The organism is Mediterraneibacter sp. NSJ-151 (genome assembly GCF_022487435.1).
Lineage (GTDB): Bacteria > Bacillota > Clostridia > Lachnospirales > Lachnospiraceae > Schaedlerella > Schaedlerella hominis.
Genome location: NZ_JAKVPP010000004.1, coordinates 230,687 through 288,357, shown reverse-complemented (window position 1 = coordinate 288,357; position 57,671 = coordinate 230,687). Strand labels below are relative to the sequence as shown.

General features: G+C 38.4%; 40 protein-coding genes, 2 tRNA genes and 2 CRISPR repeat arrays (2 of these 44 running past the window's edge). Of the genes, 2 read left to right on the top strand and 40 right to left on the bottom strand.

All coding sequences use genetic code 11. The annotated features are described in order from the left end of the window. The 9 genes from LQE94_RS06090 to araA all read right to left on the bottom strand — a co-directional run. Positions 1–3,620 carry the 5' portion of a DUF7601 domain-containing protein gene (locus LQE94_RS06090; RefSeq protein WP_240577246.1) on the bottom strand. 3,409 nt of this gene lie to the left of the window's left edge, so only the first 3,620 of its 7,029 coding nucleotides appear in the window; the start codon lies at positions 3,618–3,620; its stop codon lies off the left edge, out of view. A gap of 704 nt (positions 3,621–4,324) precedes the next feature. Then, positions 4,325–7,156, bottom strand: coding sequence for an ATP-binding protein (locus tag LQE94_RS06085; RefSeq protein ID WP_240577245.1), 2,832 nt, complete (start codon positions 7,154–7,156; stop codon positions 4,325–4,327). After that, entirely contained in the window at positions 7,119–7,700 is a 582-nt protein-coding gene (locus LQE94_RS06080) for a xanthine phosphoribosyltransferase (protein ID WP_022074874.1), read from the bottom strand. Before LQE94_RS06080 ends, LQE94_RS06085 begins: the two co-directional genes overlap by 38 nt. A 186-nt stretch (positions 7,701–7,886) precedes the next feature. Further along, positions 7,887–7,957, bottom strand: a tRNA-Gly gene (locus LQE94_RS06075). Between the two features lie 17 nt (positions 7,958–7,974). Further along, positions 7,975–8,045, bottom strand: a tRNA-Gly gene (locus tag LQE94_RS06070). A 57-nt stretch (positions 8,046–8,102) separates the two neighbouring features. Next, positions 8,103–8,897, bottom strand: a complete 795-nt coding sequence (proC, locus tag LQE94_RS06065) for a pyrroline-5-carboxylate reductase (RefSeq protein WP_022074875.1) — start codon at positions 8,895–8,897, stop codon at positions 8,103–8,105. A 38-nt stretch (positions 8,898–8,935) separates the two neighbouring features. Further along, positions 8,936–9,442, bottom strand: a complete 507-nt coding sequence (locus LQE94_RS06060) for a DNA-deoxyinosine glycosylase (RefSeq protein WP_240577244.1) — start codon at positions 9,440–9,442, stop codon at positions 8,936–8,938. 34 nt (positions 9,443–9,476) lie between these two features. Beyond that, positions 9,477–11,459 (bottom strand): selenocysteine-specific translation elongation factor, encoded by a 1,983-nt coding sequence (selB, locus tag LQE94_RS06055; protein ID WP_240577243.1) that lies wholly within the window; start codon positions 11,457–11,459, stop codon positions 9,477–9,479. Positions 11,460–11,579: 120 nt separating this feature from the next. Continuing rightward, positions 11,580–13,079 carry an L-arabinose isomerase gene (gene araA / locus LQE94_RS06050; RefSeq protein WP_240577242.1) on the bottom strand — a complete coding sequence of 500 codons (1,500 nt, stop codon included), beginning with the start codon at positions 13,077–13,079 and terminating at the stop codon, positions 11,580–11,582. Positions 13,080–13,380: 301 nt separating this feature from the next. On the opposite strand from araA, the gene LQE94_RS06045 reads away from it, so the two are divergent. After that, positions 13,381–14,247: a helix-turn-helix transcriptional regulator gene (locus tag LQE94_RS06045; protein WP_117990091.1), complete on the top strand. Its 867-nt coding sequence runs from the start codon at positions 13,381–13,383 to the stop codon at positions 14,245–14,247. Between the two features lie 117 nt (positions 14,248–14,364). Here LQE94_RS06045 and LQE94_RS06040 read toward each other — a convergent pair whose 3' ends face one another. From LQE94_RS06040 to LQE94_RS05985, 12 genes are all read right to left on the bottom strand, one after another. Beyond that, positions 14,365–16,659 carry an NlpC/P60 family protein gene (locus tag LQE94_RS06040; protein ID WP_330638893.1) on the bottom strand — a complete coding sequence of 765 codons (2,295 nt, stop codon included), beginning with the start codon at positions 16,657–16,659 and terminating at the stop codon, positions 14,365–14,367. 217 nt (positions 16,660–16,876) lie between these two features. Next, positions 16,877–17,797 (bottom strand): LysR family transcriptional regulator, encoded by a 921-nt coding sequence (locus tag LQE94_RS06035; RefSeq protein ID WP_240577241.1) that lies wholly within the window; start codon positions 17,795–17,797, stop codon positions 16,877–16,879. A 185-nt stretch (positions 17,798–17,982) separates the two neighbouring features. Next, positions 17,983–18,402, bottom strand: coding sequence for a cytidine deaminase (locus LQE94_RS06030; protein WP_240577240.1), 420 nt, complete (start codon positions 18,400–18,402; stop codon positions 17,983–17,985). Positions 18,403–18,562: 160 nt separating this feature from the next. Continuing rightward, on the bottom strand, positions 18,563–19,405 hold the full coding sequence (locus tag LQE94_RS06025) for a TrmH family RNA methyltransferase (protein WP_240577239.1): 843 nt from the start codon (positions 19,403–19,405) through the stop codon (positions 18,563–18,565). After that, the gene (locus LQE94_RS06020; RefSeq protein ID WP_240577238.1) at positions 19,406–20,179 is read right to left on the bottom strand and encodes a YdcF family protein; all 774 of its coding nucleotides are present in this window, start codon (positions 20,177–20,179) and stop codon (positions 19,406–19,408) included. It abuts the gene before it with no gap. A 16-nt stretch (positions 20,180–20,195) separates the two neighbouring features. Continuing rightward, positions 20,196–20,627 carry an SseB family protein gene (locus tag LQE94_RS06015; protein ID WP_240577237.1) on the bottom strand — a complete coding sequence of 144 codons (432 nt, stop codon included), beginning with the start codon at positions 20,625–20,627 and terminating at the stop codon, positions 20,196–20,198. Between the two features lie 81 nt (positions 20,628–20,708). Continuing rightward, positions 20,709–22,064, bottom strand: a complete 1,356-nt coding sequence (locus tag LQE94_RS06010; RefSeq protein WP_240577254.1) for an MATE family efflux transporter — start codon at positions 22,062–22,064, stop codon at positions 20,709–20,711. Between the two features lie 170 nt (positions 22,065–22,234). Next, positions 22,235–23,575, bottom strand: coding sequence for a sodium-dependent transporter (locus LQE94_RS06005; protein ID WP_118737567.1), 1,341 nt, complete (start codon positions 23,573–23,575; stop codon positions 22,235–22,237). Positions 23,576–23,614: 39 nt separating this feature from the next. Beyond that, the gene (locus LQE94_RS06000; protein ID WP_022074721.1) at positions 23,615–23,914 is read right to left on the bottom strand and encodes an STAS domain-containing protein; all 300 of its coding nucleotides are present in this window, start codon (positions 23,912–23,914) and stop codon (positions 23,615–23,617) included. A gap of 17 nt (positions 23,915–23,931) precedes the next feature. Next, positions 23,932–32,913 (bottom strand): non-ribosomal peptide synthetase, encoded by an 8,982-nt coding sequence (locus LQE94_RS05995; protein ID WP_240577236.1) that lies wholly within the window; start codon positions 32,911–32,913, stop codon positions 23,932–23,934. 12 nt (positions 32,914–32,925) lie between these two features. Beyond that, positions 32,926–34,674, bottom strand: a complete 1,749-nt coding sequence (locus tag LQE94_RS05990) for an MATE family efflux transporter (protein WP_240577235.1) — start codon at positions 34,672–34,674, stop codon at positions 32,926–32,928. Positions 34,675–35,014: 340 nt separating this feature from the next. Beyond that, the gene (locus tag LQE94_RS05985; protein ID WP_240577234.1) at positions 35,015–37,072 is read right to left on the bottom strand and encodes a hypothetical protein; all 2,058 of its coding nucleotides are present in this window, start codon (positions 37,070–37,072) and stop codon (positions 35,015–35,017) included. A 196-nt stretch (positions 37,073–37,268) separates the two neighbouring features. On the opposite strand from LQE94_RS05985, the gene LQE94_RS05980 reads away from it, so the two are divergent. Beyond that, complete coding sequence (locus tag LQE94_RS05980) at positions 37,269–38,600, top strand: sensor histidine kinase (RefSeq protein ID WP_240577233.1); 1,332 nt, start codon at positions 37,269–37,271, stop codon at positions 38,598–38,600. A gap of 55 nt (positions 38,601–38,655) precedes the next feature. Here LQE94_RS05980 and LQE94_RS05975 read toward each other — a convergent pair whose 3' ends face one another. The 19 genes from LQE94_RS05975 to LQE94_RS05885 form a co-directional block, all read right to left on the bottom strand. Then, entirely contained in the window at positions 38,656–40,794 is a 2,139-nt protein-coding gene (locus tag LQE94_RS05975) for a SulP family inorganic anion transporter (RefSeq protein ID WP_240577232.1), read from the bottom strand. A gap of 28 nt (positions 40,795–40,822) precedes the next feature. Next, positions 40,823–41,674: a DegV family protein gene (locus LQE94_RS05970; protein WP_240577231.1), complete on the bottom strand. Its 852-nt coding sequence runs from the start codon at positions 41,672–41,674 to the stop codon at positions 40,823–40,825. Between the two features lie 205 nt (positions 41,675–41,879). Then, positions 41,880–42,698: a DUF4097 family beta strand repeat-containing protein gene (locus tag LQE94_RS05965; protein WP_240577230.1), complete on the bottom strand. Its 819-nt coding sequence runs from the start codon at positions 42,696–42,698 to the stop codon at positions 41,880–41,882. A gap of 4 nt (positions 42,699–42,702) precedes the next feature. Continuing rightward, the gene (locus LQE94_RS05960; RefSeq protein WP_240577229.1) at positions 42,703–43,314 is read right to left on the bottom strand and encodes a DUF1700 domain-containing protein; all 612 of its coding nucleotides are present in this window, start codon (positions 43,312–43,314) and stop codon (positions 42,703–42,705) included. After that, positions 43,311–43,628 (bottom strand): PadR family transcriptional regulator, encoded by a 318-nt coding sequence (locus LQE94_RS05955; protein WP_022074730.1) that lies wholly within the window; start codon positions 43,626–43,628, stop codon positions 43,311–43,313. Before LQE94_RS05955 ends, LQE94_RS05960 begins: the two co-directional genes overlap by 4 nt. A gap of 423 nt (positions 43,629–44,051) precedes the next feature. Then, positions 44,052–44,549: a CRISPR direct-repeat array (repeat unit 33 nt; unit sequence TATTTCAACTCACATCCTCACAAGGAGGATGAC). A 170-nt stretch (positions 44,550–44,719) separates the two neighbouring features. Further along, positions 44,720–45,010, bottom strand: a complete 291-nt coding sequence (gene cas2 / locus LQE94_RS05950) for a CRISPR-associated endonuclease Cas2 (RefSeq protein WP_240577228.1) — start codon at positions 45,008–45,010, stop codon at positions 44,720–44,722. Between the two features lie 8 nt (positions 45,011–45,018). After that, positions 45,019–46,050, bottom strand: a complete 1,032-nt coding sequence (cas1c, locus tag LQE94_RS05945) for a type I-C CRISPR-associated endonuclease Cas1c (RefSeq protein WP_118689193.1) — start codon at positions 46,048–46,050, stop codon at positions 45,019–45,021. Next, positions 46,047–46,712, bottom strand: coding sequence for a CRISPR-associated protein Cas4 (gene cas4 / locus LQE94_RS05940; RefSeq protein ID WP_118724885.1), 666 nt, complete (start codon positions 46,710–46,712; stop codon positions 46,047–46,049). Before cas4 ends, cas1c begins: the two co-directional genes overlap by 4 nt. 1 nt (position 46,713) lies before the next feature. Beyond that, positions 46,714–47,562 (bottom strand): type I-C CRISPR-associated protein Cas7/Csd2, encoded by an 849-nt coding sequence (gene cas7c, locus LQE94_RS05935; protein WP_118724884.1) that lies wholly within the window; start codon positions 47,560–47,562, stop codon positions 46,714–46,716. An 18-nt stretch (positions 47,563–47,580) separates the two neighbouring features. Continuing rightward, positions 47,581–49,530: a type I-C CRISPR-associated protein Cas8c/Csd1 gene (gene cas8c / locus LQE94_RS05930; RefSeq protein WP_240577227.1), complete on the bottom strand. Its 1,950-nt coding sequence runs from the start codon at positions 49,528–49,530 to the stop codon at positions 47,581–47,583. Next, positions 49,527–50,270 (bottom strand): type I-C CRISPR-associated protein Cas5c, encoded by a 744-nt coding sequence (cas5c, locus tag LQE94_RS05925; RefSeq protein WP_240577226.1) that lies wholly within the window; start codon positions 50,268–50,270, stop codon positions 49,527–49,529. Before cas5c ends, cas8c begins: the two co-directional genes overlap by 4 nt. A 14-nt stretch (positions 50,271–50,284) precedes the next feature. Continuing rightward, the gene (gene cas3 / locus LQE94_RS05920) at positions 50,285–52,723 is read right to left on the bottom strand and encodes a CRISPR-associated helicase Cas3' (protein WP_240577225.1); all 2,439 of its coding nucleotides are present in this window, start codon (positions 52,721–52,723) and stop codon (positions 50,285–50,287) included. Positions 52,724–52,890: 167 nt separating this feature from the next. After that, a complete protein-coding gene (locus tag LQE94_RS05915; RefSeq protein ID WP_240577224.1) occupies positions 52,891–53,166 on the bottom strand; it encodes a DUF3892 domain-containing protein in 276 nt (91 codons plus the stop codon). Between the two features lie 655 nt (positions 53,167–53,821). Beyond that, a complete protein-coding gene (locus tag LQE94_RS05910) occupies positions 53,822–54,052 on the bottom strand; it encodes a hypothetical protein (protein ID WP_117990067.1) in 231 nt (76 codons plus the stop codon). 71 nt (positions 54,053–54,123) lie between these two features. Continuing rightward, positions 54,124–54,300: a DUF3990 domain-containing protein gene (locus LQE94_RS05905; protein WP_240577223.1), complete on the bottom strand. Its 177-nt coding sequence runs from the start codon at positions 54,298–54,300 to the stop codon at positions 54,124–54,126. Further along, positions 54,297–54,515, bottom strand: a complete 219-nt coding sequence (locus tag LQE94_RS05900; protein ID WP_240577222.1) for a DUF3791 domain-containing protein — start codon at positions 54,513–54,515, stop codon at positions 54,297–54,299. The genes LQE94_RS05905 and LQE94_RS05900 overlap by 4 nt, the downstream gene beginning before the upstream one ends. 288 nt (positions 54,516–54,803) lie before the next feature. Beyond that, positions 54,804–55,373: a restriction endonuclease subunit S gene (locus LQE94_RS05895; protein WP_240577221.1), complete on the bottom strand. Its 570-nt coding sequence runs from the start codon at positions 55,371–55,373 to the stop codon at positions 54,804–54,806. Positions 55,374–55,398: 25 nt separating this feature from the next. Next, positions 55,399–55,697: a CRISPR direct-repeat array (repeat unit 32 nt; unit sequence ATTTCAACTCACATCCTCATGAAGAGGATGAC). A gap of 210 nt (positions 55,698–55,907) precedes the next feature. Further along, positions 55,908–56,795, bottom strand: coding sequence for a 4Fe-4S binding protein (locus tag LQE94_RS05890; protein ID WP_276312703.1), 888 nt, complete (start codon positions 56,793–56,795; stop codon positions 55,908–55,910). A 334-nt stretch (positions 56,796–57,129) separates the two neighbouring features. Continuing rightward, a protein-coding gene (locus LQE94_RS05885) for a NifB/NifX family molybdenum-iron cluster-binding protein (protein ID WP_240577220.1) crosses the window boundary here: on the bottom strand, positions 57,130–57,671 show its 3' portion. 232 nt of this gene lie beyond the right edge of the window; the window shows 542 of its 774 coding nt (coding positions 233–774); its start codon lies beyond the right edge, outside the window; the stop codon is at positions 57,130–57,132.

Here is a 57,671-nt window from a genome sequence, read left to right as displayed (position 1 = left end):
GAATTCTTGAGTGAGATATTTGCCTTTCTTGTACTGTCTCCAAATCCACCTGTAACTGAATTGGACGCATCTCCAAGATGAAGTTCTCCTCCATTAATCTCTACCTGGTCAAAGTAGTCCAGATGAACGCTTGTAGATTCTTTCGGTCTTACTTTTGCAGTCACATACAGGCTAGACGATCCAACTGGTGCATCGTATGCTCCCATGCAATCCCCTAATAAAACAACTTCATGATTTGAAGAATCCTTGTTAAGATAAACCTTTGCAGTATGCCCACTTGAAACATTTGGGTTAGTGAACATCAGCTGTGTGTTCTCTGCTGTCAGTCTATAATTTCCCTCAACTTCTATAACGGATTTAAAATACGGATTAACCTTTGCAACACAATCCTTCAAATTAATGTTCAGATCTTTAACACTATACCTTGCCGGATCAATTATTATAGTACCAGTATGGCCTGTACAGGACTCCACATTAATCGTTGTATTTCCTAATCCATCTTGCTGCTTTGAAGCATAGATTTCATTTACATTCACACAATTTTTTAATGTAAGCGTAGAGCCTGATGTTCCCTGCGTACTGTTTCCTCCTGCGTTTATTGTTACATCACCTGCGAATCTACAGTTTTCAAATGTCAGATTGTGTCCATTTCCATGCATCACAAATGAATACTTATTAAATTCGTAGAAATCTGATCGGAATTCCACATTTTTCCATGTCAGTGAATTAAAGTTTGGAAAGACTTGATCCCAAAGCCTTAATCCTGTACTCGGAGAATTCCGCTCATTTGACCCTGCTATTGCACCCTCACATATGATTGTCACATTTTTATTTGCAAACCCTGTTGCATTATTAAATGCAGTAACATCCTTATTAATCAGATTATATCCCCTTGTAAACCATAGCGTATAAGTGCCTCCAGACTGTTCCCGCAGTCTATCTAATACCTCTGCAAATGAATCTGCCGAATATAATGCATTTCCTGTAATGGAACTTCCACTGTATAGATAGATTATATTTTGTGCTTTTGTTGTAGCATACAGCTTAATCAATCTATTCGTTGTATCTTGTGCCATTGTGCAAGTAACATTCGTATGTGTTTTTAATGTCCCTATCGCCTTTACTGACGTCGAAAAATAATTTCCCCTTATATGAATCATGGAAAACGCACTACTTGCGCTTGTATTCGCTTGTCTTCCCATCAATTCAATAGTAGCTTTATAAGAATCTGAAATTCTATCCAGATAATCCACATCTACAACATTTGTACTATTTCCCCCCATGGCATTGTATATCTGAAATGTGTTATAATTATCTTCTAATACAATTCTTCCAAAACGCTGGCGATTCCATGCTTCATAGCAATCTCCACCAGAACAAATGGTTGAACTTTTTGTTGCTACATATCCAATACAAGTCGGCAAGTCCGGTTTATAGTCCTTTGGAACATAGCGATCTCCACCTTTGGCATCCTGCTTTTTCTGTTCTGTCCAATAATGATAGAAACTGGAATCATACTGCATATGTCCGAAATTGCTCACACCCCCATCACATGTAACAGAATTATTCAACCTCAGATATCCCCAGCCAAATACGTTAGCAACCTGCGTGTTATTGACTTCAATATAACCTTTCGATGTGGTTGCTTGATCATATCCAGCATGTTCATATGCTCCTACAAATCTCAGACTTTCCTTAATATCATTGAATCTATACGATATAGATCCTGCTGTGCAGTCCTCCTTCGCTGTAAACCAGGTTCCACATTCTGCTACGTAACTTCCTGATGCATCTAATCTAAGATCTCCTGTTACTTTCCCATACAATCCCCAGAAAGATCCACCTACGGTATGGACTTCTTTCGGTTTCAACATTGGATCTACTACAGTTGTATCGAATTTACGAATGGCTGTATCTTGCAGTGTTGCATGGACATCTCCTGTATGAGTATAGGTTTTAGAACTGTTAAGTGGTCCACTTGATGCATATACATTTCCATAGATTGTACAATTTGTCATTGTTAGATTAATAGTTCCTGTTGAATCATCCTGTCCGCCTCCAAAGATCTGATTTACAGGAGCATCCTTTGTCATCTCTACATCTTTAAATTTCAAATTATAGGATACATTGGTACTATTACTATAATATCTTCCACCATAAATTGCAGTTACTGCTCCGCCTACAAATTTCACATCATCAAAAGTGGTATCGTTCTGATTACCATAGACTGTTGAACCACTCCAGTCCAGATTAACGTGTGTAAAATAAGCATTGAATCCATCAAAATAGATTCTTTGTTTTTGGGAAGTAAATGTTGTCCAACTGCTATAAGAAGTACCTGTGCTATAATTGGTTGCTCCTGTGAATACAATTGTTGGTTTATTCGTTGTTCTTTTCCCCAGTACTCCACTCGTACTGGATGGACTTCCCATCGCACTTAAATCAGCTGAGCTTGCCGTGTAATTATCTAGGAATGTAATTTTAAAGCTGTTGGATGTTGTATCTGCATTGATTGCAGTCAGCGCACTTTTCAAGGTTCCATACGCATGTCTTACAGTACCTGCTGAAGGCGTCTGGTTGGTTCCTCCCTGCACCAGAACCGACCACTTTCCATTCGTTCCTGCATCACCCACACGCTGTACTACTGTCATATCCTGTGTCAGGGCAATCAAGCTTGCTATCGACATATTCGCCTGTGTACTCAACAATGAAATTCCATCATCGGCTGCTGTCATCTGTACTTCGCTAATCTTATCGGCTGGAATGACATCTCCCATCTTAATCTCAGTCCCATCTGGATAGGACAACATAATACCTGCCGTCTTTGCTACTTGCCAGCCAATCAGTGGATTTGTGTTCTCCGCATCTGCATCCTCTTCCAACTGTACATCATCTGAAAGTGAAACCTCCGGTGCCTGAAGCCCTTCTCCTGTCACAGCCATCTGTGTGTAGCTGTCATATTCTTCTTCCGATACAGCAGATGCTGTCAGCTCCTGCGTATTGCTTTCTATCCCTTTCTCTTTCTGTTGTTCAATCAGCTTTTGTGTTGTCTCATCTCCAAGTGCCTGTTCAATTACTGCACTTTTTGCTTCTTCCTGTGCTTCTCCTTCGGTATAGCTTTCCGGTGCATCTACCTGTAAATTCTGTGATTTCGGAAGATAATAGTTGACGGTTACGGGTACAACAGCATCTGCGATATTTACCGTCTCTTCCGCAGCCTCACCTGTTGTCTCTACTTCTGGTGACTGTTCTGCGTCGGCTGTATCTTCTGTCTGTTGTTCTGCCGACTGTATCGGTTCCGACGATTCGACGGTTGTATCTTCCGATTGTATCGGTTCCGATGATTCGACGGTTGTATCTTCCGATGTCTTATCTTCTGTCTGTTGTTCTTCCGATTGTATCGGTTCCGACGATTCGGAGATTGCATCTTCCGACATTGGCAGTACTGTCTCTGCTCCATCCACCACAGTTTTCTCTTCTGTATTACTTTCCTGACTGTAATTCGTATCTGCGGCGAATACAGCCGGCATGATTTGGGAATGAATGAGCACAATTGCTAACAATAATGCTAAAACTCTTCGTAAGATAACACTCCTTCTTTTCTTCTGTCCTTTCTTCATAAGCTCTGCCCCTCACTTTTTCTCATGTTTCTTTAATATTCTGAATTCAAATAAAAAAAACCAAATTTTACAAACAACTGTCTCTTCAATGATGTTCATAAAATCCGGTTTTGCCTACTGAAAGTAACAATCCTACTTATATTAATTTATTAATTTGTTTTTCCATGTTATAATTTCTTGTCAATTTTTTATAACAACATCATACCCCCCTGTATTTTTTGTCAATACCTTATAAATGAGTTTTTTCACAACCCCTCATGTGGAAAAAAAAAGCCGGAAAACTCCGTCCCTGTTTGGCCCTTGTTTATAAAATGTGGATAACTTCTCATAATCCTGCCAGATCTACCTCATAGATAAATCTCTCCGGTTCTTTCTCCGGCTGATAAAACATGCTCAGATACCAAGGATAATACTCGATTCCTTCATTCTTCATCACATTTTCCTTGCAGAATACAATCTTTTTTCCAAAGCGCTTTCTTTTTCTCCTGATTTTTCCACGAAATTAATTTCTCTGAGATTTCCCTTTTTAACATTTTTCCAGCCTCCTGATATTAGTATTGTTACATTTTTCCGGGGTTATTCAATGTATTTTGTTACATTTTTCCGTGTAGAGAGGCAAGTTAGGGCCGGGGGAGACCAATGGGGACGGGGTTAGTGGCTTTTTTCGCAAAGCAAAAAAAGCCACTAACCCCGTCCCCATTGGTTCACTTCAACACTTCGGTTATTATTTTTTTCATTTTTTCTGCATCTATCGGCTTTGTGATATGCTCATTCATACCGATAGAAATTGCTTTTCTTCTATCTTCTTCAAAGGCATTCGCTGTCATAGCTATGATTGGAATCTCTGCCTTTTCTTTATCTGACATCTTCCGGATAATCTCGGTTGCTTTATATCCATCCATATTAGGCATCTGAATATCCATTAGAATCAAATCATAGGTTCCTGCCGGCATCTGTTTCACCTTGCAGACACACTGGACTCCGTCATTGACCCAGTCAATCTGCAGTCCCATTTCTTCAAGAATCGTGCTTGCAATTTCAGCATTTAGCTCATTATCTTCTGCCATCAGAATATGTTTGCCCTGTAATACGGTTTCCTTTTCGTCGGATTTTAATCCTTCATCTGTTTGTCGGTAATATTGCTCGTCTGCTTTTCTGTGCATAAGATGAACGATAAATGTTGTTCCTTTCGCTAATTCGCTCTGCACTTCAATCGTACCGTCCATTAAATCGACAAAATCTTTGACGATTGCCATGCCAAGACCGGTTCCGGCTACTTTGCTTGTAGTCGTATTGCGTTCTCGTGAAAAGGAATCAAACAAAGTTGGAAGAAAGTCTTTACTCATTCCGATACCGTTATCACGGATTTCTGTCCGAAACGCTGCAAAACCTTCCCTTTCACACGGAATCTCTTGAAGTTTTATCTCGATGGTCCCACCGGATGGTGTATATTTGACTGCATTGCTGATAAGATTCACAAAAATCTGTTTTATTTTTGTAATATCACACATAACGTGTGAATGTTGAACACAAACCTCAGATTTGAGATTGATCTTCTTCTCCTTTGTCTGTGGCTCAAATACGCTTACTACTTCTTCGAGCAGTTGGTCAACCTGGGCGTAGGACTCATTTAAGTACATCTTCCCGCTCTCTATTCTTGCAAGGTCGAGTACATTATTGATAATGTCCAGAAGCAGTTTTCCGGCCCGCTCAATCTTTTGCTGATAATCCAGTAATTTAGGATCTGTCAGCTGTTTCTTCATCAAATGATTATATCCAAGCAGTGCATTCATCGGGGTACGAATATCGTGTGACATATTATATAGAAATGTTGATTTCGCACTGTTTGCCTGCTCTGCCTGCTGCTGTGCATTCTTCGCTTTTTCTTCTGCGATCCTCGCTTTTCTCAACAGTCCCAGAATAATCACCAGCACTACTATAAATACTGTTAAAATGACAAGGCTGAATATCAGGAAATTATCCTTTATAAATTCTTTTGCTGTAACCTTCCGCAAAGAATCTTCATATGCTGATTCAGCACTGCTCAGCTTCGAAGTCTCCATTGTTTTTAATGTCTTATTCAAAATAGATAACAGCGTTATATTTCCTTTGCTTACTGCAAATGATGAGTTCATAGCTCTTGTCAAAAATACTCCATGAATATTCTTGTCATCTACATACTGCACCAACACTCCTGTTCTGATTGGAAAACAGTCTGCTTCTCCATTTCTCACTTTACTTTCAGCATCCTCTGCAGAATTACATTCTACAATCTTCCAATCCGGATAGTTATAAGAAATATACCATTTATACTGAAGATCTTCTTTTGAAATTGCGACACGATTTTCTGCATTTTCATCAAAATGGCTCTGCTTAGTAAGTACCGCCAATGGTGTTGATAATACGGTGTCAGACAGCGATATTCCATTTTGCTCGGCCATATACGGATTCTGACCTGCATGAAAAATCATATCTATCTTGCCTTCCTGCAATGCCTCTATCTGATTTTCTTCCAGGTCAAATCCTATCAAACGAAATTTTATCTTATCTCCACCAAAACAATTGCTTGCATCCTGAACGTAATCATTGATCACCCCTAGCAATTCGCCATTCTCTCTGTCGTATGTACTAAATCCGGTATCATCCTTCAAAAATCCAAGTCGAATCTCTCCATGTTCTTTCAGCCACTCTTTTTCTTTTTCCGTAAGAAATACAACTGTTTCTGTTGCAATATATTGTTTGTAAAGCTCGTCATTGTAAAATGGTTTGTCATATTCCATGGAACGCATGGCAGCATCCAGTGCTTCTTTCAAATCGGGACGCGCCTTACTGATTCCGAAATAAATGTCTGAACTGCCTGTTATAACAACTGGCGATAATCCTCGTTCGACCCAGATGGAATTTTCTGTAGATATAATTCCATCGATTTCATCATTGTCAAACAACTCTTTTGTCTCTTCAATATTATCAACCAATACATGCTCTGTCGTTATATTGTGATCTTTTTCCCACTCGCAAAACTGGTCCGTCTGCACGCTGTTTTCTATCAAAGCAATGCGTTTCCCATTCAAGTTCGACAAATTTGTCAGAGATATATCTGCATTTGTAATATCGACATATAAATAATACTTTTCCTCTCCCATAGGACGATCTGAGAAAAGAATCGTTTCCGCACGTTCATCTGTGTAGGACACATTTGCCATTATATCTATGTCACCTCTCTGCAACATATCCATCAATTCTGTCCAATCACCGGTTACATACTCGTAATTCCAACCTGTATACGTCGAAACAGTCTGTTCATATTCATAAGCATATCCGCTTCGTTCCCCATTCGCTCTTGTAATCTGATAAGCACACTCATACCATCCTACCCGGATTGCTTCTTTTTCTGATTGTTCTGCTGCTTTTGCAGGAATCGGAAATAGCGCAGCAAATAATATCAAACAGACTATAAAACAGACTGTTCTTCTTAAAGCTGTTGCAATGCTATGTATATTACTGCTCACGGAATACAACGTTTCCAGTCTCTGCATCCATGCTCTCTACAATTGCCAGAGACTCCAACTGGAATCCAAGATTACGGATGATTCTTCCACCTGACTGGAAGCCTTTCTCAATTGCGATTCCGATTCCTTCTACTGTTGCTCCTGCAGACTGTACGATCTGGATCAATCCCTGCAATGCACATCCGTTAGCCAGGAAATCATCGATAATCAGCACATGGTCTTCCGGATTTAAGAACTTCTGTGCTACGATCACATTATTCTGACATTTGTGTGTAAATGATTCTACCTGCGCAACATACATCTCGCCTTCTAAATTGATGCTTTTTGATTTCTTCGCAAATACAACCGGCACATGGAAATGCTGGGCTACAACACAGGCGATACCGATTCCTGATGCCTCGATTGTAAGAATTTTATTGATCGGTTTTCCCTCAAAACGTTTCTTAAATTCTGCCCCCATCTGATCGAACAGTTCGATGTCCATCTGATGATTCAAAAAGCTGTCAACTTTGAGTACATTTCCTTCTTTTACAATTCCATCTTTTAAAATTCTTTCTTCTAAAAAATTCATCTTGTGCTTCCTCTCATATCGTTAATCTTTTTTGCATGACTCTGAGTATCGACATATTCCCCCACTCTTAGTCATAAATTCTTGTTCTCAAGTATAGCACAACTTTCCCTTTAACAAAAGTGGAAATTATACAAAAAAAGAACCCCTAAAGGTTCTGAACACACATTTATAAAATTGCAATAAAAAAGCGGGTGATGGGAATCGAACCCACGTATCCAGCTTGGAAGGCTGGTGTTCTACCATTGAACTACACCCGCGTATCATATGAAGTTGAAGCGGGTGATGGGAATCGAACCCACGTATCCAGCTTGGAAGGCTGGTGTTCTACCATTGAACTACACCCGCGTCATCTCTGACACGAATAGTATCTTATCATATGTTTTTTAATAATGCAAGCACTTTTTACATTTTTTTTGCAATATCTGTACAAGCCTTCATTGCTTCAATCACAGCAGAGCGTAATCCTTTTTCTTCCAGTACGCGTACAGCCTCGATTGTTGTTCCGCCCGGTGAGCATACCATGTCTTTTAATTCTCCCGGATGTTTTCCTGTCTCAAGCACCATCTTTGCACTTCCAAGCACTGCCTGTGCCGCAAATTGATATGCCTGTGCTCTCGGCATGCCGTCTGCAACTGCTGCGTCAGCCATCGCTTCGATAAACATAAATACATATGCCGGTGAGCTTCCGCTTACGGACACAACTACATCCATCAAATGTTCACTGACCACCTCTACTTTACCAAATGCGGATAAAATCTTTTTCGCGCCTTCGAGCTCTTCATCTGTGACAAATTCGTTTCGGCAGGCAGCTGTCATTCCTTCGCCTACCATAGCCGGTGTATTTGGCATTGTACGGACAAGTTTTACATCCTTACCAAACTGTTTTGCCAGCCATTCAAGAGTTTTTCCCGGTGCAATCGTAATGACAATCTGCTCCGGTTTTATAAGATCTTTAATCTCTGCGATCACAGACTCATAAAATTGAGGTTTTACGGACAAGATGATTGTCTCTGCCTTCTCTACAGCCTCTTTGTTGTCTGCTGTCACATGAATACCATACAATGTTTTAACTTTTTCACGCCCTGCTTCCAACAGATCCGCTCCTATAATCTCTTCCGGTTTAAATAACCCGCTCTTGATCACGCCACCCATAATGGCACCTGCCATATTTCCTGTTCCAATAAATCCTAATTTCATGATGCTGCCTCCTTGTCTTGTGATTTATTTTTTCACTATTATAATACCTTTTTCACTTCCTGCCAACATTCTAATAACCTTTCCAGTGAATACGCTGCATTTGCAGGACTTGTAGAAGGCAGACCAATAATCTCCCGTCCTATTTTTTTCTGGCTGTATTTTTCATACAGTTTCTTTGCCGTCCCGCCATTTGCATAAATGTTTTGGATTTTAGAATTTGCGACCACTCTTTCAATGTCAGCCGGAACAACATTTTTTATACTGCTGTCACTTGAACCAATAATGTCACAGCTCTCAATGACATCCCATATCGCGATGCCGTGCTCCAGCAATAATTTTTTCTTTTCTTCAATGGTCTGTGGCACTTTGCTTTCTGTCAGTCCTGCGATTACTTTCCAGAAACGGTTCTGCGGATGCCCGTAATAGAACTGGTTTTCTCTCGATTTGACCGACGGAAATGTCCCTAATATCAGTACTTTTGAGTTTTCATCAAAAACCGGTTCGAAATCGTGTGATACGTGTGTATATGTCTGCTCTTTCTTCATTTTCTTTGCACTTCACTTCCTTATATTAATGGTTTTATTCTTTTAAGCCAAATGCTACGCGTTCTGTCTCATTTCCACAACGCATTGTAATCTTGATTTTATCTAAATATTCTATCCATATTTTAGCGGTTTTTCTTGATATTTCCAAGTTATCACGCATTTCTGAATAGGTGAGTATTTTGTTTTCTCTGAAATGTTGTTCCACCTTTTCGATTACAGCTTGCAGCTTTACTGCTGTAACGTAATAAGAATCTGCTATTTCAATCAGCTTTCCTTCTTTTTTTAATACTTTGAAAATGTCTTCGAAACATTCTTCATCGACTTTCGGTGGGCGCAGCTCTTTATATAGAAGTAATTGATATCCTGCTTCCTCCAGAGTTTTTAATATATGAGCCTCGATTTGTTGAAATTTTTTATCGTGTTGTATTTCAAAATTGCACAGACAAATGATGTCTTCGTTTCTTTTAATCCTTGAATCTGTTTGTTTGTCTGATTCTGATGTAAGGTCTGTCTGGGATTGCCCGAAGGATTCTAAATAAGATAAATAAGCTTCGAACGTTTTGTTCTCCCATCCTGAAAATAATTCTTTCTGCAGCTCTTTTTTTGTGGCTCCATATCTGTATGGATGTCTCTGATGGTATTTTTGAAGCCATTCTTTCATTTGCTCCCACATATTATTTTCAGATTCTTGCGACCAATAGTATGTGCATTTCTTATAAATAAATGACACGATTTGTTGCTTTTTCATATATCTATACAGCATATTGCTTATTTCTTCTTCATTTATTTCAACCAACGGCTTTATTTGCTCTATTGTAACCGGTTTTTTCTTCTGGCTTCGTAGCCATTTGAGCAAAATATTGCTTTCTTTGTTTTCTTCTTTTTGTTTTAATTCTTCAACTACCGCCGGATTTGTTCTTTTATGTTTTTTTGCTGCTGCATCAAGAACGATTCCTCCACCAATTGTTTCTAGCGGAGAATAGAATCGAAGTACAAATGAATCTCGTTTTTTCACTGCGATTTTTTCTTCCAGTACAAGTTGAGCGTATCCGCTTTCCCCCGGAGTCAATTCATTTTTCCCAAATAAAATGACACGGCACAGAACTTGTCCTGCCCCGATGTGCAAATGTAATCTGCTCTGATGTTTTAGTATTCTTCCGGTATGAGCTGACATTGTAATTTTCACATCCAGCCTTTCTGACGGATTCAGAGAATGAATGGCTGCCGCTACATTTCCTCGTTTGAGTTCTTCTTTTTTGATTCCCGGTAACAGAAGGGCTGCGCGTTGTCCTGCCGTTGCTTTCTCTACATTTTGCCCGTGAACCTGTATGCTTCTGATACGTGTTTCTGTTTTCTTCGGATATAGCATGATTTTATCGTCCGGTTGCACCTCGCCTTCTAAAATGGTTCCGGCAATCACCGTTCCTCGTCCGGACAGGGACAATATTCTGTCAATCGGCATACGAAATGCTCCTGATGTATCTCGTAAATGATGGGTATGCAATACATTTTCGACAATTATTGTCTTCAGGTTTTCAATGCCTTCTCCTGTCTTGGAGGATACACACACTTCCGGCCACGCTGCGAATCTGTCATCTCCCAGCATTTTGATTTCTTCCCTGATTTCTTCAATCATCAGCTCTTTCCATTCCTCATCCACCAAATCCGATTTTGTAAAAACAAGGATGCCATTTTCTATATGTAGCTGTGACAAGATTTCCATATGCTCAATCGTCTGTGGTTTGATTCCTTCATCTAGGGCAATAACCAGCAAGACCAGATCCATACCATAAACTCCCGATAACATATTCGGAAGGAATTTTTCATGCCCAGGTACGTCTACGATTCCGGCGCGGTCACCATTTGGCAGATCAAACCATGTAAATCCAAGATTGATCGTGATACCACGCTCCTTTTCTTCCTTATTCGTATCCGTATCTCTTCCGGTCAGTGCACGAATCAACGCAGTCTTGCCATGATCTATATGCCCGGCTGTACCAATGATAATATGCTCCATTTCTTCCCTCCTTCTTGTTCATTATAGCATAGCAAGAGCCAATGGGGACGGGGTTTAGTGGCTTTTTCGCTTTGCGAAAAAAGCCACTAAACCCCGTCCCCATTGGTCGGCTCATTTTATTTATTTGCTAAATACTACCTCATTCCACATCAATTCATTTTTGAACTGGCGAATGTTTGTATCTTTATCAATGTATACAGCTTCGATTCCCATTTCTGCTGCCCAGTCACCCATCTGTTCTGCTGTTAAGTCGTATGTAAATGCTGTATGATGAGCACCGCCTGCAAGGATCCATGCTTCTGCTCCTGTACGAAGATCTGGCTGTGGTGTCCAGAATGCTGTTGCTACCGGAAGTTTTGGCATTGGTTTTTCTGTCTTCTTACAATCTACGTTGTTAATAATCAGACGGAATCTGTCTCCAAGGTCAATCAGTGATGTTGCGATTGCCGGTCCTTCTTTTGCTGTAAATACAAGACGAGTTGGATCTTCACGATTTCCCATAGACAATGGCTGACACTTGATGCTGATCGGACCATCTGCAATTGTCGGGCAAACCTCAAGCATATGTGCCTGAAGGATTCCTTCTTTTCCAGGAACGAGATTGTATGTGTAATCTTCCATAAATGAAGTTCCTTTTGCATCTTTCATTCCCTGTGTCATAATCTTCATAACACGGACCATAGCTGCTGTTTTCCAGTCGCCTTCTCCACCGAATCCGTATCCTTTTTCCATCAATCTCTGGATAGCAAGTCCCGGCAGCTGTTGTAATGAACCAAGATCACCGAAATGTGTTACGATTGCCTGATAGTTCTGTTCTTCTAAGAATTTTTCAAATCCAAGCTCAATCTGTGCCTGAACTGCTACATGTTTACGGAATTCTGCTTCATCTCTTCCTTCCAGAAGAATCTGATATTTGCTGTAATATTCTTCTACAAGTGCTTCTACATCACCTGGTTTTACATCCTGTACAACAGCTGCGATCTCATTTACCGGATAAGCATCAACTTCCCATCCGAACTTAATCTGTGCTTCTACTTTATCGCCCTCTGTTACGGCAACATTTCTCATATTGTCGGCAATACGCATAACACGGATATGGCTGCTTTCAATCACGCCGACTGCTGTACGCATCCAAGAACCGATTCTTTCCTGTGTTTCTTTATCCTGCCAATATCCCATCACAACCTTGCGGCTCTTGTTCAGACGTGTGAAAATATGTCCGAACTCACGGTCTCCGTGTGCTGCCTGATTTTCATTCATGAAATCCATATCGATTGTATCGTATGGAATCTCGCGATTAAACTGTGTATGGAAATGAAGCAATGGTTTTCTCAGCTCTTTCAATCCAAGAATCCATGATTTTGCCGGTGAAAATGTATGACACCATACGATAACACCTGCACAGTTTTCATCTGTATTTGCTTCATTAAATGTCTTTCTGATCACTTCATTTGTAATCAGTGTTGGTTTCCATACAACTTCATACGGAAGTAATCCTGATTCATTTAACGCATTTACGATAATCTGTGAATGCTCTGCTACATGTGACAGACATTCATCTCCATATAAATCCTGTGATCCTGTACAAAACCAAAATTTGTAATCTTTACATCCTAACATAATTTGTTCTCTCCTTTTCAAATCTTATTTTTCGCTCATTTTTTGCAAACTAACACTTTTCTTGCAATTCATTAGTCTGCTTCTTTAACTCTAATTTTAGTATAGCTTTTCAGATGCGAAATAGAAAGAAAAATCTTATCTAATTATGGACATTTATTACTCTATTTTGTAAAATATAAGAAAATGCTTTTCTTTGAAATTCAAATTGAACGCACGTGGAAAAAATTTGTAATTAGCTTGCCATTTATAGAAGTGAATTTTTTCTCAGCGGAAATAAATTTGTATAGAAAGGATGGTTTCCATGCTTGCTAATTTTGAAAAACGAAACTATAACGGAAAAGAGCGTGTCTGGACAGGCCGCTATCGCAACCTGCAGAATCTGCCGCACTGGCATCTTGAAAGTGAACTGATCTATGTAGAATCCGGTGAGATTATTGTCTCTGACAATCATGAAAAATATCCCCTTGCCACAGGAGATGCAATTTTTCTTCAAGGCGGAGATATCCACTACATCAAAAGTTCTCCCGACAGTATTGTCGCAATCATACTTTTTGATTCCTCTCTCTTAAGTGGAATCTTAAAAGAACACCGTCTTGCAGGAGCAAAATTAGAACACTCCTATCCAATTAAAGAATATTTCGAAAAAATGCAGATAGAATTAAAATCGCAGAAAATGTTCTACGATTTAAAGCTCCGCTCATTGATTACAGATCTTATGATTGAAATATTCCGCAAAGAAGAACTTGCTGCTCAGATTCAGCCTGAGAAACATTCTTCCATTGACAATTATAAAAATCTTCTTTCCGAGATTGAAACCAAATATGATTACATCACATTTTCTGACGCCGCAGATTTTATGAAATTATCAGAACCATATTTTTCAAAATTTTTCCGCAAAGTATCCGGGATGACATTTTCACAATATCTCAACGCCGTCCGTCTGGAACATGCCATAGAGTTATTGAAAAATAATACCGAACATCTTGCGATTACTGAAATTGCTGCCAAATGCGGTTTCGATACAATCCGGCACTTCAATCGTGTTTTTAAAGATATCACAGGTATGTCGCCCAGACAAATGCCGTCGGATTATGTGTTAGATGTGCGGCCAATCCGCACTATCTCCGATGCATTCAATCCGACACTACAGAATTCGGAATTGCTGTGAGTAGGCCAATGGGGAGGAGGCCAACGGGGACGGGGATTAGTGGCTTTTTTGCTCAAGCAAAAAAGCCACTAATCCCCGTCCCCGTTGGCTCTCGTCCCCGTTGGCTCTCCCATTGGTCTATTTCACGAGATATACATCAGCATTTGTCACTCCAAGTGCCAATGCATCTGCATGGTTATTCACATAAACATCAATACGGTTTTCTTTGATGGCTCCACCGCAGTCTTCTGCTGTGAATACATGTCCACCGATGATAACTTTTGTTCCATACGGAATTACATTTGGATCTACTGCAATTGTCTGACCTTCTACAACCGGAGTTCCTGTGGCTGTAATTCCTGTCTCTACGTCACAACAAATCTCACATGCACAATAATATGTGATCTTGAAATTACCAAGACACTGTCCATACATATCCTCTGTTGCATTGACTTCGCCGATTCCGGCACCTGCTACCGAATACTGATCATTTAAGATTCGTGTTGCCCACACTGCCTCTGTTGTATCTACATTTCCATAAATGATACCGTCATTTTCATTTGCAGCTTCAATTGTCTTTCCATTTCCCGCATACATTACAACATGGTGAATGTCTCCGTCTTTCGCATAGAAAATCAAGTCGCCCGGCTGTGCATCTTCTACTGCAATCTTTGTACCATACTGTGCCTGGTCTGCTGCTACTCGTGGAAGATCATAACCATACTGTTTATAAATCTGCTGTACAAATCCTGAGCAGTCCGCTCCATCTGTCAGGCTTGTGCCTCCCCATACGTATGGATTACCGACAAACTGTGAAGCAAATTCCAACATGGACTGTCTGATTTCTCCACTCGGAGTTCCTGCTTTTGTCGATGTGAGCGTATAATATAATGCATCATTTTCTTCCGGTTTCAGCTCCTCTTTTGCTGTTGTAAATTTCTCTTCTCCGGTTTCATTTACCTGTTTTGTAACTTCATCACCTGTGCTCAGATATTCACGCTTTACAAATCCTCGCACATCACCAGATTCGATATATGTCCACTCCGAATCCTGGTCTGCAAGAATATAGCAGAGGTTTCCTTGTGTCAGCGTTCCAACGAGCAGGGAATCCTCACTCTTCTCCTCGCGGATATTTAGCTTGTCTACATTTACCAATGCATATTCTTTCTTTACTACTGTCTGATTCACTGTAGCTCTCAAATATGTAAATGCCTGATTTTCGGAAGGGTCAACTAAAGCAGTCGCTGTCTTTGCAGTTCCCTCAATTCCTTTATATTCTGTCTTCTGTGCCTCTGCTTTTTTCTTCGCTTGTTTCTGATAAACAGATAACAATTTCTGTGCTGCATCTCCTGTATATACTTCCGATGCTCTGACAAAACCACGAACATTACCAGACTCTACATACAGCCATCCATTCTCTTCCTCTTTGAGAACATACAACAGACCATCCTGTGTAATCTGTCCTACAGCTCGGACACCTTCTGTCAACTGCTGCTGTGCAACCTGTTTGTCAAATGTCTTTTCTGTCTTTGCTGTTGCTTTTTTTTCTGCTGTTTTGCTTAATATCTTTGAACGCTTCGCTACATTTTTTAAATCTGCTGCTTTCTCTTCCTTTGATACTTCACTTGCTTTGATATCTTTTTCTGAACTTGGAATAGACTCTCGAACATACAAATCTGTCTTTGCAAATGCATACTTTCTTGCAACTGTCCAGAAACGGAAATCTTCCACTACCTGTGGCAGCTTCACAATCTTCTGACTAGCAATCAAAGCTTGGTTGCTTCCTGCAGAGGTTGTCTCTGTACCCGGATTCTCTTCTTCCTTCGTTTCAGTCGGAGCTGCTGCCGGTTGTTCCTCTTTCTTATCTGTCTCTGCTGTTTGGTCGTCCTTGGAATCTTCCGTCTTATTCGCACTATCCGGATTCTCTGGTGTTGCTGGATTCTCCGGTGTTCCTGGATTCTCCGGTGTTCCTGGATTCTCCGGTGTTCCTGGATTTTCCGGTGTACTTGGGTTCTCCGGTGTTCCTGGATTTTCCGGTGTACTTGGGTTCTCCGGTGTTTCTGGGTTCTCTGGTGTTCCTGGATTCTCCGGTGTTGCCGGATTTTCCGGAGTCACTGTCGTCTCTGCTACACGCTCACCAGTCTCTGGATTAACCTTCTGTCCTGTTGCTGCATCAAGCAGATACTGGCTTGCCTCATCCAGATAAACTTCTCCATTCTGAACCATCTGAAGAACACTGTCCGATACATTAACAAGATTCTCAGATCCATCCACCGCTTTTGCCTGCATTCCCGCTGCTGTCTGTGTTACTGCTACATTGCCATCCTCTGCAAATGCAGCTATTGGGGCACTCATAGCCAAACCTACTGACAAAAGTCCTGCAAGTGTTTTAGTTCCTATGATTTTTGCTACTTTTATATTTCTAAACTTCAAATTTGACTCCTTTCCTACAGTTTCTTGCTTCGTCCTTATGGTTTCTTTCTTATATTATGAAGAAACTATAGCATAATAATTATACTCCTTTTTCTTCTAATTTTCAATTTTCTCCTGAGTATCCTTGTCTTAAAATTTTATTAATTTTCGCAGCAGAAGGTCAAAAGGGGGCGTCGCAGCAGAAGGTCAAAAGGGGACGGAGTTTTCTGGCTTTTTTCTACGAAAAAAAGCCAGAAAACTCCGTCCCCAATGGTTTAATCGCCTCGATATATGCCTTCGCATAACGACTCAATAACATATTTTTTCGTCTCACCATCCCAATTCGCATCTTGCAATTCATCTCAAGCGGTCTGGCAATGATATTTTCTCCATTTAATTTTTGATCAAGCACACCGGAACTTACCGTAAATCCATTCAATCCGATAGCAAGATTAAACAGTGTTGCCCTGTCTCGCACTTGAATATTCTTCGGAAAATCTAAAACACTTAAAAACTCTTCCGAAAAATAAAATGAATTGCGCTCACCTTGTTCAAAAACAAGATATGGATATGGCCTCAAATCTTCTATTGTTAAGCTCTCCTTTTTTGCCAACGGATGCTCTTTACTTATGAAAACATGCGGATTGGCAACGAATAATTCTTCAAAGATCAATTCATTTTTCTTTAAAAGTTTTAAAAGCACATCTTCATTATGTTCTGATAAATACAGAATCCCCAGTTCGCTTTTTCCTTGTGCAACATCGTCTATAATCTCACCCGTCTGAGTCTCCCGCAAGATAAAGCTGTATTTTTCAACATTATACTGATTAATCACATCTACAAATGCATTTACCGCAAATGAATAGTGCTGGCAGGATACAGAAAATTTCGGCACTCTTTTTTCTTCATTTCCAAAATGTTCTTTCATGATGTCTGCCTGTTCCAAAAGCATGCGGGCATAGGATAATAATTCTTCCCCTTCGCGTGTCACAACCACACCCTTATTGGAGCGTACAAATGCTGTCACACCCATTTCCTTTTCCAGATTATGAATAGCATTGCTTAAACTCGGCTGTGAAATAAATAATTGTTCTGCTGCTTCTGTGATATTTCCACATTCAGCGACTGTCACAAGATATGTTAATTGTTGTAAAGTCATGCGTCACTTCCTCTTTTCTTTCCTGACAGATAAAATAAATGTTATACAGAGTATATCTCCCATACAGCTTTGCTGTCAATTCTAGACTAATGGACCAATGGGGACGGAGTTTTCTGGCTTTTTTCGTAGAAAAAAGACAGAAAACTCCGTCCCCATTGGTCTAAAACCCCGTCCCCATTAGTCTTCTACGCCAGATTTCCCGAACCAAATCCTTGTGGCATCAACTCACGCAAGGTATAAACATCATAATGTTCTTTGTCCAATGCAAGTATCACCTGAAATGTATCCGGATTACAGAATTCCATCATGACTTGTCTGCATACTCCGCAGGGAGCTGCATATTCTGTCAGAATTCCTTCCTTTCCACCAACAATACAGATTGCATCAAATTCGTGCACCCCCTCACTGACTGCCTTGAAAAATGCGGTGCGTTCCGCACAGTTCGTTGGTGTGAATGCTGCGTTTTCAATGTTGCATCCAGTATACACCGTTCCTTTTTTTGCCAGCAATGCTGCCCCAACTTTAAAATTGGAATACGGCGCATAAGAAAATTTTAGTTGCTCGATTGCAGTGTCGATTAACTTCTCAATAACTTGTTTCTCCATTTGTTTTTCCTCCAGACAAAATAATGATATACAAAGTATATCTCTATTTTGCTGGATTGCATAGTTTTTTCTTGCTTTGGAAGGCCAATAGTGACGGAGTTAGTGGCTTTTTGTCTGTGCAAAAAAGCCACTAACTCCGTCCCTAAATGGCTCCCCGTCCCTAAATGGCTACCGCCAACTGCCAAAACGCTACCGCACTCGCCGCTGCCACATTCAACGAATCGACTCCATGCGTCATCGGAATCTTCACGGTATAATCACAATCGGCAATGGTCTCGGTTGCCAGACCGTCGCCTTCCGTTCCAAGTATGATTGCCAGCTTTTCTTCCTGCATCAGTTTCTCATCATCGATTCGGACAGAATTATCACTAAGTGCAAGGGCGGCTGTCTTGAATCCCATCTTGTGGAGAATATCAATTCCTTCTTCCGGCCAGGAACAAGAGTTATTCACAAATGTCCATGGAATTTGAAAAGTTGTCCCCATACTAACACGAATTGCCCTCCTGTAAAGTGGATTACTGCATCCGGACGTAAGCAAGATTGCATCAATATTCATCGCCGCCGCAGAACGGAAGATTGCACCGACATTCGTCGGGTTCATCACATTTTCTAAAATAGCAATCCGTCGTGCATTCTTACAGATGTCTTCTACTTTCGGCAAATCTCTGCGATGCATTGCGCACAACATTCCTCTTGTAAGCTGAAATCCTGTAAGCTGCGTTAACACTTCAGATTCTGCTGTATAAATCAGAATTTCATTCAACTGTTCTTCACTCAGTCTTTCTATGATACATTTCGCTTCCCCTGCAATCTGTTTTTTCTCAACCAACGCAGAAATCGGAACATACCCTGCGTCCAGTGCCCGTTCAATTACCTTTGGACTTTCTGCAATAAAAATTCCTTCTTCTGGTTTATCACGATTCAAAAGCTGTGCCTCTGTCTTTCTTGCATAAATATCTAACTCCGGTGCTTCAAACTCTGTAATCTCAATAATATTTACCATCTAATTTTCTCCCCGATGATTCAAGTGTAATACTTTTCTGACCTGGTATTTCATCTCTGCCAGATATTCCCGAAACATATTGTTTGGCATGTAAAATGCTGACGAATCTGCCGCTATTCCATATATATTTTCTATTTTTTGATTTTTTGCAATCTGTAATGCCCGATATACATGAAAATTATTTGTCACAAGTCCGATTGTTGCCTTCTTTTTAATATATTTCATGCTGTTGGCAATGTTTTGCTCTGTAGTTTTCGACTTATCTTCCCTGATAATCCTATCTGATGACATGCCCTGCTCGATCAGATACTTTGCCATACCTTCTGCTTCTGAGTACGGCTCGTTATATCCTTGTCCGCCGGATACAATACAAATCGTCTTCGGATTTTCATTCATATATTCCAAAGCCTTGTCCAAACGATATTTGAGCACAATACTTGGACCGCTTTCTTTTACCTGTGCACCAAGTACAATAATATAATCCAGGTTTTCTTTTTCTTCTGTCGCTAAGCTACTGATAATACATCCTTCTACAATAATAAATGATGTCATCCCCAGTGCAAAAATAAGCAATATCCCCCCACGTACAACCATTGGAATCTTGTCCCATATTCCACAGTAAATTCCGATTCCCATCATAAGAAAAACGAGCGCCATCCCAAACCAGACAAGGAAAAATTTTGTTCCGGACCGGGTTGCCTGTATCATAATTCCATACAGAAAGCACAGTATTCCAAGTACTCCTAATATTCCTGCTATTATACTTTTCATCATGTTTTTTCCCTTTATTTTAAGCTTTTGCCCCAAGTATCACCCGGATCAGATTTTTATCCAGCATTATCGTTCGATTCCATGGATTTAAAATAATACCTTGGATTCCCTCTACTTGAAGCACTGTTTCAAATAATTTATCTATATCTGTTAAAAATGTAGACTTCACACTGTCTCCACCTTTTAATTCTTCTTCAAAACTTGTAAATGCCGTCCACCAGCTCTGTCCATCCGATGTCTGAACCGCCTGGATTTGAATTTGTTCCAGCCCCTTCGGTGGCTCTACCGCCAGAATCACCTGTCCTTTTTCTTTCATTCGTCTGCGGATTACGGTCAATGTATGTGCCAGCATTTCCTGCGTACTTTCTTTTTGCAATCCTAAAATTGCTTCCTCAATTTTCTCATTTCCCTGTAATCCCTCATCTACCTTTGAATTATCCTGCTTTGTCATATTACTTCCTTTCTCTTTCTATTTCTATTCATTGTGCTTAACAAAAAGCTTATCGTATTCTCTATCATTTTGTATTTTATATCATTTTGCCTGTGCTTCCCGCATCATTCTCTCTCGTCCTTTTGCATGTACCTGTTTTCGTACAAAATAAAAGCATATTACCTGCATTACGATTGTAAGTAACCAGGATGCCGGATAAGAAATAAATAAAAATTCCAGTGATCTATGTTGTGGGAACAGCATAAATATCCACACAATTCTCGTTCCGACTGTACCGATAATAGATAGGATCATCGGCACACCTGAACGCCCCATTCCTCGCAGCGCTCCCGGAAACAAATCCATAATTCCACACAAAAAGTAAGTAACTGTTGTCATTGATAAAATTTCCAGACCACACTGGATTACTTTCGGATCTTCCGTATAAACCTTCAATATTTCTGTTCCAAATGCATAAGAACCACAACCGAGGACTCCTGATATAACAACTGATAAAATCAAACAATTTATCAGCACCCGATCCATACGTTTATATTTTCCAACACCATAGTTCTGGCTTGTAAAGCTCATACATGCCTGTGTCACAGCATTGACGGAGACATATAAAAATCCCAGAATATTATTTGCCGCTGTATAACCGGCCATCGCTGTCGAGCCGAAGGAATTGACGGATGACTGTAACAATGCATTTGAAAAATTGATAACTGTACTCTGGATTCCGGCCGGAATTCCAACTTGAAAAATCTGTCTTAAATATACTTTCTGAATTCTTAATTTAGAAAATCTTAATTGATAACACCCTTCAGATTTATACAAACACCGAAGTACTAAAATACAGGATATTAACTGTGAAATGACTGTTCCGATTCCAACTCCGGCAACACCCATGTGGAAAATAATTACAAGAATCATATTTAATCCTGCATTTGCCACACCTGAAATAATCAAAAATATAAGCGGACGTTTTGTGTCTCCGACAGCTCTTAAAATGGCCGCACCATAGTTATATAACATAAAAAATGGCATTCCGCAAAAATAAATCCTCATATAAAGAGTAGATAACTCTATTACATCAGAAGGCGTTCCCATCAACTCCAATGCCAATTTTGCCAATAACAGTCCCACTACTGCCATTATAATTCCACTGATCAGTGCCAGTGTGATCGCTGTATGTACCGTTTCCGACATTTCTTTTTCCTTGCCGGAAGCATAAAATCTTGCTGCCAGTACATTTGCACCAAGAGAGATTCCAATAAATAAATTGGTAAATATATTAATCAACGCTGTCGTTGAACCGACCGCAGCCAACGCCTGACTTCCACTAAATCGTCCGACAACAACAATATCTACCGCATTAAACATCAACTGCAAAATACCAGAAAGCATAAGTGGAAGTGAAAATGATATCAGCTTATCCATAATAGAACCATTACACATATCTATCTCGTATTTATTTTTCTTCACAGTTCTCTACCCCTTTTCTTTAAATTAAATTCCGTATTATATTATGGTACAAAAGAACAGTTAAAGCAAGTATGTGTGAAACATTGAATGAATTTGTAAAAGGAGACATTGCATCGCCCCTTGCTCTGCAATATCTCCTTTTTTCACCCGATTCCACCAAGCAATGCTCCGGCTACCAACGCCAGAAATGCCAATGGAACCAGCACATATTTTCCGACCGGAACAAACCATCTTCCAATCTTCTTATCTCTGCCTTTGTTTACTGCCTGCAAAGCAAACTCTTCTCCTGCAATCCAGAAGAACATGATTGCTGACAGCATTGCACCAAGTGGACAAATATAAATTGAAACCGCATCCATCCACCCTGAAACGATTCCCTGAATAAGCAGTGCAACAGCGCATCCGATCACTGCGATCACACCAACTGCCGAGAATCTTTTTAATCCGAATTTTTCCTGCAATGTTGCTACCGGAGCTTCATACAGATTAACCAGCGAACTCATTCCGGCAAATAATACACAAAGATAGAAAATGATTCCTACAAGCTTACCGCCCGGCATTCCGTTAAATACGTTGATCAGATAGATAAACATAAGTCCCGGACCGCCTGAAGATAATTCAGCTCCGCCGACTGCCATCCCCGGAATAATCACAAATGCTGCGAGCAATGCCGCCATTGTGTCAAAAATCGCTACATTTCTTGCAGAACTCACCAAATCCTCTTCCTCGCTTAAATAAGAACCATATATCACCGTTCCGTTTCCTGCGATTGAAAGCGAGAAGAATGCCTGTCCGAATGCATATATCCATAGCTTAATATCTAACAGACCTTTTGGCTTGATTGTAAATATATAACGATAACCGGCTTCTGCTCCCGGCAATGTGAAAATATAAATTCCAAGCCCTAAAAACATGATAAACAAAAATGGCATCATGACTTTATTCGCCCGCTCAATTCCTCCTGCGATTCCAAATGCCATGATAACGGCTGTCACGATCACTGCAATCACCAGCCACAAATTGTTGCCAAAGACTTTTGCTGTACTTCCGAACATTCCGCCGATTATGTCCATGTCCTGTCCCATTGCTGCAACTTTACCGGTCAATGCCAGAAATGCATATTTAAAGATCCAGCCAACTACAACTGTATATCCAATTGCCAGTGCAAACGATCCAAGGACCGGCAAAACACCGATTATTTCTCCCGGCTTTCGCTTTCCTGTCCGCATCTGCGTACACGTTCCAAATGCTTTGATCGGTCCGCCTTTGGCTGCACGTCCCAATGCCATCTCTTCGATCACACCGGAAGAACTAATCAAAATTACAAATAAAATATATGGAATTAAAAATGTCATACCGCCCCAGTCAGATACCATATATGGAAATCTCCATATATTCCCCATACCGACTGCTGAACCAATACATGCTAAAACAAATCCTGTCTTACTTTTAAAACCATCCCTCTCATGACTTTTATGTTTCATCCTCTGTATCCTTTCTCACCTGATTTGTAAGCACATGTCTTATTTTTCAATATCTATTTTCTGATCAAATCCTGTAAGACTAAACACATCAAAGACTTCGTCAGACACATTTATAATTTTAAATCCGTCCTTATTCTGCATCTTTTTGTATGCGGCAATTACTTGCCGCAGACCTGCTGATGAAATGTATTCAAGCTTTGCGAAATCAAATACAAGACTTGTGATCTCGTCTGTAAGCTTTGAAAGTTCTTCTTCTAACTGTGGAGCTGTCTGTGTATCCAGCCATCCTACAATCTCCATTGTTGTTTTCGTTCCATCTGTTTTACTAATAATTTCCATAAATTTTTCTCCTTAAATTAATCAAAAAATGTAAGTCTGTCCAGTGCCTCAATCGCACTTTCAAGATATCTGTCATCTGTAATAGGCCATTTGTAACCTAATCTGTAAAGAATCTGTGATGTAAATCTATTGCCGTAATCCAGCGTATAGATTTCATTTTCATTGTGTGACGTGTATGCGATAAGACCTGAAACAGCATCCGAATCCTGCCCTGTTTTTGCAAATTCTTTTACTGCAGTCTCAAACTCCTCGTCTTTTACAATATCGATCTTAAATCCATGTTCACGCATTGCATAGATCAAATCTGACATAAAGATATGATGGCTGTTGCATGCATGGAATACGGTAAATCTTCTGTCCGTCTGTACCAGATTCAAAACTGCAAGTGCTGTAGAGTCGATCGGTGAAAATTCTGTCACTTCATGCATACTTCCTACCGGGAATTTTCCAACTGCTTTATAACCTCTCAGGCTTCGCAGGAAACCGTTTGTAATAAAGTTAATCTGGAATTCACCATCGGAATCTCTGCTCATAAGATTACCTACACGGATGATCTTTCCGTCAAGACCGTCTGCAACCGCTTCAAGTACAGCTCTTTCTGCAATAAATTTTGTACGGATATATTCGTTTGTAATGTTCTGCCCGATGTATAAATCATTTTCACAGAAAACTCTCGACATCGGCGGTACGCCGTCTGACCCTTCACCACTGACTGAGACTGTTGATATCTGAATCAGCCTACGTGCATTATTTTTACATAAATCAATCAGATTTTCTACTCCTATTACATTTATTTTTTCAAGAACATCGCCTGCCGCAAAATGTTTTACACACGCTGCACAGTTAATTAATGTCTGGAATTTGTATTCTGCTAATCTGTCGACATCTTCTTTTGATGTAATATCTCCGTCCACACATACGATGCGTTTTTCAAACATTTCTTTGTACGGATTATCAAAATAATACATCAACATATTCATCATTCGTTTTTCCGGTGATTCATATGAGCCTTTGCGTACAAGACAATAAACCTTTCCGTCATAATGATCCAGATACGCCTTCAAAATATGTATTCCAAGGAATCCGGTCGCTCCTGTGATCATGATATCTCCGATTTTTTCTTTTGTCACAAGGTCCACATTTTCTTCGATATTTCCACTTATCACACTTTGTATTTTATTATAACTGTAATTTGAAAATTCATTGCCTCCTGTAGTATCTTCCACTGCTTCATCATTTCCAAGCATTGCAGAAAGCTCATGCACTGTAGGATATTTGAAAATATCTGCATATACAATACCGATATTCTTTGACAGACACATGATTGCAACCTTTGATGCAGTAAGCGAAGAACCTCCCAAATCAAAGAAATTATCCTCGATTCCTACTTTATCAATACCAAGTGCTTTCTCAAAAATACCGCAAAGCTCTGTCTGAACAGCTGTAACCGGTGCGACATAGCTATTTCTTTCTACACTCATCTCTGGTTCAGGAAGTGCCTTTTTGTCAATCTTGCCACCCGGTGTTACAGGCATCTTATCAAGATGAACAAAGAAGGACGGCATCATGTAATCCGGGATAAGCGGCTCTAAGAAGTTTTTCATTTCTTCATCGGAAATGCTTACGCCTGTATAGTAAGCAACAATATATTTATTACCGCCTTTTTCAATTACTTTGGCAGCCGCATTTTGAACAGAATCATATTTCACTATCGCTCCCTCAATCTCGCCAAGCTCGATTCGGTATCCTCTGATTTTTACCTGTGAATCGATTCGACCGATGTATTCTATGTTTCCGTCTCCTTTCATGCGGACCATATCTCCGGTTCTGTAAAGACGTTTATCTTCCTCGCAGATTGAGAATGGGTTTTCGACAAACGCTGCCGTTGTTTTTTCCGGAAGATTATGGTATCCTCTTGCAATCTGTCTTCCTGCATGACACAACTCACCAGATGCGCCTACCGGAAGTCTGGTCAAATCTTTATCTACGATATAGCTTCGGATATTTGTCTGCGATTTTCCAATCGGTATATTTTCATACTGCTTATCAACGAAAAATTCTGTTGATGAAACCGTATTTTCTGTCGGTCCATATCCATTGATCATCTGATACGTACGATTTCTATAATGCTTGAATTTCTCACCGCCAAGTGTTGCAAAGCGCAATGCCGGAGCTTCTTCCAGTAATTCTGTCACCAATTCTCCAATCTGAGTCGGAATCGTAATAGTCGTAATATTTTCTTCTCTTACAAACTTCGCAACTGCAACCGCATCTTTTCTGATACCTTCCGGTAAAATATACAGCATTGCCCCAACGGTAAGTGGAGCAAACAAATCCACAACAGATGCATCGAAGCAAAAGCTTGCAAACTCTGCAACTGTAAAATCAGGTGTCATTTTTCTTGATGAAACAAGATATTCTATCAGATTCAATAAATTTCTATGTTCAATCATAACACCCTTTGGCTTTCCGGTTGAACCTGAGGTATAAATCATATACGCCAGATTTTCCGGTCTCGGAGGAGTAAGTTCTACTGAAAGCTCAAACTCTTTTGCCTCTTCTGCCACGTCATCAAGACTGATGATATTTTTATCATAAAATGCAACCAGATCACGATACTTGTTTACTACAAGCAAATTCTCTGCTCCTGAATCTGTCAGCATATATTCGATTCTGCTCTGCGGATACTCCGGATCCAGCGGAACATATGCACCACCGGCTTTCATAACACCAAGATAAGCAACGGTAAATTCTTTCGTTCTTCCACACAAAATACCTGCAACTTTTTCTCTTCCAAATCCATTTTCTGTAAGCTTTTGTGCAACATAATCGGACATTCTATCGAGTTCTTTGTAAGTGAGCTCTCCAAATTCATCCTTCACTGCAGCCTTGTCCGGATATTTTGTAACAGTCTCTTTAAACAGTTCAACAAATGTTTTTCCTGCATGATCCGGAACATCCACCATCTTGGTCTCTTCTTCAAATAACAATCTGATATCGGATGCTTTCTCTTCCTTCGTCAGCCCATCAATCGCAAGCTCAAGGTTATCTGCGAGATATTTCATCGTCTCTTCGCGATACATATCTCCACGATACTCAATTTCAAAGACAAATTTATTTCTTTCAATAGAAATACTTACGGAAACAGGTGCTTTCGCAGCATTTAAATGTACCGGTTCTTCCGAAGCAAATTCACCGCCTATTGTATCAAATTCAAAGTTATCACCCTGATAAATCACCATGGCATCTGCTTTGATATTAAACTCACGGCTAATCTGTGAAAATGGATAAATGTCATTGTTCATAGAATCCATAAGCTGTTGCTGGACATCTGCCAGATATTCTCTCGTCTGTCCTGAAAAGTCACAGTAAACCGGAAGCGTTTTTACAAGCATACCGACTGTATCGGAAAGTCTCGAATCATTTCTTCCATGGTAAATTGTTGTGAAAACAGCGTTCTCTTTGAAATTATATTTTCCAAGTGTAAGCCCAAATGCCGCAATAAAAAATACATTTTCTGTGATTCCGTTTTTCTTACAAAAATCTTTTACGCTCTGGACTGAAATCTCGGAAACTTCTCTGTGATACATTTCCGCTGTAGGAACAGCACCCGATTTATCCGGATAAAATGCTATACTTCCACCGGCTTTTTCAAATACTGATTTATAATAATCTTCTGCATTTTTATATGTATCGCCATTCAAAGCATCTCTGTTATCCAGTGCAAGCTCATACGATGTATATTCTTCTTTTTTCAGAGTTTCTCCACTGTACGCCCTGTTAATGTCATTGATGATAATCTCAAGAGATGTACCATCTGCAATAATATGATGCAAATCCAGGAACAAATAATTTCCGGCTGCTGTTCTGTGAATCTCAAATCTGAAAAGCTGTTCGTTAAATAGCATATATGGACGAACAAGCGTCTCTTTATCCATCCCATCAATAATCTGTGTTCTGTACTCTAAATCGTCATCACGTTTCTGAAGAACATCTCCATTCTCATCCATAAAGAGATTTGTCTTGAGATAAGGATGTGCTTCAACCATACTGTCTATTGCTTTCGCCAGCTTATCAAGATCTACTTTTCTATCCAGTTTAAACAGATATGGGATATTATAAATGGTTGTACCCATATTGGCAGTACATTCGATAAATATTCCTTCCTGCGTATTTGTAAGCGGATAAATCTCTTGAATTTCTCTCTTTGATGTCTTTCCTGCTTTTTGCACAAATCCTTCAAGTTTCTCAATTGTCGGATTATCTTTGATATCTGATGTTTTGATAACAATATCAAACTTCTTCGAAATCAGCATATTTAATTTAATCGCACTGATAGATGTAAGTCCGACACTAAAAATATCTGTTGTAATTCCAAATTCTGTGTATCCTAATACTTCTGCAACACAATCAAAGATTTTCTGCTGGATATCATTCTGTGGCTTGATGATTTCTTCTACTTTCTTTTCCGGTTTTGGAAGTTCCTTTTTGTTTACCTTCTGATTCTGGTTCAACGGAATCTTATCAATCTGCATTGTAACAGCCGGAACCATATATGGTGGTTTTGTTTCTTTGATAAAATCATTTAATGCATTGATATCTACTTTGCTGTCTGATACAACATAAGCTGCAATATATTTTCCACTGAATGGATCATCAAATGCAACTACTGTCGCATCTTTTATACCTTCGTATCTTCGGATTACTTCCTCAACCTCTGAGAGTTCGATTCTGAATCCTCGAATCTTAACCTGTGAATCTTTTCTTCCGATAATCTGGATATTTCCATCTGTCAAATATCTTGCAACGTCTCCGGAATGATACAAAACCTCGTATCCTTCCTCATCGTCATAAATATTTTTTGTATATACTTCTGCCGTTTTCTCAGGTTTGTTGAGGTATCCTCTTGAAACCTGCCAGCCGGCTATCATCAGCTCACCACATGCACCATATGGAAGCAGATGACCAAATTTATCTGTTATATAAAGCTTATTATTATCAAGTGCTTTACCTATCGGTACATTATTGTAATATTTATCCACTTCAAATATAGTTGTGAAAATCGTGTTTTCTGTAGGCCCATAACCATTAAAAAACTTGAAATTCTTTGGAGGTTCACAAGGAACAAGCTTCTCGCCTCCTACAGATAAATATTTCAAGCTCTTGCAATCCATCTCCATTGCAAACTGTCTTCCTACCTGAGTTGTCATAAAGGAATGTGTAATACCATTTGTCTCAAAATAATCATTTAATGCAATAAAATCAAGGCGGATTTCTTCTGGAATAATATGAAGCTCGGCTCCATTTGCAATTGTTCCATAAATATCCATCATACATGCATCAAATCCAAATGATGCATAAGCTGCAACCTTTGAATCAAAATCAAGTTCATAATATTTTTTGTACCAATGACTAAATGCAGTAATATTACCGTACTCAAGCATACATCCCTTCGGAACACCAGTTGAACCGGATGTATAGAGTAAGATGAACAGATCATGCAACTCTGGTTCTTTCAGTTCCATATCACGATCTTCTATCTGCATAATTTCATCCATATACAATACTTTTCCTTCATAACCGTCAACCAACGGAAGTAATTCTCTGTCGACGATCAGAAGCTTCGCTTGTGCATCTTCAAGCATATACATTAATCTGTCTTTTGGATAAGTCGGATCAAGCGGCTGATATGCGGCACCTGCTTTTATCACTCCAAGCGGTGCGATTGCCATATATTCACAACGTGGAATCAGGATTGACACTACATCCTCCCTGCCGATTCCAAGTGATGCAATATATTTTCCAAGCCTGTCACTGATCTCATCCAGTTCCTTGTATGTATATCTCTTATCTTTAAATACTACCGCTGTGCGCTCTGGTATCTTCTGGGCCATTTCAGAAAACATGTTGAAAATAGTTTTACTTCTGCCGTAATCATTTTCTGTACTGTTAAATGTTGCAATTTGATTTACGGCATTTGGTGAAATCACAGAAATTTCTGAAATATATTTTGACTTAAGCATCGAAGCCATTGCTGCTTCATAGGCTTCAAGCATTCCATCAACAAACGCTTTGCTGTACATGTCACTTCTATATTCTGCAGTAAGTACATATTCGTGATCATACTCTCTTACCTGAATAAGCAGTGGCATCTTCGCCATATCAAGCGACAGATCCTGTCCTCTTGCAATCGTATCTCCGATTGGATAATCATCACTTAACTCTACCTGATATGCAAAAACGAAATCTGAATTGATACCATATTTTGCACAGATATCATAGAATGGGAAGATATCATTTGCCATCGATGACATAAGCTGTTCTGAAAGCTCTGCCATATATGTCTGTATTGTCGTTTTCTCCTCAAAAGCGCAGTATACAGGAAGTGTTTTTACAAGCATGCAGACGGTGTTTTCAAGTCGGGAGTCATTTCGTCCGTTGTAAATCGTTGCAAAAAGGCTGTCCTCGGAATTTGAATATTTTGTTGCAAGAATACCAAATAATCCTGTAAATAATGTGTTTGGCGTAACCCCTACTTTTTCACAGTAAGCACGAATTTTCTCTTCCGGAATGTTTACTTTTCTTGACGTAATTCCCTTTTCAGGAGTTTTTCCTGAAATGTCCGGAAGCGGAAGTGACTCTGTTTCAACACCTTCGAAAACGCTGTCGTAATATTTCTCGGCCTTTTTATATTTGCCCTCTTTCATCTGCTGTTCTTCATCAAGAGCTGCATCAAATCCTGTGTAGGTTTCACTCTCAAGTTTTTCACCACAATATGCCTTATTGATATCTTCAAAAATAATATCGTAAGAATTACCATCTGCAATAATATGATGAAAGTCTGTAAACAAATATTTTTTATCTTCCGTAAGATAAATTTCCGCACGGAACAAACGCCCCTTTTCAAGCTTGAACGGACGTACCAGATTTTCTTTTAATGCTTCAAACTCACTGTTTGTAGTCTTGATAATCTTTGGTATAAACTTATCTTCTCCCGGACTTTGCACCATCTCTCCGTCACTGTTGAGATACACTTTTGTAAGCAGATAAGAATGTGCATTTACCATCTTTGTAAGTGCATCAGCCAACTTCTGCTCATCAATCGCATTTTCCAGTTCAAAAAGGAATGGTATATTATAAACTGTGCTGTCTGGATTTTTGCTACACTCAGCAAAAATACCTTTTTGAGATCCTGTAAGCGGATAAACCTCGCGTTTTTCATAGGTTCTAAGCTTCGGTGCGAGCATGATGTATTTTTCAAGTTTTTCAATCGTATTATTGTCATGGATATCGCCTGTTTTCACAGTAACTTTGAACTCATCCGAAAGTAAAATGCACAGTTTCATTGCACTGATGGAAGAAAGCCCTGCTTTGTAAAGACTGGTATCAATTCCAAAGAAATCATTTCCTACAATTTCAGAGACAATCTCAAAAATCTTTTTCTGCATCAAAGTTTCTGCTGCTTTCAAATTTGTCGGTGCTGAAACCGGCTTTGGCAATGCTTTCTTATCAACTTTTCCATTCTGTGTCATCGGCATTTTTTCAAGCTGTATAAATACCTCCGGCACCATATAATGTGCGAGTGATTTGGAAGCGTATTCCATAAGCTTTTCTGTATCAACGTCATGGTCTGCAATAAAATAACAGCATAAGTATTGATTATCTACCGGGATTGTAATACTGGTAAGAATGCCATCGAAGCTATTTATCACTTCTTCTATCTCACCAAGCTCAATTCTAAGTCCTCGCAGCTTGATCTGATTGTCCATTCTTCCGAAAAACTCTATTTCATTATCGGAATTGATTTTCGCAAGGTCGCCTGTTCTATATGCACGTTCTCCATTCAATTCAATAAATGCAGCCGCCGTTTTCTCCGGAAGATTTACATATCCTCTTCCGACTCCAAGACCTGCTATAACAAGCTCACCGGTTTCTCCGTCCGGCAGGATATGATTCTCTTTATCGACAATAAATACCTTCACATTTCCATTTGGAGCACCGATTGTAATTTTTTGACTGTCTGTGATTACCTTCATCGTACAACTTATCGTTGTCTCTGTCGGACCATACCCGTTCATAATATAAGCATCCTGATTTACCAGACGAATCTTTTCATAAAGTGCCGGTGGAAATGCTTCTGCTCCGATATCAAAAACCTTAATCTGGGACATTGCCTCTGTAAGTTGTGGCAGATCAATGATATTTGACAAATATGTAGGAGTTGTCGTCATAATATCGACTTTATTTTTTACAATCAAATCTCCGAGAATAATTGGATTATTAATTTCATCTTCACTTGCGATAACCGCTGTAAGACCATTTGTAAGTGGAACAAATTCTTCGAGAATCGATACATCAAATGTCATTGCTGCCATAGAAAGAGAAACCGAGCCTTTGTCTACATATCCAAAGGTTTCCGCATTTTTCGGATCTGGTTTCACAAAGTTCGCCAGATTCACGTGTTCAATCATAACTCCTTTTGGCTTTCCTGTTGAGCCGGAAGTATAGATACAGTAGCAAAGATCATTCTCTTTTATTTCAACATCCGGATTTTCTGCATTTTCATTTTCAAGAAGCTCTTCAAGAAGCAGCACCTTGCAGTCGAGCTTTGCAAATAAATCCTGTCTTTCCTTTTCAATCTCCTTTGTCGTAATTACAAAAGGAATTCCGGCATCCTCAAAAATGTACTGGATTCTGTCATCCGGATAATCCGGTGCAGCAACCGTAAATGCTCCTCCTGCTTTTAAAATTCCCTGTCGTACCGCATAGAAATCACAGCATCTCTCAAGAATAACTCCTACGATCGTCTCTGCCTGCACACCCTTTTCGATGAGTGCATTTGCAATTCTATTCGCTCTTTCATTTAATTTCGAATATGAAAAGCTTTCCTTACTTGTCACAACCGCAAGCTTGTCCGGATGAAGGACCACCTGCTCTTCAAATAATTTTGTCACTGGGCGAAACTTAAATTCAACATTACTTTCATTGATTGCAGTCATCTTTCATACCTCCTAAAAAGATATTATTGTATTATTCATATCGATTGCACGAATATAATTCATCGATTTTGAAATCTTCTTTACAAGTTCTATTCCATGGATATCAAATTCTTCGCTGTCATTTTTATATTCCAAAGGATTAAAATTCACTCCGTTATCTCTGATTCTCAAGTTTAAAATATCCTCTTCCAGACAGAGATTAATATCAATCCAGTTCGAAGATTTCCCTCCGAATTTAATAATATTTACCGTCATTTCTTCTGCACACACAGCAGCAAGATTTGCCCTGCTTCCCGATACATTATTTTCTATACAGAATTCCTTGATTTTTCTATGAACATCCTGCGATTCTTCCAATCTGCTTTTAATCGAAAAGTCCAGGTTGATTCCCGGATTCTGCTCAGGAATAATATAAAATGTAGATTCTTTATATTTGATTTTTCTGTATATATTTGCTGCGATCACAGTTAAGAACTCCGTAACAACAAACGCGATTGCAATACCATTGATTCCGATTCCGTCAATCTGTTTCCATACAAAGATTCCGACAAATGTTACCGGAAGTAATACAACTGCATTTTCAAGAAGTGTAACAAAACTTGCAATGGATGTCTCTTCGATTGATTCGTAATAGCTTACCATAAATTTATTCCACAAATACGGTGCTGCACAAAATGCGAACAGACGAAGTGCACTCACCATCTGTGCTCCTAACTCTCCGCCGCCACTTCCAAATAAAATCGTAATCTGCTTAGTAAATGCCATAATGCAGACAAATACCAAAGCCAGAACAATATAACTGTATTTCAGCATCTTTTTGCAAAGAACATGGATTCCGACAAAGTCTTTTTCTCCGTAAAGGATTCCGGCAACATTTGGGATTACGCCAATGATTCCCCCCGTTAACATTTCCACAATCATAAGAACATTATCACAAACTGTGAATACTGCCATTCCAACTTCTCCAATCAGGTGCATGATAATCAGGTTCAGCCCAAGTGCTTTCACGAAATTGGTCGCCATGAAAACAAGCATCGGAACCCCCGTTACGATTGCTTCTTTTAGTATTACAAAGTCTTTGGCTTTGAGAATTACAAAGCTTAAGTTTCGTTTATCCGAACGAATGTAAAGAATGAAAATCACCATTGCTAAAAGAAAGCCGAGTACCGTGGATAATGCTGCCCCTTTAATTCCCATCGGAGTATATTTAAGGAAAATATAATCGAGCACAAGGTTGATTACATTTGCAACAATCAGATATGCCGATGCAAGCTCCGGATGATTTTCCGCTCCAAGATAATTCACCATCAACAATCCTACCCCGATTACCGGTGCACCCAGCATACTTACCCAAATATAATCTCTTGTGTAATGCATTAAAACACCGCCATCTGATACCAATGCTTTTGCGATTGGGTCAGCTGTAAAAAATGCAGCGACAGAAAAAATAATCCCCACAATAATAGTCACTGTAAGGGTTGCTGAAAATAGTTTTGAAGCGGTTTCCTTATCACGTCTTCCCAGCATGATACCTGCTGCAATGGAGCCTCCGACTCCAAGACAGTAACCAACAAGCTGGATAACTGTTTCAACCGGCAGGCTCATCGTAACCGCTGCCATCGCATCCACTCCTATTAAATTACTGACAAAAATGGTATCGACAATATTTCCCAATTGAAGCGCCAGTGACATCATTATTCCAGGAATTATGTATTTATTTAACTTTGTATTTAATAATCTGTTATTCCTCTTTTGTGTCATATTCCCTCCTTTTTCAATATAAATTTTCCGTTCTATTTATTTTAATCAAGTCGAACGTCCGTGAGACTTGGCGCGTGATTCTGGTCAGCGAAGCTGACATATTCCTATCAGAATCACTGCGCATCCTCGCGGAGCGTTTATCTCAGTCGGAGATTGGACTCCCACTGAGACAAATTTGCTATTACTCGCCACCTGAAGAGGTGGGAGTCTTCTCGACTGAGATAAATTTGTTAAATTATATCATGAATTTTCTGAATATTCAAATTTTATACCTTTCAATAAAAAAACACCTGAATGGTCAAAATTTCTTCTCCATCCAGGTGATTTCCTTAAAAACAAATCATTTATTTCCGAGAATAACTGCTATCTTAATTTCTTTTTCTGTATCACTAAGATCAAATTCTCCTCCATCTTCTACCATAACATGCACTTCATATAATGTATCCTCTGTAAGTTTATCCGGCAATGTTCCATCTTCTTCCTGAATATGCCATAACTCTGCAGGAACTTCTTTTAATTTATTCTCTTTATCATATGCATATAATGTAAATGTATCTGCTTCTCCTGCAATTCCTTTCATTCGTATTGCCACAGTAGTATTTGGATGTACATTTTCTACTGTAATCGTATTCAGCCAGCCTGCAACATTTCCTTTCCCGCCGGCTTCTGTAAATTCTTCTTGTGTTAGTACATTTCTCTTTGCCTTGTCTAAATCTACTTTTCGGTAAGGCATCTCCGGCAGATAAACAAATCTGTCCTGCAATCTTAAGAGCTCCAGATATCCGGTCGGGCAATATAATGTATTTCCGCTATTTCCTGCATACATGCCGATTGCCATATTGTTGTATCCCGGTTTATCTGAAACATCCATTGTGAATGCTGTTTCTCCTGTTTCAAAATCTAACATGATGAATTGCCACATGCCACTTTCCATGTCCTGAACATAACCATAGATATAACCTGTCGCTGTAGAAAGCTTCATCATAGATGTATCATGTATATCGTCTCTGCACCAGATACTCTTCATTTTATATCCGTCTTTTGTCTTGATGGTATCAACACGCTCTACTCCCGGCAAGACCATCTTATTTCCCTGCTTCAGCCAGTTTACATCGTAAATATTTTCATAGGTCTGTATAGAAGAATCGTTGTCTGCGTCCGCAAGTTTTGCACTTCCGGCTCCAAACCAGTTGCATACGATTGTGCTGACTGTGCCTTCTCCGTTATCATATACCATTGCTGAATTTTCTACCGACACCTGCATATTTTCCGGAAGCTCATCGATTACCGGCATGCTTGCCACTATTTCCCCGGTCTTCATATCTAATGCCAACAGATTTACCGGATCCTGATTATCTGTAAACATAACTAATTTGCTTGTCAGAGATGGTGAACATCCACCTCCCCAGGCAAGACCTCCGCCTGTAGTTTCATCTCCTTCTTTGCTGTCTTTCGCTCCCACGCTTTCATATGGGGTACACCACTGCACCTGTACACCATCTTTTGCATTTAATAAATAACAATTTTGATTCGTTAATATAACTGCACCTTCCTTTGACGATGCAATTCCATTCTCTGCACCTTCGCCAGGCTCCAATTCATATACAAATGTAGATTCTTTCAGATCAACATGTTCTCCCTTTAAGATGGCATCAATTACTGCCCTTGAAATGTATCCCATTGCACCTTGCTGTTTACGTTCCGGATAAATACGGAAACCGCCTGTAGCAAACCATAAATTTCCTTCATAGTCAAAAACTACAGATAATAAGTTCTGATCCAATGTTTTCCCTGTAATTTCTTCTGCCGCCGCTTTAATATCAATATCCAGCACTTTTTCAAATTCCGGAAGGACATTTCCCGCATCATCTGTTGCTTTCAACATAAGCACATGGTTGTTGCTTGTCGGACATACCAGGCGATTGTTCTCATCTACGAATGAATATGAGCTTTGTATCACATATCCTCCGCCATCATGCTTTGCCGGTGAAAAATAACCTTCTGTCTGTGCTTCATCCGCATTAATATCACGGATAGCCAGTCCTCCTTGCAATGGAACAACAGCATGTCCATATGTATCAAAAAACACCGCCGGAGATGCATTTTTATTTACCGTTTCATAAGAAACATTTATCTCCGGATAAATGTCAACCGGTAATACTTCATCTGTCGTATCTGAATTATAACAGTCATGATGAATATTGGCATCGCTCTTTGCCATATATGGATTATCGTCAATTGCTTTTTCAGTAAGTGGTTTAATTGGAACAACTGCATTTTCTTCTGTTGTCTTCTGCTCTGATTTTGCCTCCTCTGTCTTTGATGTACCATTTGCACATCCCGATGTGAGCGTAACTGCAGATATAATAAACGCTAATAGTATTTTTCTTCCTTTCATTTATACTTTCCTCCTTTTTCCAGCCTTTGTAATCTACTGCTTTTATTATAAAAAAACACTTTTCGTTTTCAATCGCTCTGTCACGAATAGTCAAAAAATAGCACGAATTGTAAATCCGCCCCGTAGTTTGTCTATATGTTTTATGTTAAAATAAACGCATGAGATAAATTTCTTATTTTGAAAGGGGGCATACATAATGAACGATATTCTTCGCCCGACACTTGAACTTACTGTAATTATACCTGGGATGATTCTTGCCTATCTTCCTGTAAAATCAACACTAAAAATATCTCTTCCAAAGCTAATTGCCTGGCTTTTTCCTCTTCTAATTGCACTCTGCATTTTGGGAGGTATATTATGCTCGGCTTTACAGATTAAAACAGCTCCCATTCTCTTTTTCCTGTTATTGTTCCTCTTGGTGATCTATCATAAAACTCTTGCGATTTCTATTTGGAAATCTTTTAGCATTTTTCTTGCGATTTGTGCTGTTTTTTCTTGCGTGAATAGTTTTTCCCGCGCAATAAATGCAATTATAGATTTGCATTTACCTGCCTCAAAAAATATACTCTGGTTTCAGATTGGCACAGGAATCATCTATAACATTATCTGTATTTTATTCCTTTTAGCCGTCTGGTATCCTGCCACTCATACTGTCCGAATCATGATCGATGATGATAATTTTGCTCAGACCTGGTATGTATTCTGGATCTTACCGCTTATATTTATCGGACTGAATCTGTTCATGGTTCCAAAATACGATGGCACCTTATATACCGGACGGATTTTACAGATATATATTGTTGTCAGCCTTGTTCTGTTAATAATTCTTGCATTATTTTATGCTCTGTTTTTATTAATGGCAAACAGTCTAAACCGAAATGCACGGCTTCAACAAGAAAACTATCTTCTTTCAATCCAACAGGAAAGATATACTAACCTCTGCAATGCAATCGAAGAGACACGTCAGGCACGACATGATATGCGCCATCATTTTCTTCAGTTATCCTCAATGGCTGAAGCTGGAGATATAGAAAAAATAAAAGAATATCTATATAATGTAACCCAGAAAATCCCGACTATGCATATGCATTTTTGTGAAAATCAGGTCATCGACAGTGTAATCAGCTATTATTGTACACTGGCTGAACGTAACACAATTCCTTTCCACGTGCAGATTGATCTTCCGGCACAAATTTCAGTCGATGAAACAGACTTTTGTCTTGTTCTTTCTAACCTGTTAGAAAATGCATTGGAAGCCAGCTTGAAGACCGCAAAATTCAGACAACGAATCGATATCAAAATCTATCGACATGCTTCTAATCTTATTTTAATTCAAATTGAAAATGCGTTTGATGGTAAAATCCAGCAAAAGCATGGCATTTTTCTTTCTTCTAAAAGAAATGAAAATGGTATCGGAATTCAATCTGTCCGCCACATTGTTGAAAAGACTGGCGGTGGATGTGATTTCACGTATGATAATGGAATATTTACAGCTAAAATTATGCTTCGTCCTTGTATCAATTCATAAAATTTATAAAAAGAAATGGCCGGAACTTCAAAATTCCAGCCATTTCTTTTTTATCTTATTCTTCTTTCTTCTTGTTATCTCTTAAACTAATGACAAGCTCATAAACATCCGGACGGCGTTCTTTCAAATGTTCATCCAGACGATGTCTGCGTTCCTTAAACCGTTGGGCAAGCTCTGGGTGTTCCTGTGCAATACGGTCATGTACTTCTTGTCTGTGCTCTTCCAAACGCGCTGCAAGTGTTCTTTCATCTTTTCCGGAAATATTTACAATTTCTTTCAAATGTTCCTCAAGATGCTCCAGCCACTCATCTTCATCAAATGCATCCATGTGTGACCAGCTTCCATGCAGCAGTTTCTCCATATCTCCACTTTTTTTCAACTGCTCGATCTGTCGTGCAATCTGCTTTTCAATCTCATCTTCTGAATTCGAGCCAAATGCCCAAACAAATTCCTGTACACGATTGTCTACACGCTTTCTTGAAGCGCTGCGCTCTTCATTATCCACTCCATCCTCTAAAGGATATGGCCTGTTAATTCCCATATCTTTTAATGCGATATGTGTTGTTCTTCGCACACAACCTTCTCTGATAAGATATCCTAACCCCAGTTTTCTCATCTGCTCATTCAATCCCGCAATGTGCTCCGTTATATAAAAACGAACCCCCTGTGCTTTCAGAGATGCGTAAAGATTTCCAAGCCTTTCCGCTGCTGTGATATCCATACTTCCGATACCGCTTGCATCTAAAATTACTGCCTTCGTATCTTTCTTTTGTTCCAGTGCATCCTCTATATCCTGCTGTAATACCTGCACGTTTGCGAAAAAAAGATTGCTGCTAAAACGATAGATTAAAACATCTTTTATTGCATGAATCTGACTACTTTCATTTAAATCCCGGAAATGTCTGTGCCCCGGCTGAATCCCGAGAAATCCTCTCGCCGGCTTAGATGATCGGATTATCATTTCTGAAAATGATAAAATAATTCCAATCAATACACCATTTATCGTCCCAAGAAAAAGTACTCCTACAAATGCACCTGCGAAAATAAAAAATTCTGTCCGGCTGACTTTCCAAAGCTTCGCCGCAAGATGAAATTCTGTCGCACCTAGCAGTGCTGAAATCACGATAGCTGTAAGCACCGGAATCGGAAGATACCCTATAAATCCGGTTCCACAAAGCAGCAAAATCAACATAGACAAACCTGCAACAATACTCATCACCTGCGTTTTTCCCTGGTATTGTTCCCCCATCGCAGTTCTTGAAACAGAACCATTAATTGGACAACATCCGGTAAAGGCTGCCGTCATATTACCCACTGCGAATGCTAAAATTTCCTGATTGTCATTAATCCGATATCGGTTTTTCTGTGCGAAATTATTTTCTGCAAGCAATGTTTCTGCCATAATGACAACCGCAACCGATAAACTAATCGTAATTACTTCACGAATCGGAACAACAGTAAAATCTGGAATACTCCACTTTGGCAGTCCCGGTTCAACCGCATCCAAGGTTTTAATTCCCCACGCTGTCATTGGAAGCATGTTTGTAAGAACTGCACCTAATACCATTAACACTACCGCCATCGGGAACTTCGGTACAAGCTTTTTCGCTACAAGTAAAATCACAAGAGAGACACTCCCAAGTATAAGCGATGGCATATTGATTTGTCTGGCAACTTTAATAATATGTTCCGCCAGTTCCAAGAATTCGCCGGTTCCTGCACTTCCGCCCATAAGCTTTGGCACCTGCATCAAAATAATCGTTGTACAAATACCGGTAATAAATCCACCCATCACCGGCTCTGATATATAATTGACAAGCTTTCCTGCATGCATTAAATAAAATGCAAAAAGCCACACAGCCACAAAAAATGTCAGCACCGGAACAACTGCGAGAGCTTCTTTTGAACCGCCTTCTATGTTCATTCCTAATAAAGCTGAACCAACTAAAGCTGCCGGTGCTGCATCCACACCAAATACAAATTGTGGTGATGTCGAAAATAATGCAAATAAAAGGATTGGAAATACTGAACCATATAATCCATATACTGCCGGAAGACCTGCTATTTGTGCATATCCCATAGAAATTGGGATTGACACCGCCATAATGATCAACCCAGTAATTACATCATGTACTAAATTTTCCTTATTATATTTTCGAATCGTGGGTGCCAAGGTAATATTTGCAAGCTTCATTCTATGTCATTCCCTTCTTAGCTTTTTATTACATACTTTGGATAAACAGAACACCTAATGTTCCCGGACCACAATGGCTGGAAATGACGCCGCCAGCCCTTGTTTCTAATATTTCAGAGAAAACACCCAAATTTTCCAAATAAGAATGGACTTCCTCTACTATCGTGCGATCACAACCAGAATGCGTAATAAAAACTCTGTCCGGTCTTGCCGCTTTCAAATCATCCTCCATATCCTTTACATACGTCATAATTGCAGAATTGATTTTTCCACGATATTTTTTTGAAGCATTCATTGCACCATTCTCTACTACAATTTTAGGATGCAGTTTTAAAACGCCTCCTGCCATAGCTGAAACCGCATTGCAGCGACCGCCACGATATAAATAAGTGAGCGTATCTACAACAAAGCTTGCTCTGACATTCGGTTTTAACGCTTCTATTGCTGAAACAATTTCTTCTACTGTGTGATTATTCTGTGCCATAATAGCTGCCTCTATTACAAGAAGCCCAATCCCTGTAGAAAGATTTGCTGAATCAATTACTGTAATACGATCTTCCGCCTCCAGCTCCTCTGCAGCAATACGCATAACATTCCCTGATGTAGACATACTGCTTGAAATAGAAAAACATACAATTTCGCGACCTTCATCTATATATTGTTTAAAAAGCTCAATTGCATCTGTCAATGCCGGAGCTGACGTTTTTGGTGTTGTCTTATTTTCATCAGACCAGCTATAAATCTGTTCCGGTGTAATATTCTTTCCATCTTCATATTCATCTTCCCCGAGAAGAATATGAAGCGGCAAAATGTCAATATCATATTTTGCAATCAACTCTGGAGAGAGGTCGCATGTGCTGTCAGAAATAATTTTTACCATGTTAAGAATCTCCTTTTTTATAATTTGTTTTTTACATTCTCATTTTTATAATAATATTATTGTAACTCACTCTCTCCATTAAGCAAACAAATTTTTTTATTAAGATAACAATAAATGATGTTTCTGCAACAGGAAGTTTGTACGCGGTCTTATTATTTCTTAGTCTGTGATAAATCCATATTTTCTATCTATAAAAATGTATCTGTTATCTGCACTTCAGGCTGACATCTCCACTATCTGTCTGAATTACCAGCTTGCCGCCTTTTCCTTTCTGTGTATAAGAAAGATTGTAGTCATCCTCATCTTCCATCATCTTTCCGTTAAGTACATCATCCACTTTGACATTTCCCATATCCGTATCCACTTGAATGTTCCATGTACGCATCACATCTTCTTTTCCTATGAAATAAAGATCACCCATATCTGTATCCACTTTCAGATTTTCAAAATCACAATTCTTAAAGAACATATCTCCTGAATCTGTCTGAATGGTTCCGTGTTCGATTTCACAATCATTCAGCAGTATATTTCCCATATCCATCTTAATAGCAGCCGTCTTCCACTTCTGACCTTCCGGTACGTAAAGTGTTACCACATTTTCATCTGTAGTAAATGCCTCTCTATTGAAAAATTCCGACAAAAATCCAATATCAACATGATAATATGACTTACCAGCATTTCTATTTTCCTGAATCGTCAATTTATTATCCTCTACCTGATAACTGATTGGTTCTTCCTTCTGATTAGATGCCTGATAAGAAATATAACAAGACTGATCATCTGAACAAATCACCTGCAGATTCATATCCGTCATAGAAATGTCTACTGAATCAAAGTTATCAATCTTTGTCTTTGAAAGAAGAGCCTCGTTGTCTTCTTTTTTTGCAGCTCCATCCATCTTGTTCAGATCAGCTGCTTTTACATATTTGTTTCCACCGCTTGCAACTCCGATTCCGGTCAAAACCACACCACATACAAGACATCCGACTCCTGCCCCAAGCCATGCTTTTACCCAACTTTTCATCGCTCTAACCTCTCTTTCTGTTTGTAATTTTGCACACCAGTTTTGCAATCAGCATACTGCTCCATTTACACAGATATATACATAATAAGACCCCAAGAATACCTGCTCCCATAGCCAGCAGTCCACTTCCTGTAAGCATTGCAAAACCGCTCATAGAAATTGGAACTGCCAGTATACCACGGACAATAATCTTACCTCCAATAATTATCAGACACGCTGCAAACAAAACTACACATAATAATATGGCAAGCATGCACACAACTAATGATAATACAACTGCAGCAAGTGCTACCAGAAGCGGAGCTCCCACCGGTGCCGCAAATAACACCAGCAATGCGATCCATATTACATGCTTTCCGGAACCTTTCTTTTCTGCTCTAGTCTGTCCGTCAGTCTCATAATTTTGATGTTCTTCAATCTTTTTATCCAAAAGATTTGCCATCAGTTCTCGGGCAGCCTCCTTCGGCGTCCCCAGCTCCTTCATCAATTCTGCTGCGCCTTCCTCATCTGTTTCCTGAAAATACTCTGTAAAATATTCCATCGCATCTTCATAATCCTGTCTCGGAAGTTTCCGAAGATATTTATGTAATTGATTCAAATATTCTTCCTTGCTCAACCTCTTATCCTCCCTTCGATAATTCCATCTACTGTATCTTTATAGACTTTCCATTCATTGCTCAGATATGTAATCTGCGCCTTTCCTTCCTCTGTAATCGAATAGTATTTTCTCTTTCTTCCCTGATACTCCTGCGAATAAGTTGTCAGATATCCTGCTTTCTGAAGTTTCTTCAATATTGGATACAGTGTGGATTCTTTAATGTCAGCTGCTTTCTTTACTGTCTGACTAATCTCATATCCATAAGAATCCTTGCTTTCTACCACTGTCAGGATTATGTATTCAATCAGTAATGCTGATACCGGAAAATACATCTAATCACCTCCTACGTATATGTAAAATATTTATATATATAAATTTTATATATAATATAGCTCAAAGGGTTTTGTGTGTCAATAGATATGTAAAAATTTTATATATTCTATTTTCGTTTTGATTTAAATCGAACGCACGTGAGACTTGGTACATGATTCTGATCAGCTTAAGCTGACATATTCTCCTCAGAATCGTTGCATATCCTTGCGGAACGTTTTATCTCTGTCAGAGATTATACTCTCCCCTTGAGATATATTTCTTATTACTCACCACTTATAGAAATTGGAGTCTTCTCGAATCAGATAAAAAAATGCCAGAATTTCTCCTGACATTGAATCACTATAACTTTTAGTTATTGCCCCCCACACACATCCTCACAAGGAGGATGACAATTGTAGCAGGAGAAAGAAGATGGAGAGCACTATTTCAACTCACATCCTCACAAGGAGGATGACTAATCGGCCAGACGTCCTTCTTGTGGATATTGTATTTCAACTCACATCCTCACAAGGAGGATGACATTACCTTTTTCTACTTTAATGTTACGGATTCTATTTCAACTCACATCCTCACAAGGAGGATGACGGGAAAGAAAGTAGCGGTAACTGCCACGTAACTTACATTTCAACTCACATCCTCGCAAGGAGGATGACGGTCCATCTCTGACATATCCATCCGTTGTGATGATATTTCAACTCACATCCTCGCAAGGAGGATGACGATGAGACTGGCAAACCACCCTCGATTTAAATTATTTCAACTCACATCCTCACGAGGAGGATGACAAGATTCACCAGTTAAATATAATTTCATATTTGATATTTCAACTCACATCCTCACGAGGAGGATGACGATGATCACATACAAGATGCCATTCAAGACAACAATATTTCAACTCACATCCTCACGAGGAGGATGACAGCAATTTTAAACAAAAACAATCTATTTAAAATCACATATTATATCAACAATAAACATTTTATATCTATTGTTGACATCTTTTTTCATTTTCATATATATTTCTAAGCCTAATTTTTCTCCTTTTCTGGTGCGAATGTCCCAGAAAATTTATGTGCACTTAGCGTTCGCACTAGAATATCAACGTATCCTTAACATCAAAACCAGGCTTAGCACCAATATGTTCTACTTTATTTTTATATTTTTCACCCAGATAATAAAATCTAAGGCTATCTAGCTCTTTATCTATAATGTTCTCCAATATATTTTTTACTTGTCTGCATTTGGTTGCGTCCATTTGACATTCAAATACAGAATTCTGTACTCTCTGTCCATAATTAGTGCATTCTTTTGCAACCTTTCTCAACCGTTTCCTTCCTGCTACAGTTTGAGTATTTACATCATATGTAATCAAAACTAACATCTGCTCACCTACTTCCAGAAAAATGGTGGGTACTCATCTAAATCTCCTCTCAAATATCTGGCTAATAGCATACTTTGAACATAAGGAGCCATTCCCCACTCTATTTTTTCATCTATAAAAGGATGTTTTATAGTTTCCTGTTTTTTAGATTGCCACGCTGATAAGAAAACTTTTCTCCCTTCATCTGTCATAATAACTGCATCATTTTCTTTTCTTATGAAATATTTTTCTTTCATAATTTTTTTATTAATCAGTGTCAATACAAATCTATCCACCATAATACCTCTGAATTCTTCCATAAGATCTAATGCTAATGACATTCGACCGGGACGGTCTGTATGGAAAAATCCTACATATGGGTCCAATCCTACTGCTTCCAATGCACCTCCGCACATTCCAGCCAATAGAGAATATCCGAATGACAGCATCGCATTTACATTATCCAATGGCGGTCTTTTATTTCTCCCATTGAAATAGAAATCGTCTTTTTGCTGCAAAATTAAATCGTCAAATACCGAAAAATATACCGCAGCTGCTTCTCCTTCCAGTCCAAGTAATTCCTCTGCATTTTCACATTCTCTTATTTTTCCCATACTCTGAGCTAAAAACGCTGACTTTTTCTTTATCGTTTCCACATCTAAACGCAGCGCATAATCTCTTGCTGATCTCTCCAAAATCCACCTTGAATTATATACTTTTCCCAAAATAAAATTTCGTGCTATATGTACACTTTCATCCCGATTATCACTAATTCTATATTGTTGTTTTCTTAATGTAACATTTCCTTTTACTTCACCTGTAACTCGAGCTAGAAATCTTCCATTTCCAGACATAAAAGACAAATCAATATTCCGCTGTGCACATACTCCCATAAGCGCCGGACTCGCTCCTGTATAACCAAATGTAATTATCGCTTGTAAATTATGTAATGGAATTCTTCCGATTTCTTTTTGTTCTTCCAATACAACAACATTTTCTCCATCTAAGGACAAATATTTATTTCCAGATGTCACATATAACGTATTTAAAAGTCTTTTCATCCTTTTTCCTCTTCTGAAATAATTTTATCAATATATCCTGAAACTGACTTTTTCTTATTTAAAACAGGTAGACAAATATCTTTTAATGAGCATGCATTACATTTTTTACTTATTTTGACTTTTGGAGTATAACGTTGCTCGTAATACTTATGCATTTCCGCAAATATTTTTCTGACTTTTTCTCGTATTTCATCTGTAAATTCTACTTTTGTGCGATGCTTCGTCTCTCCATAATAAATATAGCCATGCGGTATTGTACAACACAACATTTCTTCTAAACATAACGCCTGGGCTGTTACCTGAAGAATATCGGAATCATCTGCTTTTGGTTTTCCTCTTTTATATTCTATCGGAACTACTTTATAAAATCCTTCTTTTCCGGACAAACTGATTCCATCCTTTGCTTTATGAAATTCTACTACATCACATTCACCGCTCACTCCCATTTCCCGGGAGTGAATCGGCATTGCTCTCACAACTGTCAAATTTCCTCTTTTTTCTTTTATACTTGCATCGTGAGCATTTTCATGAAGAATCTTACCTTCCACTGTTCTGACATTTTCCTGCCACTGTAGTTCTATATACGCTAATGCCCATTGTCTCCTGCAAAATTCAAAATGCTGAATTCCAGATAATTGAAGAAAATCTTCTTCCTTATACAAATTAAAATTCCTCCGGTTGTTTGCATCCTTCTACATTCCATGAGATCTTGTAATCCTCAAATTTTCTTGGATGTTCTTTTTGTGGGTCAATTTTAAATCCTCTTTGAATTTTACCACTGGAAACTGCTGGTGTTTTTTCATCATGCTGCCACCAATACATTTTGCAAACTTCCATACTTCCTTCCGGTCTTGCAGAAGACGCATCATTCTCAAATAATGTCTTCAATGCTTCCTTTAATACCTCCGCATCTTCCTGACTAAAACCTGTTTTTTCAGCAAGTTGTACATTTACACTTCCCATTACCTTATATACAGCAAATCCAACTCTGTGTTTTGTTCCCATCGTATCAGAAGCTTTACTTTCTTTTCCAGATTCACTATTCACACTTTTTGTAATCTGCATACTGATAATATCGATTGGTGATAAACTTACTGCCTGATGAATAGAAACAGGTCCCCGTACCCCGAAAGACACCGGAATTCCTTTAAATGCAAAAACTTGTCCAAAAGCTCTTACATCTAACCATTCTTTGCATGCAATTGCTGCACAAGCATCACGATTTGCATTTTTCTTATTTCCCATCTCTGCTTTTAATTCCGCACAGCTATCTGCTCGGTCTTTTAAACTGGTATAAGCATCATCTGTTCTGTCATCTGACTGAACAAAAATCTTCTGTCCCAAATCCTGAAAACGATTTCTAATTTTTCTTTTAATACATACATCTGAAATTTCTCCAAAACCATCCATATTAATTCGCGGACGATTTCCGTTTAATGGATCTCCGTTTGGGTTGGCATTGTTTGCACTGATAAATAATGTAAAATCAATTTTTCCTTTTAATTCGCTCATGATCTACTCCTCCTCTTTTTATTCTTCTGAACTTTCTTCTTTTTCTTCGGACTTCTCTTTCTTTAATTTCAAATCATATGCCTGATTATGGAAACCAAGTAGATATAAACCTTCTAATCTATTGTTATTAGTAAATGTACTTTTATCAAATAAGTCATCAATTTCATGCAATAGATTTTCGTAAAATGTCCTTTTTGCAATATCTAACTTATTCATATATGGCTGAATATTTTCTTCTATTACTTTCCACGTTTCATATGGTCTTTGCGAGAAAGTATTCATATATCTTTTTGCATTGGTAATTCTTCCACTATCTTTCTCGTCATATGTCAAATATTCAATTCGATCTGCAACTGCCAGCAGTCTTCCATACAGATAATTTCTATCTGTTTCCTTTTTATCTAATGCCACGTTCCATTCCTCCTTATATCTATCCTTTTTATCCTTTTTTACAAACGAACATGCTAATGTCAAAACTCTTTCCCAATTTCTTCGTTCCTTATATGCTAATGGATTGGATGCCTTTGATACTGCAAGCATCACATAATCATACGGAACCCTAGTGCCATTCCATATACATGGAAGCAATCTTTGTGCTACTTGTGCATAGAGTTTCTTACCATTAGCATCCACTATAGACACTGTTCCCTTATTCTCAATACCATATAAAATATCTGCAATATCTTTGACCCCAACCATTCCCGCAAATTGTATTCTTTCTCCATCTTTCCATTTCGTATGAATCCAGTTGCAATCGTTATGCCATTTTTCTATATTTTTCAGATATCTGGCAGAATTCAGTTCTTTATTTTCAATCAATGCTATCCGACCGGGCGTTGCCGCATCAAAAGCAAGTAAAATCATATTCGAAGTATTATCTATCTTTTTCCCATAGCCTCTTAGTGCCTTCTGGAACTTATCAGCAGTGATTGGATTCCCATCTGATACAATCTCATCTGTAGACCAGTCATCTTCCCAATCATCCTCAGCATTTTCATTACATTCCCTTTCATACTCAGATACAATTGCTTCTGTATCTCTCTCCCATTTTGGCATGCTTAATTGGTTTGACTCCCATGTCACAATTGTCATAGTATCAAAAAAAGTGCCTTGTTTTCGAATAATCCACTTCAAAGCATTGTGTGCTTTTTGCGAGGTCTCATTTCCTACTGCAAACGCCTCTTCTTTACTTGTAAAACGTCCTCGATAGGTGAAATTTTGACTGTCATTTGCAGAAATCAGCTTTGCTCCATCACCTTCATTTCTGATTTTCTTTGAATGAAGATAAGAAATAGATTCCATATTTCCTGTCAAATAACATATACCTTTTTCTTTTTCCTGTGACCTAACATATTCTATATAACATTCCTGCAAGGTTCTGTCTTTCCAACATTCATCCGGAGTTTCCTGATATATTTTCTCATCAAATGACCGTATAATAAATCGTACAAAAGCTTTTGGCTGTGGAATCCCTTGAATATTTTCTTTCTCATCTATTTGATTTTCTTCATTAAGTTTTATAATTTTATGTGCAACTAAATCTTGAATTAATGTCGATTTTTTCAGATACTCATAAACTGCTCTGACCTTTTCATGACAACAATCTGATTCTACCCATTCTTCAAGCTGTGAAATATATAGCTCGCTACATACTCCATCGTCTTTATAATATTTTTTATAGTCACCGGCAAGATACCTCAAATTATCACATAATGGATGTGGCTCTTTTCCGGCTGTACGACTTCCCGATTTTTCTGTAACTGGTATAATCGTCAATTTGTCGTTCTGATCCACCTGTTCTGCACGAACAAAATTACCATCTTGGTCTATCGTTACCGTTATCTGTGCTGTTACAGTTGTATGAAATGGTGGAAGAAGTACATAAGGGATATCTCTTCGATATTCGATAACTCCAATCTTATCGCTATTTTTCTCGTATAAATCAATCAGTTCATTTATCCAACTCAATCTTCCACCTCCTCATCTGTAAACTCTTCTAATCCCACAAAATTATTCTCTTCTTTTCCAAATACTTTTTTTTCCATTGGACGGATATGTCTTTTCTCCGTACAATCCTCCGGTCTGGTAAATTCTATAATTCCACCCTTTTTCATTACCGGTCTCCAGAAACGCACTGTCATTTGGTCTTTATCTTCATCCAGAATTGCCTCTTCCGCATAAGTAATCCCATGATACATAAATCCATAACCCACTTCTCCCGGCATTGTATCGTAATAACTCTCGCCTTCGCCAAATACACATGGTTCCACAAACGCCTGACATTCCCTTGTTCCCAAGAAAATATCTCTGCGGCCACCTCGTTTTACCATCCTTTTCGCAATATTATGATGCTTGTTTTCATTTCTATCCTGCTCCAGCTCCGGATGATTGAGATTCATCTCAAAATGTGCCCGCACCTGATATCTCACATCTTTTAAATAAGTATAATATGCCAGTTCATTTCCACCATTGTATGCAATCGGTCGAATTCCTTTAGTCTCAGTCTGAATTGGATTCATTACTCTTACCGCGTCAATGATCCAAATAATCGTAGGCTTCCAGTAAATACTTTCCGTAATTCCTTTTAATGCTTCATAAGTCGGAATATGATAGCTTGTCTTTTCTCCTCCCACTCTCATAACCGGATCTGAAAAAAGCGCATATGTTCCATACACTTCAAACTCTATTGTATTTCTGTATCTTTCCAAAAATCTCACCTCCGCTATAACATTTGCAATTCCATATTAGGTTCATCCACAACACCTACTTCCTTGTCATAATATCCATCACACAATACCAATATCTCTCCCTTGCAAATTTCATATATTGCATTTCCGAGTTTTTCTTTTCTTTTTTCAGAAATTCCAACTGTATATCTCTGCAATTTTTTTAAAATCTTTTTCTGTTCTTCTATCTCGAGATAATCCTGCGATAATTTATCCAATAGTTCTCTCGCTTCATCATTGTATGGAACCACAACACTAACTTTATAATCATTAGAAATAACTTCAAACGCCTGTCCTGCGGTCAAAAAAGCCTGCGGTAATTTTGTCTTTACTTTTTCTCCATTTCTTCTGATATATTGTAATTGTCCTACTTTATTTTCTCCCAATAACTCTATAATTGTGGTTGTTTGTTTATCTATCAGAAATTTCGTTTCATTTGTTCTAAGTTGGGAATAGTAATTTAAATAATATGCTTTTATTGCCTCTTCTGAATCCAATGTATCTCTGAATTTTAAAGAATTATTTTTATAATCTTCCAATACTTTTTGTAATGCTGCCTGCGCATTTCTAATTTCCTGCAAATGACTTAATTTCTCTGCTTTTTCGGATATCTGTACAATGAAAACAGTTCCCATTCTTCCTAATTCCTTATGTCTATTGCATCGTCCTGCTGCCTGAATTATATTATCCAAACCTGCTTTAGACCTCACAACACACCCGAATGAAAAATTCACTCCTGCTTCAACAACCTGTGTACTTACACATATAATCTTTTTCGATTGTTCATTCAAAATTTGTTTTATAGATTTTAATGTATCTAATTTATGTTGTGGACACATATTATTACTCAAATGAAAAAGTTCATATTCTTGTGGACATATCGCTTTTAATTGTTGAAATGTATTCATTGCACAAGCCGTAGTATTCAAAATAACCAATGTACTTTGATATTGTTCTGTTTTTCCCTTCACAAATTCACTTAAATCTTCTATCTCCATACCGCCAGGATATAATTCTGTTGCATCTTTAATATCTGTCCTTTTAAAAGCATCTGCATACTTTTCCAGTCTTCCCGCCATTTCTATACATTCACAAATGTTATTCTCTCTTATTGGTGCCAATGTTGGCTGCGTTGCTGAACACAACACAACTGTCGTACCACAAAATTGAGTAAGAAAATTCACAGCTAAATTGAAAAGTTCCATACATTTTACAGGAATTGCCTGCACCTCATCAAATATGATAATACTGTTGCATAATGTGTGCATTCTACGGATACAGCTTTTCTGAGCTGAAAACAATGTATTCAATATCTGTACTGCCGTGGTCACTATAACCGGTGAATCCCAAGTTTCAGTGAGTTTGCGATACCGCTCTTCTTCTCCTTCTTCGCAAACCACATTACAATGATGCTCTAACACAACATCTTCCTTGCCTATTGCTTTTCGAATCTCCTCGGCATTCTGAATCAATATAGAATTGAATGGTGCTATATAAATAATGTGTTGTTTTTTCGTCTTTTTCGCATGATACAGAGCAAAACGAAGACTGCTAAGTGTTTTTCCTGCTCCTGTCGGTACAGTAAGTCGATAAAGATTTTCTTCTTTGTCTGCAGCTTGTCTACACAAATCTGAAATTTCTTGACGATAAGAATTTAACACATTTCCATTCGACGGATTATTTTGAATTTCCTTCGACATATATTTTTCAAAATTCTCTATACATTCATTCCAAATCTTCTGCGTCTCTTCCAATGAAATTCTTTTTGATAACGGAACATCTTGAAAAAAACAAGCCGTATCCGTCCAGTCACCATCAATGAGTAAAGATAAAACCAATCTCAGATACATTCCCATAAAGAAATATCTATTTCCACATTTTCTTTTTGATATTTCCGATTCTTTATGAAAAATATTGATTTTTCCTTCCATGTTCTTATATGTTTGAATCGCTTTTTCACAATATTCTTCCAATATCTCTTTATCATAAATCTGAAAGAATTCTTTCTTTATCCAGTCATAATCTATTTGTTTTTCATCCCGTTGTTGCTGTAAACTTTGTCCATTATCCAGATTGATGCAATCTCCCATTCCGTGATGAAAATATATAACCGTACTGATAAATTCTGAAACACTTTTTTCCTTCAGTAACTCCCTGATTAATCTTCCGCCAGCAGTAGAATGATCCAAACCATGTTTATGAGTATCATCTCCATATTGTAGAATCCTCTCAAAATCTTCTTGATTTTCTCTTCCCAGCTTTCCTGCATCATGGAACAGCCCTATCAAAGTAACCAGTATCTTCAATTCTGAAAGAGAACAAGTCTCCGTCGCATAGTTCGCAACATTTTCTGAATGCTCTTTCATCGTCTGATATCTACCTGATTCATAGTCTACGTGCGCCAAATCTTTTTTTGTTTCGATTTTATTATCCATGTAGCCCTCTTGTATTATCTGTGTATATTTTTCTTTATTCAGTTTTCTATTTTGTATATTTTTACTATATTTTATCAAATTAAAGAATACCATACAAGGCAGAATCCAAGAAAGCATTTGCTTTATAAAATATCAAAGGATTCTGCCTTACTCATGTTTGATTTTCCTTATTCCCTCGGTAACTTTAATAAATTATCCGTCACTGTATCATTCGCCTCTGAACGAACATATTTTTCTCCCAATACACTCATTACCGGAACTAAATACGGATAAGGAAATATATTTACTTGTATTGATTTTGGAAATTGTTTTAGATAATCATAGACTACTGCTTTTTTCCAATATGTACCTGTTTGATCAATATAGATAGAATCTATATCCTGTACACTTCTTGAATTACCACAGTTACTTTTCATCTGAATTTTCATTGCTTTCATTGTCATCTTTGCATTCTCCTTCTTGAATATATAATTTTGTAACGAAAATATATAAAATGACTTTACAAAAGCAAACTAATTATTTAGAATAGATTTTGCTAAGTGTATTCTATTAATTAGATGCATTTGAATACCGTTTGATATTACCAGTATCAAGCGGTTTTTTTATTATATTTTTCATTACATTTTTACTATACTCCTATAAGTTCTAATTTGTCAATATTTATTTTTCTACCTTCCCTTAAGGTAAAACAATATTTGTATTCATTTTTATAGTCAAATCCTCTTGATTTGACTATAATATGGTATTGCTACCATCCCTATAGGTTTTTCAACTCACAGATATTTACTATATCTGACATTTCATAAGAGATAGAATCTTATAAATATATTTTACATCTCTTATGTCTTTGTCCAGTTCGATCCATTTGTGCCTAAGCAACTTCTAATCTCTGAAAAAACTGTACAATCGTTATTATACGAATATCTTTAATATTTTTCAAGCTGTAATCTCTTATGTTAAACAACAATAACATCCTTGGAAAAACCATTTTAACTCACATCCTCACGAAGAGGATGACTCAGGGAGCTTACGCTGCCCCAAACATTTGGCACTTATTTCATTAATATCTTATGCCCACACTAATAATCTTTAAAAATTTCATATTTCTGCCTGAATAATATGTCCAAAATTCATTTCATCTTTGAATAAATCGTACACATATTCCGGACTTTCCAAATATAATCCGGTCTCTTTATCTATAAGTTTTTCAAAAACTTCTGAATTGTAAAATTTATTCATAGCTTCGTCATATTCTATACTCTGATCGGTACTAATCATATCTATAATATCTTGTATCGAATATTCCAACAACTGATCTTTTTTACACATTTCTACTCATCACCTTTCTCAAAAGTTTCACACTCTTTTCTGTATGAAAAGAATATTGCGAAGAAGTCTTTTTATAAATCATTCAAAATCGATGATTGTCCATAAATTTTTGCTACTCTTATCGCCATTTTTTCGGCTTGTTCTTCAATATCCGTCAGATAAAATCCCTGACCAAAATCCTTGTATGGTCTGCACATTGCCAGATTTATATTATCAATTGCTATATTACTCCCATGATATAATCTCATAATGTACCTCCATTTTTTTTACATAAAATTTCCAAATCATCTAATATAGTATCAAAGTCCAACGTATGTTCCACATCATAATTTTCTTTAATAAAAGCTATTCCTTTAAATTGAAAAAGATACCGAAAGGCCTCTTTACTGCTCAGCTTATGCCTATTGGCAAATTCATTTACACACGCAACAGTAAAACCGATTTTTCTTTTCTCTTCACTCATTAAAAAACTTCCTTCCTGCATTTAAACATGCCTAATTATTGCCTATAGTTTAATCGTATCATAAGTTCTCTTATTTTTTACAAAAACACTCTGCTTGCCAAATTTATCTGTTTTTGTTCTAATCATAATATGAAAATTGAATTTTTTCTATTTCAAGTTGAACGTCCGTGAGACTTGGCGCGTGATTCTGGTCAGCGAAGCTGACATATTCCTATTAGAATCACTGCGCATCCTCGCGGAGCGTTTATCTCAGTCGGAGATTTGACTCTCACTGAGACAAATTTGCTATTACTCACCACCCGAAGAGGTGGGAGTCTTCTCGACTGAGATAAACATATTTTGTAACATAAATTTCTTAATCTTTCGCAATTCATCACACTTCTGCTGGTGAAGAGTTATAAGGTGGTCGAGGTTGGTAAAGTATTGTCCTATTACCACTTGCTCATTTTCGCTAGGAACCATTATTGTCTGATTCAAAAATTCTGGAATAACCAGTTCATTCATCATAGTTCCAGCTTTTGTAGAATTGACAAGTATTCTCCTCATGACAGATTCAGAATGTATATATTGCTTCCAAAAATTAACCGGCATTTCATTCAGCGGTCTTAAAGTACTGAATCTTGGCGACATTATACCTGTTCCAATATCATTCACAACAAATCTTCCAAAATGAAATTGTTTATTTGTATGACCTTCAAAAGCAATATCCCCTACTCTAAGCACTTTGTATGTGGACAAGGAGCTTTCTGATGCACCATTGCCATCATCTTTGTAACTCATCGTTGCAACAGATATGGTTTTATCGTATCCAATCAGATTTTCGTTTCTTTCAGTATTGCGTTGATATAATTCCCCCAACTTACGCTGTTCCCAAGCATCAGTAATTTCAACTCACATCCTCATGAAGAGGATGACAATTCCTTGCTCCAGCCCATTATTGGTCAATCTGTTATTTCAACTCACATCCTCATGAAGAGGATGACTCACAGCGTCAAGCGTTTCTTTGTCTGCTACATATTTCAACTCACATCCTCACGAAGAGGATGACGCCACAATCTGACCCGCTGCCGTGATCGCCGTTTCATTTCAACTCACATCCTCACAAGGAGGATGACCCCTTCAGGATTCCGACACGCTGCTTTTTGTCATTATTTCAACTCACATCCTCACAAGGAGGATGACAGCAATTTTAAACAAAATCTTTTCATTTAAAATCAAACTTTATATACACTATAACATATTATTCGCTATTTTTTATATCTATAACTCTATATTATATCCTTTTTCTTCCCCAAAACGTTCATATTCTGGTGCGAATGATTCAGCAAATTACTGTTCACTTGCCTTTCGCACTCCACGTTTCCCTATTCCATCACTACAAATCCATTTTTCCTAATGCAACGCCTTTGTTGGACAAACTTTCGTGCATTCATAACAAAGAATGCATTCCGTTCCATTTTTCCGCTTACGGGATTCCTTATTAACTTCCACGTTCATCGGGCAGACACGTAAACATTTATCACAATGAATACATTTACTCTCGTCACAATGGACACGTAAAAATGAAAAATAACTCATAGGCTTGAGAAATACCGTAACAGGACACAGATATTTGCAGAATGCACGATTATCCTTGAGTGCAAATGCCAGTCCGATACCCAAGATATAATAAAGCACATTTCCTGCGATGAACAGCCAAAACATAATTTGTTCTAGGTTTGCAATTTTTATCAGCATCAAACCGAATACCAACGCTAATGACAGTACAAACATCACATAACGAAGAAAACCAAGTTTCTCTTTTCGCGGCTTTTGCGGCTGTTTGTAAGGTAGAAAATCCAGCACCATAGCTGTCCAGCAAGCATAACCACACCAACCGCGCCCAAAAACCAGTGGACCAAATATTTTCGCCACTGCATAATGTATGGTTGCTGCTTCAAAAACACCGAGAAACAGATAGTACCAGAATCCCTCAATCTGCATATTTTCATTGGAATTTACACCGAGATACAGTAACATATAGCTTCCCACCGCTAATTGTACGAAATGTCTGGCATACCGTTTTCCGGCGGTAAATAGCGCTGTTCCCAGCCCAAGGCAGCCTCCTATGTAGCTAAAATTTAATAAATAAAATAGATTTTTCTTAACAAGCCACAGTGTAACTGCCACTATCTCAAATAGCAGAAATAGCAAAATTGATGGCACATATTTGCGAATCTTGTTTCTTTTAATTGGTTCTTTTTGTGCGGGTTTGCTCTGAACTCTTTTATCTTTATTCATAGAGGCCTCCTTATCATTTAGCTTTTATTCTTAATTATACGTTCCGTCCCGTGATTTCAGCAAGTGAGAAAATAGAAAAGTAACACAAAAGGATGTGCTATGGCAACTCCTCCATTACCTTAACACATCCTTTTATATTATCTCAGTCGAGAAGACTCCCACCTCTTTTAGGTGGTGAGTAACAGCAAATTTATCTCAGTGGGAGTCCAATCTCCGACTGAGATAAACGCTCCGCGAGGATGCACAGTGATTCTGTAAAGAATGTGTCAGCTTACGCTGACCAGAATCACGCGCCAAGTCTCGCGGCTGCTCGACTTGAATATTTTCTATTTTCTTAATGACAGCTGTGACTTCCACATCCATGCTCACCACATGCATGACCTTCCTCGTGGTTGTGCTCATGATGAGAACATTTTACCTCTGGGTTGTAATCAAGTGTTTCATTGATAAGTGCATTTACTGCCTCATCTGCATCCCCTGAAACACCTCCAAAAAGCTTAATTCCAGCTGCCGCCAGTGCTGTCTGTGCACCGCCTCCGATTCCGCCACAGATCAAAACGTCTGCGTTCAATGCATTAAGAACTCCTGCCAATGCGCCATGTCCGCTTCCATTCGTATCTACTACTTCTGAATGTACTACTTTTCCATCCTCTACATCATAAATCTTAAATGCTTCTGTGTGTCCAAAATGTTGAAAAATCTGTCCATTCTCATATGTTACTGCTATTCTCATCATACCTTCTCCTTTTTCTAATGCATACTTTTGATAGAGCTCCTGTTTGTAGCATCCGCCAAGTCCACAGTTACTATTCTGACCATCACAAATTTTAAAATCCCCACCTTCAATTTTAAGTGGATATCCGCCAATAAGTGCAT

Excerpts from the sequence above, each read along its gene's own strand:
- LQE94_RS06085 (WP_240577245.1), bottom strand. The coding sequence starts at position 7,156 with ATGCAGAGACTGGAAACGTTGTATTCCGTGAGCAGTAATATACATAGC.
- LQE94_RS06080 (WP_022074874.1), bottom strand. The coding sequence starts at position 7,700 with ATGAATTTTTTAGAAGAAAGAATTTTAAAAGATGGAATTGTAAAAGAA.
- proC (WP_022074875.1), bottom strand. The coding sequence starts at position 8,897 with ATGAAATTAGGATTTATTGGAACAGGAAATATGGCAGGTGCCATTATG.
- LQE94_RS06060 (WP_240577244.1), bottom strand. The coding sequence starts at position 9,442 with ATGAAGAAAGAGCAGACATATACACACGTATCACACGATTTCGAACCG.
- selB (WP_240577243.1), bottom strand. The coding sequence starts at position 11,459 with ATGGAGCATATTATCATTGGTACAGCCGGGCATATAGATCATGGCAAG.
- araA (WP_240577242.1), bottom strand. The coding sequence starts at position 13,079 with ATGTTAGGATGTAAAGATTACAAATTTTGGTTTTGTACAGGATCACAG.
- LQE94_RS06045 (WP_117990091.1), top strand. The coding sequence starts at position 13,381 with ATGCTTGCTAATTTTGAAAAACGAAACTATAACGGAAAAGAGCGTGTC.
- LQE94_RS06035 (WP_240577241.1), bottom strand. The coding sequence starts at position 17,797 with ATGACTTTACAACAATTAACATATCTTGTGACAGTCGCTGAATGTGGA.
- LQE94_RS06030 (WP_240577240.1), bottom strand. The coding sequence starts at position 18,402 with ATGGAGAAACAAGTTATTGAGAAGTTAATCGACACTGCAATCGAGCAA.
- LQE94_RS06025 (WP_240577239.1), bottom strand. The coding sequence starts at position 19,405 with ATGGTAAATATTATTGAGATTACAGAGTTTGAAGCACCGGAGTTAGAT.
- LQE94_RS06020 (WP_240577238.1), bottom strand. The coding sequence starts at position 20,179 with ATGATGAAAAGTATAATAGCAGGAATATTAGGAGTACTTGGAATACTG.
- LQE94_RS06015 (WP_240577237.1), bottom strand. The coding sequence starts at position 20,627 with ATGACAAAGCAGGATAATTCAAAGGTAGATGAGGGATTACAGGGAAAT.
- LQE94_RS06010 (WP_240577254.1), bottom strand. The coding sequence starts at position 22,064 with ATGTGTAATGGTTCTATTATGGATAAGCTGATATCATTTTCACTTCCA.
- LQE94_RS06005 (WP_118737567.1), bottom strand. The coding sequence starts at position 23,575 with ATGAAACATAAAAGTCATGAGAGGGATGGTTTTAAAAGTAAGACAGGA.
- LQE94_RS06000 (WP_022074721.1), bottom strand. The coding sequence starts at position 23,914 with ATGGAAATTATTAGTAAAACAGATGGAACGAAAACAACAATGGAGATT.
- LQE94_RS05995 (WP_240577236.1), bottom strand. The coding sequence starts at position 32,913 with ATGACTGCAATCAATGAAAGTAATGTTGAATTTAAGTTTCGCCCAGTG.
- LQE94_RS05990 (WP_240577235.1), bottom strand. The coding sequence starts at position 34,674 with ATGACACAAAAGAGGAATAACAGATTATTAAATACAAAGTTAAATAAA.
- LQE94_RS05985 (WP_240577234.1), bottom strand. The coding sequence starts at position 37,072 with ATGAAAGGAAGAAAAATACTATTAGCGTTTATTATATCTGCAGTTACG.
- LQE94_RS05980 (WP_240577233.1), top strand. The coding sequence starts at position 37,269 with ATGAACGATATTCTTCGCCCGACACTTGAACTTACTGTAATTATACCT.
- LQE94_RS05975 (WP_240577232.1), bottom strand. The coding sequence starts at position 40,794 with ATGAAGCTTGCAAATATTACCTTGGCACCCACGATTCGAAAATATAAT.
- LQE94_RS05970 (WP_240577231.1), bottom strand. The coding sequence starts at position 41,674 with ATGGTAAAAATTATTTCTGACAGCACATGCGACCTCTCTCCAGAGTTG.
- LQE94_RS05965 (WP_240577230.1), bottom strand. The coding sequence starts at position 42,698 with ATGAAAAGTTGGGTAAAAGCATGGCTTGGGGCAGGAGTCGGATGTCTT.
- LQE94_RS05955 (WP_022074730.1), bottom strand. The coding sequence starts at position 43,628 with ATGTATTTTCCGGTATCAGCATTACTGATTGAATACATAATCCTGACA.
- cas2 (WP_240577228.1), bottom strand. The coding sequence starts at position 45,010 with ATGTTAGTTTTGATTACATATGATGTAAATACTCAAACTGTAGCAGGA.
- cas1c (WP_118689193.1), bottom strand. The coding sequence starts at position 46,050 with ATGAAAAGACTTTTAAATACGTTATATGTGACATCTGGAAATAAATAT.
- cas7c (WP_118724884.1), bottom strand. The coding sequence starts at position 47,562 with ATGAGCGAATTAAAAGGAAAAATTGATTTTACATTATTTATCAGTGCA.
- cas3 (WP_240577225.1), bottom strand. The coding sequence starts at position 52,723 with ATGGATAATAAAATCGAAACAAAAAAAGATTTGGCGCACGTAGACTAT.
- LQE94_RS05915 (WP_240577224.1), bottom strand. The coding sequence starts at position 53,166 with ATGACAATGAAAGCAATGAAAATTCAGATGAAAAGTAACTGTGGTAAT.
- LQE94_RS05910 (WP_117990067.1), bottom strand. The coding sequence starts at position 54,052 with ATGTGTAAAAAAGATCAGTTGTTGGAATATTCGATACAAGATATTATA.
- LQE94_RS05905 (WP_240577223.1), bottom strand. The coding sequence starts at position 54,300 with ATGAGATTATATCATGGGAGTAATATAGCAATTGATAATATAAATCTG.
- LQE94_RS05900 (WP_240577222.1), bottom strand. The coding sequence starts at position 54,515 with ATGAGTGAAGAGAAAAGAAAAATCGGTTTTACTGTTGCGTGTGTAAAT.
- LQE94_RS05890 (WP_276312703.1), bottom strand. The coding sequence starts at position 56,795 with ATGAATAAAGATAAAAGAGTTCAGAGCAAACCCGCACAAAAAGAACCA.